Annotated in this window: 42 protein-coding genes and 1 pseudogene; 25 read left to right on the top strand and 18 right to left on the bottom strand. The window is 64.4% G+C overall.

From position 1 onward, the window contains the following. The 3 genes from rraA to L0G76_RS01395 form a co-directional block, all read left to right on the top strand. Positions 1-407 (top strand): ribonuclease E activity regulator RraA (gene rraA / locus L0G76_RS01405; protein ID WP_304355642.1); only part of this gene is annotated, 407 nt, incomplete at its 5' end. 187 nt (positions 408-594) lie between these two features. Next, a complete protein-coding gene (locus L0G76_RS01400) occupies positions 595-1656 on the top strand; it encodes a 2,3-butanediol dehydrogenase (RefSeq protein ID WP_304355641.1) in 1062 nt (353 codons plus the stop codon). 122 nt (positions 1657-1778) lie between these two features. Beyond that, positions 1779-2120: a PH domain-containing protein gene (locus L0G76_RS01395; protein WP_304355640.1), complete on the top strand. Its 342-nt coding sequence runs from the start codon at positions 1779-1781 to the stop codon at positions 2118-2120. Between the two features lie 89 nt (positions 2121-2209). Here the strand turns inward: L0G76_RS01395 and L0G76_RS01390 are convergent, their stop codons facing one another. Then, entirely contained in the window at positions 2210-2707 is a 498-nt protein-coding gene (locus L0G76_RS01390; protein ID WP_009884770.1) for a hypothetical protein, read from the bottom strand. 114 nt (positions 2708-2821) lie between these two features. On the opposite strand from L0G76_RS01390, the gene L0G76_RS01385 reads away from it, so the two are divergent. Further along, entirely contained in the window at positions 2822-3052 is a 231-nt protein-coding gene (locus L0G76_RS01385) for a hypothetical protein (RefSeq protein ID WP_304355639.1), read from the top strand. Between the two features lie 45 nt (positions 3053-3097). Here the strand turns inward: L0G76_RS01385 and L0G76_RS01380 are convergent, their stop codons facing one another. Then, the gene (locus tag L0G76_RS01380) at positions 3098-4714 is read right to left on the bottom strand and encodes an acetolactate synthase large subunit (protein ID WP_304355638.1); all 1617 of its coding nucleotides are present in this window, start codon (positions 4712-4714) and stop codon (positions 3098-3100) included. A gap of 196 nt (positions 4715-4910) precedes the next feature. Here L0G76_RS01380 and L0G76_RS01375 point away from each other — a divergent pair, with 196 nt between their 5' ends. Next, positions 4911-5864 carry a VOC family protein gene (locus L0G76_RS01375; RefSeq protein WP_304355637.1) on the top strand — a complete coding sequence of 318 codons (954 nt, stop codon included), beginning with the start codon at positions 4911-4913 and terminating at the stop codon, positions 5862-5864. A 182-nt stretch (positions 5865-6046) separates the two neighbouring features. Here L0G76_RS01375 and L0G76_RS01370 read toward each other — a convergent pair whose 3' ends face one another. Further along, positions 6047-8257, bottom strand: a complete 2211-nt coding sequence (locus tag L0G76_RS01370) for a heavy metal translocating P-type ATPase (protein WP_304355636.1) — start codon at positions 8255-8257, stop codon at positions 6047-6049. A 460-nt stretch (positions 8258-8717) separates the two neighbouring features. On the opposite strand from L0G76_RS01370, the gene L0G76_RS01365 reads away from it, so the two are divergent. The 4 genes from L0G76_RS01365 (at position 8718) to L0G76_RS01350 (ending at position 13515) form a co-directional block, all read left to right on the top strand. After that, on the top strand, positions 8718-10262 hold the full coding sequence (locus L0G76_RS01365; protein ID WP_304355635.1) for a GntP family permease: 1545 nt from the start codon (positions 8718-8720) through the stop codon (positions 10260-10262). After that, positions 10259-11590: a four-carbon acid sugar kinase family protein gene (locus tag L0G76_RS01360; protein ID WP_304355634.1), complete on the top strand. Its 1332-nt coding sequence runs from the start codon at positions 10259-10261 to the stop codon at positions 11588-11590. The genes L0G76_RS01365 and L0G76_RS01360 overlap by 4 nt, the downstream gene beginning before the upstream one ends. 64 nt (positions 11591-11654) lie before the next feature. Beyond that, positions 11655-12698: a 4-hydroxythreonine-4-phosphate dehydrogenase PdxA gene (pdxA, locus tag L0G76_RS01355; RefSeq protein WP_304355633.1), complete on the top strand. Its 1044-nt coding sequence runs from the start codon at positions 11655-11657 to the stop codon at positions 12696-12698. Between the two features lie 91 nt (positions 12699-12789). After that, complete coding sequence (locus tag L0G76_RS01350) at positions 12790-13515, top strand: DeoR/GlpR family DNA-binding transcription regulator (RefSeq protein ID WP_304355632.1); 726 nt, start codon at positions 12790-12792, stop codon at positions 13513-13515. A gap of 11 nt (positions 13516-13526) precedes the next feature. Here the strand turns inward: L0G76_RS01350 and L0G76_RS01345 are convergent, their stop codons facing one another. After that, on the bottom strand, positions 13527-15050 hold the full coding sequence (locus L0G76_RS01345) for a BCCT family transporter (RefSeq protein ID WP_304355631.1): 1524 nt from the start codon (positions 15048-15050) through the stop codon (positions 13527-13529). Between the two features lie 395 nt (positions 15051-15445). Between L0G76_RS01345 and L0G76_RS01340 the strand changes: the two genes are divergently transcribed. Continuing rightward, a complete protein-coding gene (locus L0G76_RS01340; protein WP_009884760.1) occupies positions 15446-16063 on the top strand; it encodes a DNA polymerase ligase N-terminal domain-containing protein in 618 nt (205 codons plus the stop codon). Positions 16064-16102: 39 nt separating this feature from the next. Here the strand turns inward: L0G76_RS01340 and ligD (L0G76_RS01335) are convergent, their stop codons facing one another. The 4 genes from ligD (L0G76_RS01335) to L0G76_RS01320 all read right to left on the bottom strand — a co-directional run bounded on the left by ligD (L0G76_RS01335) (position 16103) and on the right by L0G76_RS01320 (position 20211). Further along, positions 16103-17002: a non-homologous end-joining DNA ligase gene (ligD, locus tag L0G76_RS01335; protein WP_304355630.1), complete on the bottom strand. Its 900-nt coding sequence runs from the start codon at positions 17000-17002 to the stop codon at positions 16103-16105. Then, positions 17002-17952: a non-homologous end-joining DNA ligase gene (gene ligD, locus L0G76_RS01330; RefSeq protein ID WP_304355629.1), complete on the bottom strand. Its 951-nt coding sequence runs from the start codon at positions 17950-17952 to the stop codon at positions 17002-17004. The genes ligD (L0G76_RS01335) and ligD (L0G76_RS01330) overlap by 1 nt, the downstream gene beginning before the upstream one ends. Positions 17953-18043: 91 nt before the next feature. After that, positions 18044-19015: an NADP-dependent oxidoreductase gene (locus L0G76_RS01325; RefSeq protein WP_304355628.1), complete on the bottom strand. Its 972-nt coding sequence runs from the start codon at positions 19013-19015 to the stop codon at positions 18044-18046. A gap of 224 nt (positions 19016-19239) precedes the next feature. Continuing rightward, positions 19240-20211 carry an NADPH:quinone oxidoreductase family protein gene (locus L0G76_RS01320; RefSeq protein WP_304355627.1) on the bottom strand — a complete coding sequence of 324 codons (972 nt, stop codon included), beginning with the start codon at positions 20209-20211 and terminating at the stop codon, positions 19240-19242. Positions 20212-20398: 187 nt separating this feature from the next. Here L0G76_RS01320 and L0G76_RS01315 point away from each other — a divergent pair, with 187 nt between their 5' ends. The 4 genes from L0G76_RS01315 (at position 20399) to L0G76_RS01300 (ending at position 25325) form a co-directional block, all read left to right on the top strand. Further along, entirely contained in the window at positions 20399-21433 is a 1035-nt protein-coding gene (locus tag L0G76_RS01315) for a phosphotransferase family protein (RefSeq protein WP_304355626.1), read from the top strand. After that, positions 21430-22329 (top strand): SDR family oxidoreductase, encoded by a 900-nt coding sequence (locus L0G76_RS01310; protein ID WP_304355625.1) that lies wholly within the window; start codon positions 21430-21432, stop codon positions 22327-22329. The genes L0G76_RS01315 and L0G76_RS01310 overlap by 4 nt, the downstream gene beginning before the upstream one ends. After that, entirely contained in the window at positions 22313-23518 is a 1206-nt protein-coding gene (locus L0G76_RS01305; protein ID WP_304355624.1) for an acyl-CoA dehydrogenase family protein, read from the top strand. Before L0G76_RS01310 ends, L0G76_RS01305 begins: the two co-directional genes overlap by 17 nt. 70 nt (positions 23519-23588) lie before the next feature. After that, positions 23589-25325 (top strand): class I adenylate-forming enzyme family protein, encoded by a 1737-nt coding sequence (locus tag L0G76_RS01300; RefSeq protein WP_304355623.1) that lies wholly within the window; start codon positions 23589-23591, stop codon positions 25323-25325. Positions 25326-25457: 132 nt separating this feature from the next. On the opposite strand, the gene L0G76_RS01295 is transcribed toward L0G76_RS01300, so the two are convergent. Next, entirely contained in the window at positions 25458-28106 is a 2649-nt protein-coding gene (locus L0G76_RS01295; RefSeq protein WP_304355622.1) for an AAA family ATPase, read from the bottom strand. Then, positions 28103-29236, bottom strand: coding sequence for a metallophosphoesterase family protein (locus tag L0G76_RS01290; RefSeq protein ID WP_304355621.1), 1134 nt, complete (start codon positions 29234-29236; stop codon positions 28103-28105). The genes L0G76_RS01295 and L0G76_RS01290 overlap by 4 nt, the downstream gene beginning before the upstream one ends. 343 nt (positions 29237-29579) lie before the next feature. Here L0G76_RS01290 and L0G76_RS01285 point away from each other — a divergent pair, with 343 nt between their 5' ends. The 6 genes from L0G76_RS01285 (at position 29580) to L0G76_RS01260 (ending at position 37656) form a co-directional block, all read left to right on the top strand. Beyond that, complete coding sequence (locus tag L0G76_RS01285) at positions 29580-30434, top strand: ABC transporter ATP-binding protein (RefSeq protein ID WP_304355620.1); 855 nt, start codon at positions 29580-29582, stop codon at positions 30432-30434. A 116-nt stretch (positions 30435-30550) separates the two neighbouring features. Beyond that, positions 30551-31612 (top strand): ABC transporter substrate-binding protein, encoded by a 1062-nt coding sequence (locus tag L0G76_RS01280; RefSeq protein WP_304355619.1) that lies wholly within the window; start codon positions 30551-30553, stop codon positions 31610-31612. A gap of 3 nt (positions 31613-31615) precedes the next feature. Continuing rightward, positions 31616-33751: an iron ABC transporter permease gene (locus L0G76_RS01275; protein ID WP_304355618.1), complete on the top strand. Its 2136-nt coding sequence runs from the start codon at positions 31616-31618 to the stop codon at positions 33749-33751. A 322-nt stretch (positions 33752-34073) separates the two neighbouring features. After that, positions 34074-35645: an ABC transporter substrate-binding protein gene (locus L0G76_RS01270; protein ID WP_301536905.1), complete on the top strand. Its 1572-nt coding sequence runs from the start codon at positions 34074-34076 to the stop codon at positions 35643-35645. Between the two features lie 2 nt (positions 35646-35647). Then, positions 35648-36718, top strand: a complete 1071-nt coding sequence (locus tag L0G76_RS01265) for an ABC transporter permease (protein WP_009885268.1) — start codon at positions 35648-35650, stop codon at positions 36716-36718. Beyond that, on the top strand, positions 36715-37656 hold the full coding sequence (locus tag L0G76_RS01260) for an ABC transporter permease (RefSeq protein WP_301536907.1): 942 nt from the start codon (positions 36715-36717) through the stop codon (positions 37654-37656). The genes L0G76_RS01265 and L0G76_RS01260 overlap by 4 nt, the downstream gene beginning before the upstream one ends. Here L0G76_RS01260 and L0G76_RS16235 read toward each other — a convergent pair. Then, positions 37647-37715 (bottom strand): annotated as a pseudogene (locus L0G76_RS16235) (hypothetical protein); the annotation flags it as partial. The gene L0G76_RS01260 and the pseudogene L0G76_RS16235 overlap by 10 nt on opposite strands. On the opposite strand from L0G76_RS16235, the gene L0G76_RS01255 reads away from it, so the two are divergent. Genes L0G76_RS01255 through nhaC form a run of 4 tightly spaced genes read left to right on the top strand, consistent with a single transcriptional unit; the run spans position 37689 to position 41870 of the window. Then, positions 37689-38447, top strand: a complete 759-nt coding sequence (locus tag L0G76_RS01255; RefSeq protein ID WP_369689079.1) for an ABC transporter ATP-binding protein — start codon at positions 37689-37691, stop codon at positions 38445-38447. The pseudogene L0G76_RS16235 and the gene L0G76_RS01255 sit on opposite strands and share 27 nt — an antisense overlap. Next, on the top strand, positions 38444-39253 hold the full coding sequence (locus tag L0G76_RS01250; protein ID WP_304355617.1) for an ABC transporter ATP-binding protein: 810 nt from the start codon (positions 38444-38446) through the stop codon (positions 39251-39253). Before L0G76_RS01255 ends, L0G76_RS01250 begins: the two co-directional genes overlap by 4 nt. 35 nt (positions 39254-39288) lie before the next feature. Then, positions 39289-40431 (top strand): beta-aspartyl-peptidase, encoded by a 1143-nt coding sequence (gene iadA / locus L0G76_RS01245; RefSeq protein WP_304355616.1) that lies wholly within the window; start codon positions 39289-39291, stop codon positions 40429-40431. Continuing rightward, complete coding sequence (gene nhaC, locus L0G76_RS01240; protein ID WP_304355615.1) at positions 40428-41870, top strand: Na+/H+ antiporter NhaC; 1443 nt, start codon at positions 40428-40430, stop codon at positions 41868-41870. The genes iadA and nhaC overlap by 4 nt, the downstream gene beginning before the upstream one ends. Before the next feature lie 46 nt (positions 41871-41916). Here nhaC and L0G76_RS01235 read toward each other — a convergent pair whose 3' ends face one another. After that, positions 41917-42822 carry a helix-turn-helix transcriptional regulator gene (locus tag L0G76_RS01235; RefSeq protein ID WP_304355614.1) on the bottom strand — a complete coding sequence of 302 codons (906 nt, stop codon included), beginning with the start codon at positions 42820-42822 and terminating at the stop codon, positions 41917-41919. A gap of 18 nt (positions 42823-42840) precedes the next feature. Here L0G76_RS01235 and L0G76_RS01230 point away from each other — a divergent pair, with 18 nt between their 5' ends. Then, on the top strand, positions 42841-43251 hold the full coding sequence (locus tag L0G76_RS01230; protein WP_304355613.1) for a VOC family protein: 411 nt from the start codon (positions 42841-42843) through the stop codon (positions 43249-43251). Positions 43252-43262: 11 nt separating this feature from the next. Here the strand turns inward: L0G76_RS01230 and L0G76_RS01225 are convergent, their stop codons facing one another. The 6 genes from L0G76_RS01225 to L0G76_RS01200 all read right to left on the bottom strand — a co-directional run. Beyond that, positions 43263-43919 carry a hypothetical protein gene (locus tag L0G76_RS01225; RefSeq protein WP_304355612.1) on the bottom strand — a complete coding sequence of 219 codons (657 nt, stop codon included), beginning with the start codon at positions 43917-43919 and terminating at the stop codon, positions 43263-43265. Further along, a complete protein-coding gene (locus L0G76_RS01220; protein WP_304355611.1) occupies positions 43912-45450 on the bottom strand; it encodes a sodium/proline symporter in 1539 nt (512 codons plus the stop codon). Before L0G76_RS01220 ends, L0G76_RS01225 begins: the two co-directional genes overlap by 8 nt. Continuing rightward, entirely contained in the window at positions 45447-45746 is a 300-nt protein-coding gene (locus tag L0G76_RS01215; RefSeq protein ID WP_304355610.1) for a hypothetical protein, read from the bottom strand. Before L0G76_RS01215 ends, L0G76_RS01220 begins: the two co-directional genes overlap by 4 nt. A 245-nt stretch (positions 45747-45991) precedes the next feature. Beyond that, positions 45992-47566, bottom strand: coding sequence for a molybdopterin-dependent oxidoreductase (locus L0G76_RS01210; RefSeq protein WP_304355609.1), 1575 nt, complete (start codon positions 47564-47566; stop codon positions 45992-45994). Between the two features lie 79 nt (positions 47567-47645). Continuing rightward, on the bottom strand, positions 47646-48035 hold the full coding sequence (locus tag L0G76_RS01205; RefSeq protein ID WP_304355608.1) for a hypothetical protein: 390 nt from the start codon (positions 48033-48035) through the stop codon (positions 47646-47648). Between the two features lie 66 nt (positions 48036-48101). Beyond that, positions 48102-48194: Bax inhibitor-1/YccA family membrane protein (locus L0G76_RS01200; protein WP_304355643.1), on the bottom strand; the 93-nt coding region annotated here is incomplete at its 5' end.

The following is a 48194-nucleotide window of genomic DNA, read 5'->3' as shown; positions in this document are numbered from 1 at the left end:
TGAACTTCGGTGACTTCGGCGCCAAGGACTCGTTCTCCGGTCCGGCTCGAACCGTGCGCTGCTACCAGGACAATGCGCTGGCGAAGACGACTCTGTCCCAGCCCGGCGACGGGGCCGTGCTCATCATCGACGGCGGCGGTTCGATCGCGACCGCACTCATGGGTGACATGATCGCCGAACTCGCCGTGAGCAACGGCTGGGCAGGCGTCGTCATCAACGGAGCCGTCCGCGATCGAGTCGCGCTGTCGTCCATGGGCTTGGGAATCAAAGCCTTGGCCAGCAACCCGCGCAAGAGTTCCAAGACCGGTGACGGTGAGCTCGATGTGACTCTCGAAATCGGTGGGGCCACCATTCGCCCCGGCGCAATGGTGTTCGCCGATCCTGACGGAGTCGTCGTCGAGAAATAGCGAGGCGGGCATCCTGGACAAGCATCCTGCCAAGCGCGAGGATTCTCACGAAACGATAAGGCTGCGATGCAGTGAGGGTTGTCGCGAGGTAGAGTCTCGGCCAGGAGCCACGACCTTCGCGAGTCATCGATGATCTCCGCTGATGGTCAGACCGGCTCCGTTGTCGATGACGAAAGGGCCGACTCTTATGAAGGCAGCACGATTCTATGATCGCAATGACATCCGAATCGAAGACATTCCCGAGCCCGAGCTGAAGCCCGGAACTGTCGCAATCGACGTAGCGTGGTGCGGAATCTGCGGGACCGACCTTCACGAGTACCTCGAAGGCCCGATCTTCGTCCCACCAGAGGGACACCCGCATCCGATTTCGGGTGAATCCGCACCGGTGACTATGGGCCACGAATTCTCGGGAACCATCACCAGCCTCGGCGAGGGTGTCTCTGATCTTGAAGTGGGACAGAACGTCGTCGTCGAGCCCTACATCATCGGCGATGATGTCGATACGAGCATCGGGCAGAGTTATCAGCTCTCGCAGGACATGAACTTCATCGGGCTCGGTGGTGGTGGCGGTGGCCTATCCGAGAAGATCGTCGTTCAGCGGCGGTGGGTCCATCCGATCGGTGAGATCCCACTCGATCAGGCGGCGCTCATCGAACCGCTCTCCGTCGCCCACCATGCAGTCGTCCGCTCCGGCGCGAAGCCTGGTCAGGTCGCCGTCGTCGGCGGAGCCGGCCCCATCGGGCTGCTCACCGCTGCCGTACTCAAGGCGGAGGGCCTCACCGTCTTCATCTCCGAGCTGTCCGAGGCGAGGAAGAAGATGGCGCTCTCAACAGGAGTAGCCGACGAAGTCCTGGATCCACGAGAAGGCGACGTTGCCGAAACAGTCCGTGAACGCACAAGCGGCCAGGGCGCAGACGTCGGGTTCGAATGTTCATCAGTGCCGGTGGTACTCGACATGCTGCTCGACGCGGTTCGTCCGGGAGCAGTGATCGTCAACGTCTCCATCTGGGGCCACAAGCCTGAAGTCGATATGCCGAAGCTTGTGCTCAAGGAGATCGATCTGAGAGGAACCATCGGCTACTCGGGAGACCATCCCTCCACGATCGAACTCGTCCGCAGCGGCAAGATCGACCTCTCCCCCTTCATCACTGCGCGCATTGGGCTCGATGAGTTGGTTACGGGCGGCTTCGACGAGCTCATCAATAACAACGAGCAGCATGTGAAGATCATCGTCGATCCTCGAGCCTGATCTGCCAGACGATGTCCTGCTTGGGCTCCGCCTCAACCGGGACGGAGCGCAAGCGGATTCAACGCTCGACTACTTGCATAGTATGATTCGGTCATGGCTAACGAACTTCAGGCATTGGCAGCGTGGACTTTCACTCCGAGTGCCCCATTCCAGATGACCTCGGTCCGGTTCTGGTGGCAGGAGAGACTCCGGTCGCTGCATATAGAACGATCCGCGACTCGGCGATCTTCACGAACAAGCGGCTGATCATCCGTGACGCCCAAGGACTGAGCGGCAAGAAGATCGAAATGTACTCGATCCCGTACTCGTCGATCAACATGTGGTCGAGCGAGAACAGCGGAAAGCTCGACTTCAACGCCGAGCTGGAGCTGTGGACTCGAGCCGGGCATCTGAAGATCAAGATCGGCAAGGGCCTCGATGTTCGCAAGCTGGACAACCTCATCGCCCAGGCCGTCATCGGCTGATTCGACGCGGCCCTTGACGCAGCCGCCAGACCTCCGGTTGGACCCTTCACGAAGTGCCCGGTGTCGGGTCGAGTTTCACCGATTCGGCCTCAGCGATGCACCGAGTCGAAGTCTTGATCTGCCGACTTCCACACCGTGTCCGCTTCGACGACCGAGCCGTTGCTGGTCACCTCTTCGACTGTGTCGATGCTGTAGATGTATGACCAGGTGCCGGCGTCTGTGGTCCCGGTGACCATGAGCACCTCATAGTCGAAAGCTGCACTGCCGGCGGCCTGCACCGCGTCTGCAGTGGCCTTCTTATCGGTGTTCGGCTGCCCTTGTGAGGGGAACTCGACGTGCAGCCGGTCAACATCCGCTCCATGAGCGAAGTCCGGGTTGCTCTCGGACTCACGGTGCACATGAACTGCGTCGATGCTGTCGATGAGGAAGTCACCGAGCTCGTCGGTGCTGTTGAAGTCGCCGCCGGGAATTTCGGCGCTCTGACCAGGTTCGATGTCGGCTTCCTCGGCATCGCCGGGACTGCAGCCGCCGAGCGTGAGGACTGCTGCCACGACCAGGGCAGAGACAAGCTGGGGAACTGACTTCATGGGCTCCACCCTATCGATGTTGAAGCGGCCCTGTTGACAGAATCCATGGAGCTTTCACACCCTCCGGAGGTATAATACGGGCATCGAATCTGCGATGAAGCGGGGCGAATCACCATGACCGCAGAAGTGAAGAGATCACACAAGTTCATCGATCCGATGAGCCGTCTGGCCAGACGATTCACAAGTGTGAACATCGGCCAGGGACAGAAGGTCGGATACACCGAAGACAGCTCGGAAGGGCGACTGCAGTCCATTGCGACGCATGAAGGGATCAGGCTCTATCGCAATCCCGATGGTTCACACGAAGCCATCGATGAATCACAAGCAGGAGACATGTTCGGCTGACGGGCACGGTCCCAGACCTCGAACTCCACCGTACTCGCGGTCGGATCAGACGAGCACCTCGATGAGTCGCGGTCCGGAGTCAGCCATGCCTGCACTGAAATCACGATCGAGCTCTTCGATCGTCTCGACCCTTGTTGCCGGCACGCCCATGCCCTGTGACAGCGACACCCAATCGATGGCGGGGTTGCCGATATCAAGAAGGGATTCGGCCTTCGGCCCGAAGTCGGGGACGCCGACATTGGACATCTCGTTGCGCAGAATCTGATATTTCCGGTTGGCGAAGATGAGGACAACGATGTCGAGCTGCTCGCGGGCGTAGGTCCACAGCGACTGCGGGTTGTACATTCCCGAACCGTCGGATTCTAAGACGATGACCTTCCGCTCGGGACTCGAGATCGCAGCCCCGGCACCGACGGGGAGTGCCCAGCCGATGGATCCGCCGGTGCCGCCGAGGTAGTCGTGGGGTTGCGACCCAGTCGTCTGGGCGTAGAAGTCCCGGCCGGTGGTGATGGATTCATCGAGCACGATCGCGTTTTCGGGGATGGCTCCGGAGAGCCAAGCGGCCAGTTTCGCCGCAGTGATGGTGCCACTCGGGACGGGTGCGAGTGCCAGCTCTGCCCTCAGGGACGGTTGGGCAGGTGGACTGCCGGCCGCCTCGGCGACTGAACTGCTGTTCCTTCTTGATCCGACCGTCTCACTGAGGGCCTCGAGCGCCTGTTGTGAGTCGGCGCCGATGGGGCTGAGCGTGAAGAACGTGGTGCCCGGTGCGGTGAGTACGCTCGGCTTGTCTGGGTAGGCGAAGAAGGCGACGGGCGGTTTTGCGTCGACGAAGATGAGGGCGTCGAAGTTCTTCAGCAGCTCGACAGACGGTTCGACCGGGTACGGGATCTTCGTCACCGTGGGGCGGCCGGCACCGCGTTCGGTCCGTGCGGCGAAGGTCTCGGCGAGCAGTGTTGCACCGGTCGCCTCGGCTATTCGGGCTGCTGCATCGAGTTGTGCTGTACGCAGGGCACGTCCGCCGAGGAGGATGGCAGTCCGCGGACCGGCCTCCCGCAGGCGTGCGGCTGCGGCGTCGACCTCGGCCGGGTTGATCGAGGTCGGGGTGGGTGCGCCTGCGTTCGGCGGCTGTGTGTACCCATCGGCGGTGTTCCACGCGGTGTCGGCGGGGAGGATGAGCGAACTGATCCGTCCCGGGAGGCTGTAGCCGATGGCGTCGGCGGCGTCCTTGGCGATCACGTTCGCCGATGGTGAGGTGCGCACCCAGTTGCTGAACGGCCGCAGCGCGCCTTCGATGTCAGAGGTCAGCGGTGCGTCGAGGCTGCGGTGGTAGCCGGCATGGTCGCCGATGATGTTGACCATCGAGGTCCGGGCTCGCAGCGCATTGTGCAGGCTGGAGAGACCATTGGCAGCACCGGGACCCAGGTGCAGCAGCGTGGCAGCCGGTTTGTCGAGCATTCGGGAGTAGCCGTCGGCGGCTCCGGTGACGACTCCTTCGAAGAGGCCGAGGACTCCGCGCACGTGGGGCTGTCGGTCGAGGGCTGCGACGAAGTGCATCTCCGAGGTGCCGGGGTTGGCGAAGCAGACCTCGATCCCGTTGTGCCCCAGCGTCTCCAGCAGGCTCTCCGCACCATTCATGCCTTCATCTCCTTCGAAGTCGGTCATGGAGGTATCCCCCATGATCAGCAGTTGCCTCTGTCGTATCACATCAAGAAGTTCTGGTGCTGGAGTGTCTGAATCGGATCTCCTGAAGCACGGCATGGGAATGATCGCCTTGCCTTGTCGGTTGTCTGTGCGTACAGTGGTAGTTGAAGGTTCAACTATCAGCACCATTCGGGCCACTCTTCGTTAGGACGATGACATGAGCACCACCGACAGCGCCTCCTCTCCCACCCAGCAGCGTTCCGCTGTCAATGACACGACCCTCAACGTCGATACCGGCATGGATGCTGTCACCCTGCGAGTCGGCGACCTCGAGAACATGTCAACGTACTACGCGAACGCCCTGGCCATGGAGCCCATCGAAGAGGTCTCGCGCGGCAACGAGGTCCATCGCGTGCTCGGCCGCGGCACCACCCCGATGGTCAAGCTCGTCTCGACCCCGGACCTGCCCGGAGTCGATCCCCGCCAGGCCGGACTGTTCCACACCGCCTTCCTGTACGAGGATCAGGCCTCGCTGGCGGCGACTGTCGCCCATGCCGCGCAGAACACGAACTCACGCTTCGTCGGTTCGAGCGACCACCTCGTCAGCGAAGCCTTCTACTTCACCGACCCCGAGGGCAACGGCATCGAGCTCTACGTCGACCGGGACCGCTCGCAGTGGCTGCACACCACGGACGGCGAGGTGCGCATGGACACGATCTACCTCGACCCCAACGCCTTCCTGGCCGAGCACCTCGACGATCAGATCATTGCCAACACCGCGGCGCAGCCCGGCAAGGTCGGGCACGTCCACCTGCAGGTCGGCGATGTGCCTACGGCACGCTCCTTCTACGTCGACGCACTCGGCTTCGAACCGACCTTCGCCTCGATGCCCGGCGTGCTCTTCGCCTCGGCCGGCGGCTACCACCACCACGTTGCGATGAACACCTGGAACAGCCAGGGTGCAGGACCACGCGCAGCCAGCCTCGGCCTCGGCGACGTTGCGATCACCGTCCCCGGACGCGAAGATCTCGATGCCCTCGTGGCCCGTCTGAGCGCACGCAGCATGCAGTTCGCCGACGACGGCCGTTCGGTGCGTCTCTCCGACCCCTGGGGCACCCAGGTCACCGTGGCCGCCGGCATCAGCTCCGTCGACGACGCGCTGGCGCGGTAAGGCAGCATCCTGACCCAGCGTCAGCCTTAAGAGTCCGCGTGCATGATTTCGCGGGAGCAGAACGTCGTTCGCCGAGTGAATTATCGACATTCTCTTCCCGCGAATTCCGGCGAAGGGCCGCAGAGCCGCACGGCCAGTAAGAGTTGTCGCTGGTTGATGCTGACTGGGCGCGGGTTCGCCGCTCAGGCCGCGGCCGAGACCTCCGGCCGCAGGTTCAAACGGCGCAGCAGCTGCGCGTTGAGGGCGACCACAATCGTTGAGATCGACATCAGGATCGCGCCCACACTCATCGGCAGGACGAACCCGATGGGTGCCAAGACCCCCGCGGCCAGCGGGACCGAGATGAGGTTGTAGCCGGCGGCCCACCACAGGTTCTGCTTCATCTTCCTGAATGTGGCTCGTGAGAGCTCGATGACCGAGAGCACGGACCGCGGATCATCGGATGCCAGGATCACACCGGCCGATCCGATGGCCACGTCAGTGCCGGCACCGATCGCGATTCCGACGTCGGCTGCCGCCAAGGCAGGTGCATCGTTGACGCCGTCGCCGACCATGGCCACCTTGCGGCCCTCACCCTGCAGCTCGGCCACCTTCGCCGCCTTGTCGGCGGGGTGGACCCCGGCGAAGACTCGGTCGATGCCGAGCTCGGAGGCCACGGTTTGAGCCACCGCCTCGGCGTCACCAGTGATCATGACGACTTGTGCCCCGCGCGTGTGCAGAGCGTCGACGGCCTCGCGAGACTCGGCTCTGATCTCATCGGCCAACTTCAGCGCCCCGATGACGTCGCCGTCGGAGAGGACGTGGAGGATGATGGCGCCTTCCCCACTCCACTGCTCCGCGATCGGGGCCTCGCTGACTCCGTGCTCACTGAGCAGATACGGCCCGCCCACGGCCACCTCGGCGCCGTTGACCTCGGCTGTGACGCCGACTGCCGGCGAGGACGAGAAGTTCCTCGCCGTGGGGACATCGAGACCACGCTCCTCGGCAGCCCTCACGATCGCGCGAGCCAGCGGATGCTCACTGTCCGTCTCGGCGGCTGCGGCGAGCGCGAGGATATCGTCTTCCTTGTTGCCCGCCTCGCTGTTTGTGTCGACCGTTTCGACGGCGGAGACGGTCGGTTCACCCATGGTCAGTGTGCCGGTCTTGTCGAAGAGCACCGTATCGACAGTGCGCATGGTCTCGAGCGCCAGCCGGTCCTTGATGAGGACACCGCCGCGGGCCGCGCGTTCGGTCGCAATGGACACGACCAGCGGGATGGCCAGGCCCAGGGCGTGCGGGCAGGCGATGACGAGGACGGTGATAGTGCGAACGACGGCCGAGTCCGGCAGACCCACCAGGGACCACACGAGCGCGGTGATGACGGCCGAGCCGAGGGCGAACCAGAACAGCCAGGCCGAAGCCTTATCGGCGATCCTCTGGGCGCGTGAGGTCGAGTTCTGCGCCTCGGCGACGAGTTTCTGGATGCCTGCCAGAGCGGTGTCGTCGCCGGTGGCAGTGATTTCGAGGCGCAGCCCGGAGTCGGTGGCAACGGTGCCGGCCACGACGGTGTCGCCGGTCGAGCGGCGAACGGTGGTCGATTCTCCCGTGACCATGGATTCGTCCATGCTGGCCGAACCGTCGATGACCCGACCATCGGCGGGGACGGCTGCGCCGGGGCGGACGACGACGGTGTCGCCGAGTTCGAGCTCGGCCGGGTCGACCATCTTGGTCTCGCCGTCGACGATCGCCTCCGCCTCGTCGGGCAGCAGTGCCGCCAGGCTGTCCAGCGCCGAGGAGGTCTGTGCCAGAGAGCGCATCTCGAGCCAGTGCCCGGCGAGCATGATGACCACGAGGAGTGCCAGCTCCCACCAGAAGTCGAGTTCGGCGTCGAGGACGCCGAGTGAGGATCCCCAGGAGGAGAGGAAGGCGACGGTGATGGCCAGGGCGATGAGGAGCATCATGCCCGGATTGCGGTCCTTCAACTCGCTCAGACCGCCGGTCAGGAACGGCTTGCCGCCCCAGAAGTACATGATGGTGCCGAGTATCGGCGAGAGCCACCGCAGCCAGCCGAGAATGCCGGTCTCGGGAACTTCGTAGCCGACGAGGTGGCCGAACATCGGGCTGAAGGCGATGACCGGGATCGCGAAGATGAGCATGACCCAGAAGAGGCGGCGAAATTGAGCGACGTGGTCGCCGTGGCCCGAATGACCCGCGTGGTCGCCGTGGCCCGAATGACCCGCGTGGTCGTCGTGGCCGGAGTGGTCTCCGTGGCCCGAGTGTGCGGCGTGGTCATCATGCCCCGGGTGCACGTTGCGCAGTTCACGGTCAGCGTGACTGCGATGAGCATCGTGGTTCATATGCTCGTCGACGTCGGAGTAACCGGTGTGATTCTCATGCTCGTGCTGTGCTCCCATACCGTCACCGTATACCCCTTGAGGGCATATAACAACGGGCTTCGACCCGGCCCCGTCACGGAGAACCGGAGGGCATTGCGACAGTCGGATGTACAGCGACCTCTGCAATTGCGGGCGGCCACGGCCAACGGTCGGTCAACGGTGGTCGAAGAAGGAGCTTGGGGCGACCACCGGTTACCGACCGTTGGCGGATCGATGAGCCGCGAATGTCGATTCACCGGCGGGGCCCATCAGCCACTCCGGGCCAACGAGCCGCCTCACCTCGCGAGCTGTACACGAGCCGCCTCATCTCGCGAGCTGTACATTGCATAGTTACGCAATTATGGGCAATACTTGCTCATGCTGTTCAACTTCGTATGCGGCGCACAGACAGTCGCATGTCTTCAAACCGGCTCACCGCGAGTCGGACCGGATCAACCCCCGGCTCGCTGACTGAGTCGGCCTCACTGCGGAGGATCTTATGGATCTGCAACTCATTCTGGCGCTCATCGCCGGGATCGCGACGATCGTCGTCATCGTCCTGGCGACCCGCCTCGACGCCTTCATCGCACTTCTGGCGGCATCGGTCGTCACCGGCATCGTCGCCGGCCAGGACCTGCTCTCGATCGTCGACGCCATCACCACCGGCTTCGGCAACACGCTTGCCAGCATCGGCATCGTCATCGGCCTGGGTGTGGGGATCGGCAAGATCCTCGAAGTCTCCGGCGCAGCGGACTCACTGGCCCGTGCCTTCCTGCGTGCCTTCGGCGACGGGCGCGAGGCCTGGGCCATGGGCACCGTCGGCTCTCTCGTGTCCATCCCGGTCTTCTGCGACTCCGGCTACGTGATCATGAACCCGCTGGCCCGCTCGATCGCCCGCGTCAAGCGCGGTGGCTATGTCACCCTCGCACTGGCGCTGGGCTGCGGCATGACGCTGACCCACCACATGGTGCCGCCGACACCGGGGCCACTGGCTGCCACGGGCATCCTCGGCGCCGACATCGGCTCGGTCATCCTCACCGGTGTCATCTTCACGGTCCTTCTCCTGCCGGTCGTCGTCATCTACGCCCGTTGGATCGGCCCGAAGCTCGAACCCGTCCTCAACGCTGCCGTCAAGCACGACGTGTACGGCTCGGTCACGGCCGCCTCGGCGGGAGGACATGCCGTCGAGGGCGGAGGCGACCGAACTGAACACGGCAACGTTGCCACAATGACCGGTGAAGATGCGGATGCCGCAACCACTGCAAGCAAATCAGACGACTCGACGAACACAGCCACCTCCGCCGCAGGCGGCAGCACCGAAGCCGGCAACAACGAAACCGGTGCGACGAAGAATCCGGGAGCCTTCCTCGGCTTCCTCCCGCTCATCGTTCCGCTGCTGCTCATTGTCGGGAACACCGTGTCGACGGCGATCGACAAGAGCGCTCAGGGCGAACTCTCAGGCGATACCTACGAGCCCTCGGCCTGGGTCGCTCCGCTGGCGTTCCTCGGCAACCCCGTCATCGCACTCATGATCGGCCTCATCCTCGCCGTCTACACCCTGCTGCCCCGCATGACCCCACGCAACAAGGTGCAGAACTGGCTGGCCGACGGCGCAGCCTCCGCGGGACTCATCCTCCTCATCACCGGTGCCGGTGGCGCCTTCGGCATGGTGCTGACCGAATCGGGAGTCGGCGACGCCCTGGCCGAGGCGATCGCTTCGATCAGCCTGCCCGCGTTCCTCGTCCCCTTCGTCATCGCTTCCCTCGTGCGCATCGCGCAGGGATCGGGCACGGTCGCAATGATCACCGCCGCTTCGGTCACCGCCCCACTCATCACCCCACTGGGTCTGAGCCCGCTGGTAGCCGTGATGGCCTGCACCGCCGGATCGATGGTCTTCTCCTACTTCAACGACTCGTACTTCTGGGTCGTCACCCGCTTCACCGGCCTCGACGGCATGAATGCCATCAAGGGCTGGTCGGGCATCACCACTGCCGTGTGGGCAGGTTCCATTCCGCTGCTGTTCGTGCTCGACTTGATCGTATGAGCCAGGACAGCCCACGGATCCTCATCGTCGCCGACGACCTCACCGGCGGCAACGCCTGCGGAGCCCTCTTCGCCGAGGCGGGGCTGCGGACCATCACCGTGACCGGAACGAGCCAGTCCGCGAAGGTCAACCTCGATGACCTCCTCGACGACCACGACGCCGTCGTACTCAACGCCGACTCCCGGCACCTGCCGCCGGAGAAGGCCGCTGAGCTCACCGAATCGCTCATCGGCATCACCAGCGACATCGATCTCGTTGCCTGCCGCATCGACACGACCCTGCGAGGCAATGTCGGACCCACCGCCGAGGCTGCTCTGCGTGCCCGCCGGAACCTGACCTCCAGTACGGGGCCGGGTCGAGTGATGGGACTGTGCATTCCCGCTTTCCCCGCCTCGGGACGGGTCACCGTCGGCGGTCGACAGCTGCTCAACGGCCGGCTGCTCGAAGACACCGAGCTGCGCAATGACGTCCGCTCCCCCATGCGAACCTCCGTGGTCGCCGACATCGTGCAGGAGAACACCGATCTGCAGTGCCACACCGTCGAACTCTCGACAGTGCTTGCCGGCCACGATGCGATCCGCTCCGACGTCATCGCTGCGGTCGCTGCAGGCGCGGATGTCATCGTCGCCGATGCGCTCAACAACGAGCACATCGACCTCGTCGCCCGGGCGGTCGTCGACAACGGCCGGGAGGAGACGATCGACTGGGTGTGCATCGACCCGGGGCCGGGCAGCCTCGCACTGGCCCGGGCGCTCCTGCCGCCTCGAAAGACCGAAGCGATCTTCGGGGTCTCCGGATCGGCGACCGAGATCACTCGCACCCAGCTGGCGAAACTCGACGAGGACCCCACGATCACTGTGGTGCGGGCGGCACTCGATGCCGACGATCTGCCCGATGTGCGGGCCACACTCGAGCGGGTCCGCACCGCCGCCTCGGCGCGGGCTGGCGAGTCACAGGCCGATGCGGTGAGAGCCGTCATCGTCGCCACCGTCGTCGATGCCGCCGATCTGCTCGAGCTCACCGACGAACAGTCCGAGTCCATCCCCCGCAGGCTCGCCCAGATCACCGCCGAGGTGATGGCCTCGACCGCTGTCACAGGCCTCTACACCACCGGCGGGGACGTCACCGCTGCGGTGCTGGCAGAACTGGGAGCACTCGGCATGGAGATCGACCGTGAGATCGTTCCCCTGGCCGTGGGCGGACGCATCGTCGGCGGGACCGCCTCCGGACTGCCGATCGTGACGAAGGGCGGACTCATCGGCGACGCCGGCACCGGAGTCCTCTGCCTCGACCATCTCATCCAGGCCGCCGGAAAGAAGAGCGCATGAGGTCTCGAATCTCTGCACACACACGCATCACTCGATCCGAGAACCCATCATTGAGGAGAACGACATGACCGCACCCGTACTTGCCATGACCGTGGGCGACCCGGTGGGCATCGGCCCCGAGATCACCGCCTCGGTGCTCGCCGAATTCTCCGGCCGGAACGACCAGCACGGTGTCGCCGTGGCCGATCTGGCCGTGATGAGGCGGGCCGTGGAGGTCCTCGGCCTCGATGTCGAACTGCGAGCGATCACCGACTGGTCGGTCCCTTCGGCCGGCCAGGGCGTCATCGACGTCTTCGACATCGGCGTACTCGGAGACGACCTGCCCAAGTGGGGCGTTGTCGACGCTCGCGCAGGTCAAGCTGCCGTGACCGCCATCGAGGTGGCCACGAAGGCAGCGATGAATCGTGAGATCGCCGGCATCGTCACCGGCCCCATCAACAAGGAGGCCGTGTGGAAATCCGGCTCCAAACATCTGGGCCACACGGAGATGCTCGGCGAACTCACCGGCGTGACCAAGCAGGACACGATGTTCGTCGTCGAGAGCACGAAAGTGCCTGAGCACAAGCTTCAGGTCTTCTTCGCCACCCGCCACATGTCGCTGCGCAAGGCCATCGACGCCCTCACCGTCGACACCCAGGTCGACTCGATCGAACGTGCCCACCGTGCCCTGCAGCTCTACGGTGTCGCCTCACCGAGGTTGGCCGTCGCCGCGCTCAACCCGCACGGCGGCGAGAACGGGGCCTTCGGAGACGAGGAGATCGAGATCCTGCGCCCCGCTGTCGATCGCGTCATCGACTCGGGGCTCGAGGTGACCGGTCCGATCCCAGCGGACTCGGTCTTCCACCAGGGTCTGACTGGTCGATACGACGGGATCCTCTCCCAGTACCACGACCAGGGGCACATCGCCTCGAAGACCTTCGACTTCGACGGCACGATCTCGGTGACCGTCGGGCTGCCGATCCTGCGGACCTCAGTCGACCACGGCACGGCCTTCGACATCGCAGGTCAGGGCATCGCCGATGCGGGGACGATGCGCTCGGCCTACACCGCGGCGATCGGCTACGCTCCGTTCGTCGACGGCATCCGCGCGGAGTACCTGCCGAAGTAGGATTCTGTCAGCCGACCAACCGACAACCCGAGCAGGCGGCCAATCGACCTGTCGGTCCCAGCATGGGCTCAGCAGAGAAACGGAGCGACACATGGCGATTCGCACGGGCACGCAGAAGCGCCGTGCCGACATCCAGGCGCTGCTGACGACCGGGTCGTGGACCATCGCGCGTCTGGCCTCGGAGCTGGAGACCTCGGAGTCGACGATCCGACGGGATCTGCGTGAGATGTCGGAGACCGGTGAGATCATCCGCACCATCGGTGGTGCCACGGCGAGCGGCTACGTCGAACCGCCGCTGGGACAGCGGATGGAAGCCAACGCCGAGGCCAAGGATGAGATCGCCGCGGCCGCGATGGACTACCTCGGCGATCAGAGTGTGCGCACGGTCTTCCTCGACGCAGGTTCCACCGCCGTCCGGGTCGCCCAACGCATCCGTGAGCGCGGCGACCTCACCGTCTACACACGCGGGCTCGAGGTCGCTCTGGCCCTCGCCCACCCGGCAGGACCCGAAGTGGTCATGGTCGGGGGCCGGGTCTCGGCCAAGTCACACGGGACAACAGGGGCCTTGAGCGATCATGCCCTGAGCCGCATCCACGTCGACCTGGCGCTGCTGGGTGCCGACGCGGTGGATGCGGAGAGAGGCTTGGGCGAGCCCACCTTGGACGAGGCTCGCACCAAGGAGCTCATCTCCGAACGCGCTCGGACAGTGGTGGTCCTCGCCGACAGCTCCAAGACCGGCCGCGAGGTCGCCGCCTGGGCCCCGCTGCCTGAAGGCTGGATCTGGCTCGACGAGCACGGAGCACAGCCTCAGAGCTGAGGCCCACTGCCTCAGGCCACCTTCTGCTCCTTCGCCATCTGCCTCACGTAGATCGGAGCAGCGAACAGCGACGGAAGCATGACGAAGGCCACCGGCACAGCGGTGATGACGATCGCCGACTGCAGTGCGTCGACACCGCCATCGCCCAAGCTGATGAGCACGGCAGCCGTGACACCGATGAGCACCGCCCAGATCGCCCGCAGCTTCGGTGAGGGTACTCCGCTTGTCATGCACGACTGCGACATCGCAAACGACATCGAGTCCGTGGTCGTGGCCACGAAGGTCATCGTCAGAATGAGGAAACCGATGCCGATGACCGTCGACAACGGCAGATTGTCGCTGATGGCCATGACCGCGGCCGGCAGTCCCCCATCCATCAGCGGGCCGGAGATGGATCCGGCCGACTGCCGTTCGAGGTAGATGCCTGTGCCGCCGAGCACGGTGAACCACATGGTCGTGGCAATGGGAGGGAGGATCGTGGTGCTGATGAGCAGGTCCCTCACGGTGCGCCCCTTCGAGATGCGGGCGATGAAGATCGCCATCAGCGGTGCATAGCCGAGGAACCACCCGAAGAAGAACACCGTCCAGCCCGAGAGCCATTCCGTGTCGCCGCGATAGAGCGTCATGCTGAAGAAGTCAGTCATATACAGACCGAAGCCGCTGAAGTAGCTCTTGGCGACGAACCAGGCTGAGCCGAGCACGAGGACCGCAGCCATGAGCGCAAGTGCCATCCAGACATTGGCGCTGCTGAGGAATCGGACCCCGCGACTGACGCCGGAGAAGACACTGACGCCGGCGACTGCGGTGAGCACGGCGATCACGAGCAGCTGAACCGGATAGGTGTCGGGGATGCCGAACAGAGAATTCAGCCCGTAGGTGACCTGCATTCCTAAGAATCCGACAGGGCCGATCGTGCCTGCGGCCACCGAGATGACGCACACCACGTCGACGACGGCGGCAAGCGGACCGGTTGCGGCGCGCTTGCCCAGCACCGGGTAGAGGAGACTGCGTGGACGCAGGGGCATGCCCTTCTCTGCGGCACGCATCATGACGATGGCACCCAGTGATCCCAGAATCGCCCAGGCGAGGAAGCCCCAGTCGATGAAACTAGTGGCCAGAGCGGCGGCCACAGCGTCGAACCCGCTGTGGCCGTCATTGGTGAAGTACGGCGGCGCTGTGGCGTAGTGATACATCGGTTCGGCCGCTGCCCAGAACACTCCCCCGGCCGCCAGCAGCGTCGTCATGATCATCGCGATCCAGCTGAAGCGGCCGAAATCCGGACGTTCCTGGTTGCCCAATCGTGCCTTGGCCCATGGGGTGAAGATGAGGACGAGAGCGATGAGGAACGTCGCCAGCAGGAGGATCTGCCAATACATGCCGAAGATGTTCGCGCATATGGAGAAGGCGGTGCCGACCCACGACGACACCGTGTCCGGAATGATGAGCGCCACAACGACGAACGCGGCGAGGATCCCGACGCTGGCCCCTGCCACGGGGAAATCGATGCGGCTGCGCGGACTCGTTTCGGTGCTCATATCGGAGGCTTGATCTGCCGTCGTCGGTGGTGAGTCCTGCCGCGTTGATCGGGGTTGCTCGGTTGTCTCGTCCATGTGTCTGCTGCCTTTCGGGCTCCACTGCATCCCTTGCCCGAGGTGGGGCCGCATGCTGCCATCGATCGTTGTGTCAGAATTCGCAGCGGTCCAGTCTAGGGCCTGAGAATCCCGGGCGGGGCCTGTCAGGCGCTCCAGACGCCGTGATATCGCTCTCGCCCGGGGCATCCGCCGGAAGTCTGTCGGCAGCTGAGGCATTGACGGACACGGGTGATTCGCCCGGCGGGCCGTGTTCGCATCCGGACCTGTTCCTGCGCCCGGCCCCGTGCGACAATGCATTCAACCGCACGGACATGTCGTCCTTCATCAGGAGGCCCACGATGGCCAAACACGACCTCAGGGAATACCGGGACAAGCGACGGAGCTCGAACACCTCCGAGCCCATGGGTGATGCGTCTGCTTCCGAACCGTCGGGCGATGCGTCGACAACCGGGAAGAGAGGCAAGGCCGAAGAGCCGGTCTTCGTCATCCAACGCCATGAGGCGACGAATCTGCACTTCGACTTCCGACTCGAGATCGACGGAGTCCTGGTCTCCTGGGCCGTCCCGAAAGGCCCCTCGCTCGATCCCTCGACGAAGCGCCTGGCCCATCGGACCGAAGATCATCCCCTCGACTACGCGGACTTCGAAGGTCGCATCGGCGAGGGCTACGGTGCCGGAACGGTGATCGTCTGGGACACCGGAACCTTTGCCAACGCCACTGAGATCGACGGTGACAGCGTGAGCGCATCACAGGGCCTCGACGACGGCCACCTCGTTGTCGACCTGCATGGTGAGAAGCTCAGCGGCGCGTTCGCGCTGACGCAGACGAAGTTGAATGGAGATCCGGCCAACTGGCTGCTCGTCAAGGTCGATGACTCCGGTGCCGACCGACGCCGCAAACCCACGTCGACACAGAACGAATCCGTGCTCAGCGGCAGAGGCAACGACGACATCTGAATGCCGACCTCGGTGCTGACAGCGGCCCAGGGCGAGCGCTCAGAGCTTGGCCAGCGTCTCCATCGCCTGATCGATGCCCTGTCGGTGGCGGGCGATGCCGGCCCACGGATCGTCGCGTTGGGCCAGTCGATTGCGCACCGAGGTCATCGTGTAGTCCCGGGGATCTGTCGACGACAGTTCGTCCCAGGTGATCGGTGCGGCGACCGGAGCTCCGGGACGCGACCTCACAGCATAAGGCGGTACGGCCGTCTGGGCGTAGGCATTGCGTGCGATGTCGATGAGCACCCGGTTCCCGCGCTTGTTCTTCCTCGCCTCGATCGTCAGCAGCTCCGGATCCCGATCGACGAGCGCCCTTGCGCAGTTCCGCGCGAAGTCGCGCACCTCGTCGAAGTCGTGATCGACGATCAGCGGAACCTGCACATGATATCCGCGGGAGCCGGTGGTCTTGACGAATGCCCTCAGGCCCAGTTCCTCCATCAGCTCGCCCACCATCACCGTCGCCTTTCGCACCGCATCGATTCCCGGAGCCGAGGGATCGAGATCGACGATGAGCTGATCCGGATGGTCGAGATCCGCCGAGGTGGCCAACCAGGTATGCGGTGTGATGCTGGCCTGGTCGGCGAGGTAGACCAGACTCTGGGCATTGTTGATCATCACCTGGTCCTGGTCACCGTCCTGCGTTGCGACCCTCACTGCTTCGACGAAGTCGGGGAAATGATCGGGGTACTTCTTCTCATAGAACGACTCCGCGGCGATTCCGTCGGGAAACCGCTGCATCGAAATGGGGCGGTCTCGGGTGTGGGGCAGCATCACCTCGGCGACGTCCGAGTAGTACTTCGCCAGGTCCACCTTGGTGATCGGCCCTCCGTCGTCAGGGCCGAACATCTCTTTGTCGGCCTTGTCGATCGAGACTCCTGCGACTTCCGCTGACGAACTCATCATGCCTCCTTGACGACGTCTTCCGCCCGTTTGTCGTTTCTCAGTCCGAGGTATCTGGGGTGGCGGAGCTGATTCTCCGCCGTCCATTCTGTGAAGGCCACCTCGGCGACGTGTTCCGGTTCCACCCAGTGCCCCTCGCGGGGTATGCGGCCTTTGGTGCACGCGGAGTCCGGGATCTCGATCGCCCTGAGCATCTCATGCAGTTCGCCGAGGTCGTCCTCGCTGAACCCGGTCCCCACCTTTCCCGCGTACACGAGATCCTTCGTGTCCTCCGAATAGTCGTAGTAGCCGAGCATGAGCGCGCCCAGCCCGACCCTCTGGCCCTGCGGCTCGGTGAACCCGACGATGACGAGCTCCTGGCCCGCCTCGCATTTGAACTTCAGCCAGTCCTTCGTCCGGTCGGAGGGATAAGTCGAATCGCGCCGTTTGGCGATGAGGCCCTCCCATCCTCTGCCACAGATTTCGCGGAACCAGTCCTCATCGCCCCGATTGCGATGCGGCGTCCAGCGCAGCGGATCGGTCCAGTCGACGAGGTCGAAGAGCTTCTTCTTCCGTTCGACCAGCGGCCTGTCCCTGAGATCTTCGCCCCCAAGCTCGAGGAGGTCGAAGACGTAGAAGCAGACCGCAATTCCCGAGTTCTCGATGTCGGTGGGATCAGTGAGATTGATCCGAGGCTGCAGTCGGGAGAAGCTGGTCGCAGCCCCGTCGAACGCCACGATCTCACCGTCGATGACATAGGATCCACCTGCCTGCTGTGTGAGGGCGGTGACGACCTCAGGGAACGTCGCGGAATCGTCTCTACCGTTGCGGGAGTACAGGTGCGGTGTCCTTCCTCCGTCGCGAACCGCCAGGCAGCGCTGTCCGTCGAGCTTGCGCTCATAGACCCACTCCTCGTCCCAGAATCGCTCGTGGCGAAGTGTCGCCAGGGCTGGTCTCGGTGCCTCGGACATGCTCACTCCTCCTCGGACTCGATAGCGGTTGTGCCGAACTCGATGGTGGCTGCGGCCGATTGCGGTGTGGTCCGTCTGCGGTCGGGGCCGCTCACACCACCGTGAGGACGAGTTTGCCTGCAGTCCGGTTGGTCTGCAGCTGCTCGTGGGCCGCGGCCGCATCGGCCAAGGGGAAGGTATTCGCGATCGTCGCGCTCAGCTGTCCGGATTCGACAAGCTCGGCGATGGCGAGCATCCCGGCGTGGTCGGCCTCGACGAGGATGTTCTCGATGCGCATTCCCTGCGCAGCCGCCCGCTCCGCCATTCCCTCCATCGGAATCGGAATCGTCGAGACCAGGATGCCGCCGGACTTCATGGTCTGCAGCGAGCGCGGCTGATACTCCCCTCCGATCGTGTCGAGGACGATGTCGATGTCATGGGCGGTCTCGGCGAAGTCGACCTCGCGGTAGTCGATCATCTCGTCGGCACCCAGGCCACGGACGAAGTCGTGCTTCGGGGCACTCGCGGTGCCGATCACGTGGGCGCCGCGGGCCTTTGCGATCTGCACGGCCAGATGGCCCACTCCCCCGGCTGCGGCATGGATGAGGACGCGGTCACCCTCACCCACCTCGGCGGTGTCGACGAGAGCCTGCCACGCGGTCAGTGCTGCAAGGGGAATCGCTGCGGCCTGCACATGGTCGATGTCCTTCGGCTTCGGGACGAAGGCACGGGTCGGTGCGAGAGCGTACTCGGCATGGGCGCCCACCCCGAATGGGTAGGGAAGCATGCCGAAGACCTCATCGCCGGGTTCGAACAGGGTGACGCCGACGCCCACCTGCTCGACGACGCCAGATACATCCCAGCCGAGCACGAATGGAGGTGCCGGCAGAAATGCGCGATGGCCTCGGTGCTTCCAATCCGTCGGGTTCATTCCGGCAGCATGGACGCGGACGAGGATCTGCGACGGACCGGGCTTCGGGATGGGCAGCTGTACCTCGTGGAGGACCTCGGGACCTCCGAGCTCGTCCTGGCTGATGGCTCGCATGGTTGGCTGGGAAGAAGTGTCTGATGTCGATTCGCTCATTGCCCCATCCTCGTGGTTTTCGCTCGCGGACACCAGGGGGTCTGAGGACGCGAGCCGGAGAACTTGACCGCGGACCCTACGCCTCGCTCGGCAACGCGACCGAGTGGTTCGACTACGGCCTCTATGCCGTATCGCGGACCAGGGCCACGTTGATCGCACAGCAGCCTGATTTCAAGGATTCCACCGCCGAGGCGGATTCCGCGACGTCGACCGGGCTGGTGAACCTATTCCCCCTTGAGCTCGAGCAGCACCTTGCCCCGCACGCTGCGGGAGTCCAGTTCACCGATGGCCTTCGCCGCTTCCTCGAGTGGGTGCGTGGCATGGATTGCGGGGTTGAGCTTGCCCGCCGCGACATAGTCGGCCACCGCGTCCCATTGTTCGGCGATGTAGTCGGGCCGCTCGCGGGCCGCGGCTCCCCAGGCCACACCGTCGACGGAGATGTTCTTCAGCAGCAGGCGGTTGACCTTGACCGAGGGGATCTCACCGGCGGTGAATCCGAGAACGAGGAGGCGACCAAACGGGGCCAGGACACGGGTCGAGTCCGTGAAGCGATCTCCCCCGACGGGGTCGAAGACATAGTCGACGCCGTTCGGGTAGAGCTCCTTGGCTGCATCCTTGAACCCCTCGGCCATGACCACGTGTGTGGCACCGAGATCGCGCACGGTTTCGGCTTTGGCCTCGGTCGACACGACGCCGATGACCTCGAGGCCCATGGCCAGGGCCATCTGCACCGTGGCTGATCCCAGCCCGCCTGCGGCACCGTGGACGAGGATGGACTGCCCCGCCTGCGCCTGCGCCCGGAGGCGCAGCGCGAAGTCAGCGGTGAGCACATTCATCGGCATACCGGCCGCATGGGCCAGGCTGACTTCGTCGGGCACGGGCACCGTCTGCTCGTCGGCGGCGACCATGAATTCGGCGAAAGATCCCTTGCCGGGGATCGCGGCGACGCGGTCGCCGGAGGAGAATCGCGAACCGGCACCGGCTTCGACGACAATGCCGGCGGCTTCGGAGCCGAGGACGAACGGCAGCTCGTGCTTGGTCTGGTACATACCCCGGGTCTGGAGCAGCTCGGGGAACGTGACTCCCGCATAGGCAACCTCGATCAGGACCTCGCCCGAACCTGGACTCGGACGATCCACCTCGGCGATCTCCACATCGTCCGGACCGGTCAACGTGGCAACGCGAATGGCTCTCATGATTTCCTCACTTCTGGTGAAAGGTGTGTGCTGATGGCAACTGACTGCTTGGTGAAAGAGTGTGGGATGACCCATTCATCACTATCACATTCGGCCGTGACGAGCATCACGATTTCAGCTTGACTCTCACGCCCGGTTTGAATACTGTAAACGAAACTGAACGATTGTTCACTCGGGAGGGTCGACGTTGACCACAGCACCTGCAGGATTCGATACCAGAACCATCGGACGATGGATCTCGGACAGATTCGGGGTCACGGACTTCGACGTCGAAGTCATGTCCATCGGACGCTCGAACCTCACCTTCACCATCACCGTCGACGGACTGCCGCGCTGGGTGATCAGGCGCCCTCCGCTCGGGCACTCCGGGGGAAGTGCCCACAACGTCGCACGCGAAGGCCGGATCATGGCCGCGCTGGGCGACAGCACCGTACCGGTGCCCCACATCGTCGACATCGTCGATGACCCCGAGGTCCTCGATGTGCCCTTCGTGTTCATGGAGCACTGCCCCGGCTTCGCGATCAATGAGCCCGCCGACTGGGCACGCATTCCCGACGGTCCCGGCCCTGACGACAAGCGTTCGTGCGCGTTCGGAATGATCGACACGCTGGCCGCCATCCATCGTGTCGATGTCGACGAGGTGGGGCTGGGGGATCTGCGTCGCCCAGGCGGGCTCATCGAACGGCAGCTGCGTCGCTGGCTGGGCCAGGTCGAGGACATCGCACTGCGCGACATCCCGATCATCCGCGAGGTCCACGATGCCCTCCTCGAAACCATGCCGGATCCGGCCCGAAGCCCCGTCGGCCTGGCCCATGGTGACTACAAACCCAACAACATGATCTTCGCCCCTGAGGGCACGGTCAACGCCGTCGTCGACTGGGAGCTGACCGCCATCGGCGAGGTGCTCACCGATCTGGGCTACTTCATCGCCATGCTCACCGTGCCCGAGCAGTACACGAGCATCTGGGTCCCCACCCCGGAACTCGGCTTTCCCACCTCCGACGAGCTCATCGACCGCTACCAGGAGGTCAGCGGCCACGAGGTCCACGACGTCGGGTACTACGAAGCCTTTGCCATGTGGAAACTGGCCTGCATCCGCGAAGGCGTCTACACCCGGCTGCTCACAGGCAAGATGGGCGATCTCGACCTCGACCCGGAAACTGCGGGCGCCGGCGTCGAGGACTTGGCCCGGCAAGCCCTGACCATTCTGGAGAAAGCGTGAGCACCGCCGGCGTGAACTCTGCAGCAGGCTCACCCGCGGCGGGGGCACGAATCGTCAACGGCACCCGAGCCATCGTCACCGGTGCGGCCGGCGGTATCGGTGCCGCTCTCGCCGCCGAACTGATCTCCCGCGGCGCCACCGTCGTCCTTGCCGACATCTCCGCCACCGTCGCCGACACCGCCTCAGCACTGAATACCGACACCGCCTCGGGGTTCGAATCCGGTGCCCACGCCTGGGTCGGTGACGTGTCCTCGGTGGCAGGCATCGACGAACTCATCGCCTTCGCCGACGACCGGCTCGGCGGGGTGGACATGTACTTCGCCAACGCCGGCATCATCGGGCCCGGCGAACTGGGCGAGAACGATGCCGACTGGGATGCCATCATCGACGTCAACCTGCGGGCACATATCCGCGCGGCCCAGGCCCTCATCCCCCGCTGGCAGGAAGCCGGTGAAGGACATTTCGTCGCCACCGCCTCGGCGGCGGGCCTGCTCACCCAGATCGGATCGGCAGCCTACAGCGTCACCAAACACGCCTCGGTCGGCTTCGCCGAATGGCTCGCTCTGACCTACCGCGACGACGGCATCCGCGCCTCGGTCATCTGCCCGATGGGAGTGGACACGAACCTGCTGAGCGCAGCGGGATCCGCGGGGCCTGCCCAGAGCGCAGTCACCGAGGCCGGCACGGTGCTGGCCCCCGACGATGTCGCGTCGATCGCCCTCGATGCGGTCGAAGCGGGAACGTTCCTCATCCTCCCCCACCCCGAGGTGCTCGATATGTATCGCATGAAGGGCAGCGACTACGACCGCTGGCTCAAAGGCATGAGCCGCTATCAGCACCGACTCAACGAAGCGAACCGACTCAACGAGGAGACCACACATGCTGGAAACGACTGACCGCGGCCGTGACTATCAGGAGCGTCTGACGACGTTCATGGAGGACTTCGTCTATCCGGCGGAGCCCGTCTATGCCCAGCAGATGGCGGCGGCGAACAGCCCGCACACTCAGCCGCAGATCCTCGAAGACCTCAAGGCCGAGGCCAAGAGCCGGGGTCTGTGGAATCTCTTCCACCCCGATCCCCAATGGGGTCCAGGGCTGACGAACCTCGAATACGCTCCCCTGGCCGAGATCACCGGCCACAGCATCGGGATCGCCCCGGAAGCCATCAACTGCAATGCCCCCGACACGGGCAACATGGAGGTCTTCACCCGTTTCGGCACCGACGAGCACAAGGAGAAGTACCTGGGGCCGCTGCTCGACGGCACAATCGCCTCGGCGTTCGCCATGACCGAACCCGCTGTCGCCAGCTCCGATGCGACGAACGTCGAGATGCGCATGGAGCCCACGGATGACGGGTTCGTCCTCAACGGCCGCAAATGGTTCGCCTCGAACGGCATGCACCCCAATTGCCGAGTCCTCATCGTCATGGGCAAGACCTCCCCCGACGCCGAGGTGCACCGACAGCAGTCGATGCTCGTCGTCCCGATCGACGCCCCCGGTGTCACCGTGGTGCGCAACCTGCCCGTCTTCGGCTACCACGATCGGGAGGGCCACGCGGAGATCACCTTCGACAACGTCCGCGTCCCGTCCAAGGACATCCTCAAGGGCGAAGGTGAGGGCTTCGCGATCAGCCAGGCCCGTCTGGGACCGGGGCGCATCCATCACTGCATGCGCGCGATCGGTGCCGCCGAGCGCGCCCTCGAACTCATGGTCAAACGTGCCGATGAACGTGTGACATTCGGTGAGAAGCTGTCGTCTCGGGCGAACATCCAGGAGTGGATCGCCGAGGCTCGGATCGAGATCGATCAGGCCAGGCTGCTGACGCTGCATGCGGCGGACATGATGGACAAGCACGGCAACAAGGTCGCGAAGAACGAGATCGCCGAGATCAAGGTTGTGGCTCCAGCCACGGCGCTGAAGATCATCGATCGCGCGATCCAGGTCCACGGCGGTGCCGGTGTCACGGAGGACTTCCCATTGGCCAGCATGTGGGCGCACATGCGCACCCTGCGCCTGGCCGACGGCCCCGATGAGGTGCACAAACGCAGCATTGCGCGCAACGAGATGAAGAAGTACCGCAAGTAGGCGGATCGGCTGTTCGAAACCCTCTTTCAACAATTTCGACACACCATTCAACGATGAAGGAAGTGAAGCGATGAGCACGTGGGCAGATACCCGTCCCTGGTTGAAGACCTGGGGAGATCTCGCGAACAAGCCGTACACCCTGGAGAAGTCCACGACCCTGCAGGATCTGGCGTCGACCGTGGCCACCCACGGCCGCGAAGAGGCCCTCAGCTACTACGGTTTCGGGCTGACCTGGTCCCAGTTCGACCAGTATTCCACTGCGTTCGCGGCCTATCTGGTCGAGCACGGCATCGCTGTCGGCGACCGGGTGGCCATCTATGAGCAGAACACCCCCGCCTTCATGATCGCCACCTACGGCATCTGGAAGGTCGGAGGCGTCGTCGTTCCCCTCAATCCCATGTATCGCGGGGAGCTCGAGCACATCTTCGCCGACGCCGAGGTGAAGGGGCTTGTGGTATCCAAGGCGGCGTTCCTGGGTCGCGTGGCTCCCTATGCCGCGGCATTGCCGGTCGTCGTCCTCAGCGACGACAGGAGTTTCCAGGTCGACGGGCCCGAGGCGATCTTCTCGATGTTCGCTGACCTGCCAGGTGCCCCCGGTGAGAATCCGGGCCCCGACCAGGTGCCGAATCTCCCCGACTTCCAAGCCGTTGTCGAGTCCCGCCTGGACACCGGTTTCACTCCTCTCATTCCCGCTCCCGAGGACGAAGCGATCGTCGTGTACACCTCGGGGACCTCGGGCAAAGCGAAGGGTGCGTCTGCGACTCACGCCTCGGTGTCGAGCAATGCCCGCTACTGTGTCCGGACGCCGACGTTCGAACCCGGCGACGGCTTCCTCACGCTGGCCCCGATCTTCCACATCACCGGGTTCGTCTGCCAGTTCATCGCCGGTGTCAGCGGTGGCGCGCGGCTGATCCTCAACTATCGATTCGATCCGGGCTCCCTTCTCGAACTCTTCCTGCGGGAGAAGCCGACGTATATGGCAGGCCCGGCCACGGTCTACACCGCAATGCTTGCCCATCCCAGCGCGACGGCGGAGCACTTCGCATCGTTCAAGCGGATCATGTCGGGTGGTGCACCCCTGCCCGAGGGCTTGGTGACGAAGTTCGAACAGAAGACCGGCGTCTACATCGGGCAGGGCTACGGTCTGACCGAGACCTGTGCGCAGGTGGCGACCGTCCCACCGGGGCTGAGGGCGCCGGTCGATCCCGACAGCGGCAACCTCTCCTGCGGTCTGCCCCAGCCGGACACCATGATTCGCATCCTCGACGACTTCGGTGAGCCCTTGGGCCCGAACGAGATCGGCGAGGTTGCCGTCTCGGGACCTGAGGTCGTCGCCGAATACATCAACAATGAGAAGGCAACAGCCGAGCAGCTCCCGGATGGGGAGCTGCGCACCGGCGATGTGGGGTACATGAACGAAGACGGCTGGCTGTTCATCGTCGACCGCAAGAAGGACATGATCAACGCCTCCGGCTTCAAGGTCTGGCCGCGGGAGGTCGAGGACGTCCTCTACACCCATCCGGCGATTCAGGAGGCAGCAGTCGTCGGCATCCCCGACGAGTATCGGGGTGAGAACGTTGCCGCGTTCGTGACTCTGCAGTCGAGTCCCGAGGCCGATGCCATCACCGAGGCCGAGATCGTCGAATTCTGTCGCGAGAAGTTGGCCTCCTACAAGGCTCCGCGGCAAGTGACCATCATCGACGAGCTGCCGAAGACCAGCTCAGGCAAGATCCTGCGGCGCACGATTCGTGCCGATGCCGTGGCTGCTGCCGAGGCAGCGAAGGCCGGGGCGGTCGGCTCTGACTGATCCAGAAGCGTGCGCGCGCTGCCAATGATGTCAGCCGGTCACGGCCGTCGTATCCGCTTGATGCGGCGGCCGTGTCTGTCTGCGCAGGCCGCAGCCGTCGGATCCGGCTGGGTCTGCATGCGCGATGCTCGGTTACGTCAGGCTCACAGACTTCGCTCCGCCGAGGCGAGCGAAGCGGTCGGGTTGGCAGGTGAGCAGGATGACCTGGGCGCTCTGGCCGACTGTGGAGAGGATGACGTTGAGTGCGTTGAGACGTTCGGCATCGGCGAAGCCGAAAGCATCGTCGAGAACCACGGGCGCCCCCGAATCGCTGTCGACGAGAGTGGCCACTGCGAGTCGGCCGATGAGCGCCAGCTGTTCCTTCGTCCCTCCCGACAGTGATTCGAAGGGCACTGTGCGTTCGTCCAAAGTGCGTGAGACGATTTCGAGATCCTCGGAGACCTCGACCGACAGTCCTTGTCCGAAGACCAGTCTGCCCAGCTTCTCAATCTGCTCCTTGAAAGGAGCCACGTACTTCCGCTGGGATTCTTCCTTGTGTTTGAGGACAGTGGTGCGCAACAGGTTGATCGCCGTCGCCTGACGGCCTAGTCGTGTCTGCTTCCTGCGGGCCGACTCCATCGTCTCTTCGGCGGCCGCGAGTTTTTCATAGATGCCTTCGCTGGCACGATCGTCGATGAGAGCCGACAGGCGATCGACTTCCTGACGCACTTCTTCTCGCTGTGCTTCCTTGCTGCCGACGAGTTGCCGCACGTTCTGCAGCTGCATCTCCAAGGTCTCGGGATCTGCTGCTTCGTAGGCGACTCTCGCCTCGTCAACCTGCGAGCCCACATTCGTCGCTCGGGCCTCGGCAGACGTCACTTCTTCATCCAGATCGGCGTCAGAATTCGTCTTTCGGGCCTCCGCCAGACTGCTCGTCAGCCGCTCGTGTTGAGTTTCGGCTTCTTTCAGGCTGGTCTGGGCCCGGACCGTCTCCACTCGCGCGTCATCTCGGCTTGTGCGAGTTCGTTCGAGCTCGATGCGAGTGGAGTCCACCGCGGATTGAGCGTCGTCGACGGTCGCCTCGGACTCGGCGACTGCCGTTTCGAGCTCGCTGAGGCTCCGGTCACGAGTCTGGCTGTCCACCTCGGCACCATTCCCAGCTTTGTCATCGGTGCTTGCGCTGGTTCCATCGGCTCCGAGGATCTGCTGTGCGCGAGCGAGCGCGGCTTCAAGCTTGTCGCGCTTGTCCTGGCCCAGGAGCACCTTGAGCGTCGAATCCGCCTCTGCCATGACAGCTTCTGCATCCGCGCGAACGTTGGCCTTATCCCGGGCCTGGGACACAGAGTCGATGTCGAGGCGTTCCAGCTCCGCTTCGAAGGCTCCCTTCGCTGAGGTCAGTGCTTTGTCCAACTCAACGGGAGATGCTCCTGGGCGCACGGTGATGTCGGCGACGCCGTCGATCATGATTCGCACGTCCTTGAGTGCTGCGAATTCTCCGCTGTTTCCTTCGCCGAGTTCTGTTCCGTCGATGTTCAGGGCCCGTGTCCCGAGCTGTTTCGCTTCGATCTGCGCTGCGGCGGAGGTCTTCGCGTGCTCGGCAATCCGCACCTCCGTCTCGAGGGAGCTCAGTTTCTCGACGTCCTTGGTCGTGACCGTGATCGATCCGATCGTCGCCTGCGCACGGCTCTTCTTCTCATCATGCTCGCGGATAGCCTCAAGTCGGCGGGTGAGATCGGACAGTTCTGCACGTGCACGGGCTTTGGCCAGGGTTTTGGCAGCAGCCTTCGCCTGCGCACGAGCATCGTCGACTGCGCTCTGCTTCTCCTCGAGGGCCTTCTGGAAGCGATCGAAGTCGGAGTCCTTGTCACCCTGGGCCGATTCGAGCTCAGCGACAGTCTTCCCAGCCTCTGTCACCGCGCTCTGGGCATCGGTGGCGTCAGCGATAAGTTGTGTGCGTCTGTCCAGCGCCTCCCGAGCGATCTGTTCATCCCGCTGTGCCGACTTCGCGTGATCCACCGCCTGGTCGAGCACTGCTTTGAGTTCGGCCACCGCCTTCGCCGCCTGCTCGGCTTCATCACGATCGGCGAGGGCCTGGGTCAGCTGGGTGCGCACCGTTTCCAGACGAGCGGCGGCTCGGGCATGGTTGTCGACGAGATCGTCCATGCCACGACTGCGTTCACGCAGTTCCTCGAAGGCAGCTTCGACGACAGGGACCTGAGCGTTGATGTCCTTGTACTCCCCTGTCTCTCTGCCGGACTTGGTGAAGTACTTCAAGTACTCGGCTTCGACCTGGTCGAGGAAGTCATCGTGGTCGGCGACCTCGACACCCGATTCGTTGAGCGCGGAGTGCAGGGCTTTGATCTGAGCCAGCGGAGCTTGTGCCAGACTCTCCCCCTGTGCCACGTCGAGTGCGACGAGGAGATCGACGTCGACAGTGTCGGCGAGGATCGACAGGAACCGATCGTGGGCATCATCGCTGCTCAGCTGTTCGGGCCTGGGTCTGATGACGCTGAGTTCGGTGAAGGGCTGTTTGATCCACCGCTTCCGGTACTTGAGCTCGTAGTCACCGGTGCTCAGGTGCAGTTCCACCTCGGGGCCGGCATCGACGCCGACAGGCTGTGTCTCTTTGACGCTGGCCTTTCGTGAGCTCGATTTGTCCTCCCTCAGATGAGTGATGGCTTCATGGATCGAGGACTTGCCGACCTCGTTCGGCCCTTCGACGACGGTGACGCCGTCGCCGAATTCGACGCGGGAGTCCGCGATGCCGCGGTAGTTGCGCAGGTGGATGGAATGGAATTTCATGATCCGCTCCTCGCAAATCGGTACAAGAGCCCCAACGCGTCCTGTGCCGCCGACGCTGATAGGTCCTCCCCTGCAGCCGTCTCCGCCAATTCGTCGAGAGACTCCTGCAGGTATCCGCTCAGGCCGAGCCCGGCGAAATCCTCGTCGGCGGCGACCACAGCGATGTCCGTATGCCGCTCCCACAAGGACACGAGGGCGAACAGGTCAGTGGCGTGGTCGAGGATATCGTCGAGTCTCGACTTCGCTGCCGTGGACAGGGTTCCTCTGAGGATGAGCCACACTGCTGTGCTGTCTTTGTCCGGGATGCCTGCCAGCCGCTGTTCGAGGTGGCTGACGTCCTCATCCGAGTTCACGTCCTCCTCTACGACGAGGTAGGACCAGCGGCCGATGTGCATCTTCTCGACCGAACTCGCATGTGACTGTGCATCGATGTCGACGAGGAGAACATTGCCGGGATCGTCCTCCCGCCGGGAAGTCACTTCTGGGGCCCCGGAGTACCAGATGCGCTCATCCACGGCGTAGGTGGCGTGTCTGTCCCCCAGTGCGACGAATTGGGCACGGTCCTCTCGCAGCACGGTCTTGAGGCTGTCGACGTCGATCGTGGCCAGAGATTCGCGGTCGGGGTCCAGAGTGCTCACGGCGCCGTGCCCGGCGATGATGCGCACCTTGCCCGGAGCCGCCTCGGCGAGGTTCTGTGTTGCTTGGGCGACGAGGTCACCTTGCGGACGTTTCGAGAACCAGGGGGCTCCGATGATCTCGACGCCGGGACGGACCTCGAAGGGTTCACTGTCACGCAGGACATGGACATGGCCAGGCTGACGGGAGGTGAAGGCGTGCGAGTCGTAGATGGAGGCGGCGTCGAGAGGGTCGTGATTGCCCGGCAGCAGAACGACGGGCACGGTGAAGGCGGCCAGGGCTTCGAAGGTGCGGGAGATGATGGCGCGGTCGAGCTGATTCGACTCGAACACATCACCGCAGACGACGACGAAGTCGCAGGACTGTTCGGCAGCGATCTCGCCGATGCGCTTGACGGCGTCGAGGCGGGCACGGTGAAAGCGCGGGCGTGCTTCGGTACTGAGATAGTGGGCCGTCATGCCCAGCTGCCAGTCTCCGGTGGCGACGAATCTCATGGGTTCCTCCTTGGCTCTCGCCCATCCTATATATGCACACCCACCCTACGGACAGGCGCTGACGTGAAAGGTGCACGATCACCCGCTGGCCAAACGTGTGGAGGTAGCGCACAAATGACGCACCCTGAGCACGTTTGCCCAGCGGTTCTCGTACGGACCGCCGCCGTGCGGGAGGTGACAGCACGTTTGCCGCACTGCTACGAGGGTGGTTACGGCGAGCGCCGCTGCCGCGAGAGCTGCCGACACTGCGATGCCCACCTGGTGCGAGGCGACCCTAACTTAGGTTAGGCTATGTTTCATGGGTGATTATGATTCTGTCCACGCACGTAGCCGAGACTCGAATATGACGACGTTGCACGCCTCCGGCCTGCACCTGGGATACGAGCGCACACCGGTCGTCCATGACGTGTCGCTGACCATCGCCCCTGGGCGCGTCACCGCACTCATCGGCCCCAACGGCAGCGGCAAATCGACCGTGCTGCGATCCCTGGCACGTCTGCACCCGATCGGCTCCGGTGACGTCACCATCAGAACCACAGGATCGGCCAACCCAACCGCCCCGGCCACCTCGACCAGAGCACTGTCGGCACGCGAGTTCGCCCGCACGGTCACTCTGCTCTCCCAGTCGCGGCCGCATCCTTCAGGGCTGAGCGTGCGCGAGGTCGTCGCCTACGGCCGTCATCCGCACCGTCGCCGGTTCGCCTCACTCACCGACCCCGACAGGGCAGCAATCGACAAGGCCCTGGAACTGACTGGAACCGCACGAATGGCCGACCGCTCCGTCGACCAGCTCTCCGGCGGCGAACTCCAGCGCGTGTGGTTGGCCACCTGCCTGGCCCAGGAGACCGGGGTCCTGCTGCTCGACGAGCCCACGAATCACCTGGATCTGCGCTACCAGGTGGAAATCCTCGACCTCATGCGCGATCTGGCCGACGACCACGGAACGGCGGTGGGAGTCGTCCTCCACGACCTCAACCACGCGGCCGCCGTGGCCGACGATATCGTCCTGCTCAGCCAGGGCCGGATCCGATCAGCAGGCACCTGCGAAGAGGTCTTCACCGCCGAGGTGCTCACCGAGGTCTACGGGCTCCCCATCACCACGCGCCTGGACGACGACACCGGAATTGTCCGGATCGAGGCGCTGCCCCGCCGTCGTCGCCCTGCCCGTGCCACCGCGCAACTTGCGCGAGCGGTCTGACCGCTCGCGGCCACCAGGAACGGCCCACCAGCCAACAGCTGCCGCCCAGCACCACACTCGTCACCACCCAGCACCACCGCCATCATCACTGTCGAACTCATGCTCAGAAAGAAGCCATGTCCCTTTCCACACTGCCCCGGACTCGTCCGCGCAAGCCGCTGCTCGTCCTCGCCTCCGTCTCTGCCGTCTGCGCCCTCGCCCTGTCGGCGTGCGGCACCACCTCCACCGATGCCTCGGCGAAGGAGGACACATCGACATCAACCTCCGGCGACTGCGCCGAAGACTCGAGCACCACCTCGGCGGATCCGGTCTCCGTCAAAGATGACACCGGACATTCCATCGAACTCGACTCCCCCGCAGACACAGTCGTCTCACTCGAATGGCAGTACACCGAGGACCTGCTCTCCCTGTGCGTCGATCCGGCTGCAGTGGCGGATGCACAGGGCTTCACCACCTGGGACACGGCGGAGAAGCTGCCCGAGGACACCACGGACGTCGGCACCCGCCAGGAACCCAACGTGGAATCGATCCTCTCGGCCAACCCCGATCTCGTCATCATCGAGACGACTTCCCGCGATGACAAGATCGTCGGGCAGCTCGAGGACCAGGGCATCCCCGTGATGGCGATGACCGGAGCCGACGGCAAGGATCCGATCGGATACATGAAGGACACCTTCTCCACCCTCGCCGAGGTGACCGGCCGCGGCGAGCGCGCCGACAGTGTCCTCGACGACTTCGATGCCAAGGTCGAGGAGTCGAAGAAGGCGATCGAATCCGCCGACCTCGAGACTGAGGAATTCGTCTACTTCGACGGTTGGGTCAACGGCTCGAACGTGGCGCTGCGTCCCTTCGGTCAGGGATCCCTCTTCGGCGAACTGGGCGAGGAGCTGGGCCTGAAGAACGTCTGGACCGGTGAAGTCGATCCGGCCTACGGTTTGGGACAGACCGACATCGAAGGCATTTCGAAGGTCGGCGACGCGAACTTCTTCTACACCGGAACCGACGATCCCGAGTCCGAGGACTTCGTCGACCTGCTGAAGAAGAACGACATCTGGTCGAACATCCCCGCCGTCAAGGACGAGCGCACCCATGCGTTCCCCTCCGGCATCTGGACCTTCGGCGGACCCAAATCCTCCGAGCAGGCCCTCGACGCCTACGTCGACGCACTGACCAAGTAGTCCATGACCGCACCCACGACGCTGCCCACCACCTCGGCGGATGGCCCCACCGAACGGACAGGTGCTGCCCCCGCGCGAGGAGTCGGGGCCATCGGGGCTCTCTCGGCCACCGGTGTCCTCCTCGGTCTGGTCCTCGTCCTCGCGCTGCTCTCGGCCTGGCACATCACACAGGGCACCTCGGGGATCGGTTTCAAGGACCTGTTCGCGGTCCTGACCGGGACCGCCGGCTCTCCCGCCGAGGTGGGTCCGAGTGCGCGTGACATCCTCCTCGGATCCCGGCTTCCGCGCGTGGGTGCGGGGATACTCGTCGGCGTCGCCCTCGGCGTGGCCGGAGCGCTGTTCCAGTCCTTGGCCCGCAATCCGCTGGCCTCCCCGGACACCCTTGCCGTCACGGGCGGTTCGTACTTCGCGGTCACCGTGGTCACGGCCTTCGGGCTTGCGATTCCGATGTGGGCCTCCGGAGGCGTCGCCTTCATCGGGGGTCTCCTCGCTGCGGCTCTCGTCCTCGGGCTGGCCGGTGGTGCGGCGTCGTCGACGACTCGCCTCGTGCTCGCCGGGACCGCGACGGCTCTGGCACTGCAGGCGGGGACGTCGACGCTGCTCATTCTCTTCGCCGAGGAGACGACGAGTCTCTATTCCTGGGGGTCGGGCACCCTCAACCAACTCGATGGGACAGCGGCACTCCGCAGCATTCCCGTCATCGTCATCATCATCGCCGCCGCCATCGCCCTCTCACGACGACTGGATCTGCTCAGCCTCGGCGATGATGCCGCTTCTGTCCTCGGTGTTCCGATCCGCTCCACCCGGGCAGTCGGGATTCTGCTCGCTGTCATCCTCACCGCCACGGCCGTGACCCTGGCGGGGCCGATCGGGTTCGTGGGACTCTGCGCTCCGGTCATCGCCCGACTGCTCGCCCGCCTGATCCCGGTGCTGGGCAAGCATGCGGTGCTGATTCCGGCCACGGCCCTCATCGGCGCGATCATCGTCATCCTCGCCGATGCGCTGCTGCGTGCCATCGTCGGAGCCAACGAGGCGATCACCCTGCCCTCGGGTGTGACGACGACGGTCCTCGGTGCAGTCGTCCTGGTTCTGCTGGCGCGGTCCATGCGGTCTTCGGGGCCCACGCAGGCGACTTCGGCTGCTCGGTCGCGTGCGCACGGACCTCGTCGCGCCGCGCTCATCATCGCGTTCGCCTCGGTGCTGCTGATCGTCGTGGCGATCCTCGGCCTGCTCACGGGTGAACGGTTCTACCTCCTCGGCGATGTCGTGCTGTGGGTCCAGGACCAGGCGGCACCTGTCATCTCCTTCGCCTTCGACTCCCGGGCCCCGCGTGTGGCGGCCGCGCTGGCGGCTGGTGCTGCACTCGGGTTGTCGGGAACGTTCGTCCAAGCCAGCGCCCGCAACCCGCTGGCCGAACCGGGCCTGCTGGGCATCACCGGCGGTGCCGGGCTGGGCGCAGTCATCGTCGTCACCCTGGTTCCAGGAGCCACCGTCGTCCTGATCTCGAGCGTCGGGGTCCTCGGTGCTCTCCTCGCCTTCGCCATCGTCTACGGTCTCTCGTGGCGCGGTGGGATGAACACCGACCGTCTCGTGCTCATCGGCATCGGCATGTGGTTCGGCTTCACCGCGCTGACCACTCTGTTCCTCATCCGCGCGAACCCGTGGGACACACCGGCCCTGTTCACCTGGCTCTCCGGTTCCACATACGGTCGAGTCTGGGCCGATGTCGCACCCGTGACCCTCGTCCTGCTGGCCGCGATCCCACTGGCCATCGTGTGGACGCGTGAGCTGGATCTGCTGGCCCTCGACGACGATACGCCGAGGCTGGTCGGAGTCCCGCGTGAGCCTGTCCGTCTGGGTGTGCTCATCACCGCCGCAGTGCTCGCCGCAGTCAGTGTCTCCGCGGTCGGCGTAGTCGGATTCATCGGCCTTGTCGCCCCACACGCCGCCCGGGCGCTGGTCGGCAGCCAACATGCCCGGGTGATCCCGACGGCCATGCTCCTCGGCGCCCTGGGTCTCGTCGTCGCCGATGCCGCGGGCCGCACGATCATCGCACCTGCGCAGATCCCTGCCGGCCTCATCGTCGCGCTCATCGGCGCCCCGTACTTCGTATACCTGCTGGCCCGCTCGCGCGCCTGAGTGGCAGGGGGCGGTGCGGCGGTGCGCTTGCCGGCATCCGCTTGCCAAACGTGTGGGAGTAGAGCACACATGACGCACCTGTGCATGTTTGGCACGCGAATACCTCAAGGCGCTCCGCAGGGTTCCCCAACGGGAATTGCCAGTTGCCTCAATAGTGGCTGCGGCGGACTCGGGGTCGCTCCCACCAGAGGCAAGGCTCCCACCTGGTGAGACATTGGCAGAATGCCACACCGGAAAACACTCAGCGTTGTGGCATGGCTGATTGAACGGACGCTGATTGGGACTTAGTGTGATCTGCAACACCTACTGTAAGGACGATCACATGAAGATCCGCCTCCCCCGCCGAGCGCTCGCGATCGGTTCTGCCCTTGCTCTCACATTCGGTCTGGCCGCATGCAGCGGAGGAGACTCGGAAGGCGGAGCGGCGGGTGACGCAATCGTCGCTGAGACCGCCTTCAACCTCAAGACGATCGATCCCCACCGCCAGTTCGAGTTCACCGGCTCGACGATCGACAATGCGATCTATCAGACGGCCCTCGAATTCGAAGACGGCGACCTGACCAAACCCACCGACGGCCTGTGCTCGTACGAGATGTCGGACAACGACAAGAAGATGACCCTGACGCTCAAGCAGAAGGACGCGAAGTTCTCCAATGGAGATCCCGTCACCGTCGACGACATCGTCTTCTCCTTCAAACGCCTGCAGGGCATCGAAGGCAACCCGTCCTTCTTCCTCGACGGCGTCACGGTGAAGAAGGTCGACGATGAGACCATCGAACTGATCAGCAAAAACCCCAACCCTGCGCTCCCCTACATTCTGCCCAACTCCTCGATCGGCATCGTGAACTCCAAGGTCGTCAAGGACAACGAGGGCACCACCGATGAGAACGACGGCGCCGAGCAGTTCCTCAACCAGAACTCACAGGGATCGGGCCCGTACAAGGTCGAGACCTACGACGCCGACAGCAAGGTTGTGCTTACGGCCAACGAGCACTACAACGGCCCGGCGCCGAAGTTCTCCAAGGTCGTCCTGCGCAATGTCTCCGCCGAAACTCAGGTGACCGACATCCAATCGGGCCAGGCAGACGTGTCCTTCGATCTCAGCTCGGACCAGGTGGAGACCCTCGACAAGAACGCGGTCCAGATCTCGTCCCTGCCGTCGACGCGCAGCATCTACATCTTCAACAACACCGATGAGGAGATCGGCGGTCCCACGGCCGATCCCAACTTCAGGAAGGCCGTCGCCTCGGCACTGGACTACGACAAGATCCTCGACCTGGCCGGTGAGAACGGCCAGCGCATGGCCAGCCCGGTTCCGAATGAGTTCAACGGCGCCGTGCCCAAGGACCAAGCACCGGACCGTGACCTGGACAAGACGAAGAAGCTGTTGGACAAGGCCGGCTACGACGGTGAGGCCGTGCCCTTCCACTACGCCAGCGATCAGGCGGTCAACGGCATGGACATCGCACAGTTGGCGCAGACGATTCAGGCCCAGCTCAAAGAGGCAGGCATCAAGCTCTCACTGAAACCGGCACCGAGCGCCACACAGCTCGACGGCTTCCGCGCTGCAGAGCAGCCCATGGGAATCGGCACCTGGGGCGCCGACTACCCGGACCCATCGAACTACAACGTCTTCGTTCCCGGAGGCAGCGTCGCCGAGCGTGTCAATTGGGCCGAGGGAGACAATACCGAGATCGACGAACTGGCCGCGGCCGCCACCAAGGCCGAAGGCGATGACCGCAGTCCCGCCTACGCGAAGCTGTTCCAGGCGACCACGGAGACCGGCATCTGGGTGCCCCTGGTCCAGCCGGTGAGCACGGTGGTCGTGAGCAATCGCATCGAATCGTATGTCTCCAATGCCGACGTCACATTCGACTTCGCGAAAGCTGAGTGAGGATGTCGGTTTCGGCCACCGATCAGCAGAAGAACCTCAGGCCACCGAAGATCCACCCGCTCCTGCGCTTCATCCTGGTGCGGATCGGAATCAGCATCCTCCTGATCTGGGGCGTGACCGTCGTGACGTTCCTGATGACGAACCTGGTTCCGACAGACCCGGTCGCCGCCATCCTGGGAGATCGTGCCGCCGCGGACCCTGAAATCGTCGCCCAGACACGTGAGCGACTCGGATTGGATCAGCCGCTGATCGTCCAATACTTCACCTATCTGGGCAATCTGCTCCAGGGTGACCTGGGTGTGTCCAACCAGACGCGGGTTCCGGTACTGGAGTCGATCGGTCAGGTCTTCCCCGCATCGATCGAACTCGGCATCGGAGCGATCCTCCTGTCCGTGATCATCGGCCTGCTGCTGGGACTGCTCAGTGCGCTCAAGCAGAACACGATCGTCGACCACGCCATCCGGACACTGAGCCTGATCGGCATCTCGGCACCGACGTTCTGGATCGCGGCGGTCGGCTACTTCGTCTTCTTCTTCAAACTCAGAGTCGTCGGCGGGGCCGGTCGGCTCGACCCCTGGATGACGCCGCCTCCCAGGGTGACGGGCCTGTACACGGTCGATTCCCTCCTGGCAGGTCAGATGGCCACCTTCACCAATGCGCTCGGACATCTGATCCTCCCCTCCTGTGTCCTGGCGCTGTTCACGATCGGACTGCTGACGAGGTTCAGCCGCTCGAGCGTGCTCGACATCATCAAACTCGACTACGTCACGGCGGCCAGGGCGAAGGGGCTGGCCCCACGGACGGTCGTGTTCAAGTACATCTTCCGCGGCGCTCTGGTTCCGATCATCACGGTCGTGGGTCTGGCCTTCGGGTCGCTGTTGTCCGGGGCGGTGCTCACGGAGACCGTCTTCGCCTGGAACGGCCTCGGGCAGTATGCCTACCGCGGCGCGACGACTCTCGACCTGCCCGTCATCATGGGTGTCGGTCTGGTCATCGGAATCGTGTACATCATCGTCAATTTCGTCGTCGACCTGATCTACGGCTTCGTGGATCCGAGAGTGAGGGTGCGATGAGCATCAGTTCGCCCAAACAGCCACCGACGAATCCCGATTCCACCGGCGCCGAGGCTCTCGATCGCAATCCCGTCGACGCCGGTATCAAACGGTGGAGACTGAGATTCCCGAAGGCGCTGCGCACGCCACTCGGCTTCGTCGGGGCCGCAATCCTGCTCATCTGGCTGCTCGTGGCCCTCTTCGCCCCGCTGCTGGCGCCCTTCGACCCGCTGGCCCAGAACTTCGGCCGCCTGGTTGCCCCCGATGGCCAGAACATACTCGGCACCGACACCCTCGGACGCGATGTCTTCTCCCGCATCGTCGTGGCCGCGCGCACGACTCTCCCGGCAGCCGTCTTCGTCGTCCTCTGCTCCGCGGTGATGGGGTCCGTGCTCGGTGCCATCGCCGGCTACTTCGGACGGTTCGTCGATGAGATCATCATGCGCATCGCCGATCTCGTCTTCGCCTTCCCCACGATCATCCTCGCCATGGTGATCGCAGCGGCGTTGGGCCCCGGGCTGAAGAATGCGATCATCGCCATCCTCCTCGTGTCGTGGCCCTCCTATGCACGCGTCACCAGGTCACTGGTGATGACGGCCCGGAGCAGCGAATACGTCATCGCCGGTCGCCTGCTCGGCTTCAGCGCCGGCAAGTCGCTGCTGCGTGAGATCGCCCCCAACGTCGTCTCGCCCATCGTCGTCCTGGCCACCTTGGACGTGGGCACCGCGATCCTGACGATGGCCGGACTGTCGTTCCTGTCCCTGGGCGTGGTTCCTCCGACTCCCGATTGGGGCGCCATGATCAGTGAAGGCGTCTCCCAGTTCTCCGCATGGTGGATCGCGTTCTTCCCCGGCCTGTGCATCCTCACAATCGTCGTGGCATTCAATTTCATCGGAGACAGTCTGCGGGACACCCTCGATCCGCACACCGCGCAGGAAGTGGGAGAGACAACGAAATGAGCGTCATCAGCATTCGCGATCTCAACCTGACAGTGACGACAGGGTCTGCGGAGAAGCACATTCTTCGCGATGTCTCCTTCGATCTCGAAGCCGGGAAGATCACCGGTGTCGCCGGAGCGTCGGGTTCCGGCAAGACCCAGACCGGATTGGCCATCATGGGTCTGTCACCGGATCGGTCGACATTGTCGGGCAGCATCGACTTCGCCGGCACCGAACTCGTCGGGCTGCCGTCGAAGAAGCACAATCGGCTGCGCGGTCGGCAGCTGGCGATGGTGTTCCAGGACCCGTCCTCGGCCTTCCACCCCATGCTCTCGATCGGCGACCAGATCACCGACCACCTCCGACACCACAGGAAGGTCTCGAAGAAGGAGGCCCTTCGTCAGGCGATCAGGATCCTCGGGCAGACGAAGGTGCCCCACCCGGAGGAAGCGGTCTCGAAGTACCCTCACCAGTTCTCGGGTGGGCAGCTGCAGCGCATCGCCTTCGCCTCGGCGATCATCTGCGAACCGAAGGTCCTCATCGCCGACGAACCGACGACGGCCCTCGACGTCACTGTGCAGGCAGGGATCCTGCGCCTGCTGCGTGAGCTCTGCGATGATCTCAACCTCGCCGTCCTGCTGGTCACTCACGACTTCGGGGTTCTGTCCTCGGTGGCCGACACCATCGTCGTGATGGAGAGCGGGCTGGTGGTCGAGACCGGTGATCGGGAGCCGCTGATCACAGCACCCCAGCACGAATACACCCGATCGCTCATCGAATCACTGCCCGGAGCGGAGGTCTCACCCCGATGACCACAACGAAGGACGACACCCGAACGCCCGCGCAGCCGCTGCTCGAACTCGACAACGTCGCCTGCGAGTACAAGCTCGACGGAGGCGGACGCTTCCGTGCCGTCAGCGACGTATCACTGCAGCTGGGCCGGTCCGAGGTGCTCGGGCTCGTCGGCGAATCAGGCTGCGGAAAGTCGACGCTGGCCAAACTCATCTGCGGCCTCGAGAAACCTGCCGCTGGACGCATCACCTTCGATTCGCACCCGGTGAAGCCGCTCGGTCTGGGCCGCCGCCCCAATCACCTGCTCGGGATCCAGATGGTGTTCCAGAACCCCTACGCATCCCTGAACCCACGCAGGCGCATCAGAGACCAACTCACCGATGCTCTCGCCCTAGACCCCGACCAGACGTGGACGGTGGACTCCCTCCTCGAAGCGGTCGACCTGCCCCTCGACGCCGCCCAGAGGTTCTCCCATTCGTTCTCCGGCGGCCAACGACAGCGCATCGCCATCGCCCGCGCGCTCGCCGCCGGGCCCAAGGTGCTCGTGGGAGACGAGCCGATCGCTTCGCTCGATGCGTTCCTCCAGGCCAGAATCGCCAAGATGATGAGGGACCTGGCCATCGAATCGGGTGCGTCGATGATCTTCATCAGTCACGATCTCTCCATCGTTCATGAGATCGCTGATCGGGTGGCAGTCATGGAAGCCGGTGGGGTCGTCGAAGTCGGCTCGACCGAACAGATCTGGAACGATCCCCAGCATCCGTACACGAAGAAGCTGCTGAGCGCCATCCCTCGAGTCGATGGCAAGGGGATCATTCCGGGGTAATTGCTGCAAGGAGCGTCGCAAGGAGGAGACAGACCATGGTGACATTGCTGCGCGGGGCCGATATCTGCGCTCCGGAACGGCTCGGGAAGCAGGACATCCTCATCGAGGGGCGGCAGATCACCTTCATCGGTGACATACCCGCCGAGGCGATCCACGGACTTCCCCACGCCGCCGTCATCGATGCCGAGGGGCTGACGGCGACTCCGGGGTTCATCGATCCCCATGTCCACATCGCCGGTGGCGGAGGCGAAGGCGGCTACGCCAATCGCACCCCCGAGATCCTGGTCAGCGATATCGTGCGCTCCGGGGTGACCACTGTCATCGGCTGCCTGGGAACCGACGGAGTGACCCGCAGCCATGCCGATCTCCTCGCCAAGGCGAGAGGGCTCGAGGCGGAGGGCATCACCACCTACATCTACACGGGCAGTTATCAGGTCCCGGCACGCACCCTGACCGGCACTGTCGTCGACGACGTCGTCCTCATCGACAAGGTCATCGGCGTCGGAGAGGTCGCGATCTCCGACAGGCGTTCATTCCAACCCACCGTCGAGTCCCTGGCCGAGCTCGTCAGCCAGGCGCATGTCGGCGGGCTGCTGTCCGGCAAGGCCGGCATCACCCACTTCCACGTCGGACCGTACTCGACTCGCCTCGTCCCGCTGCATCGGCTCCTCGACGAGTACCCGATCGCACCGCAGGCCATCTACGCCACCCACATCACCAGGAGCTCCGAGCTCCTGGCCGACGCGGTGGACCTGGCAGCCAAGGGCGCCACGGTCGACATGACCGCCGGGTCCACGACCACGAACTCGCTGCAACGCTACATCGACCTCGGCGGGGATCTCAGTCATCTCACTCTCTCCTCCGATGCCAACGGCAGCCTGCCGGAGTTCGACGCAGAAGGTCGGCTCGTCGGCATGGAAGTGGCCACGCAGACGACTCTTTACGAACAGGTGTGGGCGTGTGCCGATCTGCCTGGTCTCGACCTGTCACAGGCCATCTCGCTCGTCACGTCCAATACGGCAGACGCTCTCGGCCTCGGGCACAAGGGACGCCTCCGCCCCGGTGCCGATGCCGACATCCTCCTCACCGATGACCAGCACACCATTCGGCTCGCCTTTGCCCAGGGACGCGAAATCGTCCGCAACGGCGAACCACAGATCCGAGGCACTTTCGAATGAGCGACATTCACGACGGAAGCACTCTCACTGACGACGTCGAGCAGAGGCGCCCGCCGTTGGGCTGGTCACTCGTCCCACTGGCCGCGATGCTCGTCCTGCTGGCGGTGGGCTACGGCGCCCTCGGTCTCGCACCCGAACCGCTGCTGATCCTCTCGGCGATCATCGCCGGCCTGGTGGCCCTGCGGATGGGGCTGACCTGGGAGGAGATGCTGCTGGGCATCAGAGAGAAGCTCGACACGGCGATGCCGGCTCTGCTCGTGCTCATCTCGATCGGCATCCTCATCGGCACATGGATGATCGCCGGCACCATTCCGATGATGATCTACTACGGGCTCGGGCTCATCAGCGCACAGTTCATCGTCCTCATCGCCTTCGTCATCTCCGCGATCGTCTCGGTCATCACCGGAACGTCGTGGGGCTCGGCCGGAACCGTGGGAGTCGCCCTCATGGGAATCGCCACCGGGCTCGACGCACCGCTGGCTGCCACGGCCGGCGCCATCGTCGCCGGCGCCTATTTCGGGGACAAACTCTCGCCGCTGTCGGATACGACGAACCTGGCACCGATCGCGGCCGGCACCACCCTGTGGGAGCACATTCGGCACATGCTCTACACCACGATCCCGGCCACGATCGTGGCGCTGGCGATCTACCTGTTCGTCGGCGTCAACCAGTCCTCGGGTGGGACCGATTCGGAGCGGATCGATGCTGTCACGGGGACGCTGAACAGCCTCTTCGACTTCAACGTGCTTCTGCTGCTGCCGATGCTCATCATCTTGGGCGGAGCGATCCTCAAGCTCCCGACCCTGCCGACGATCATCGGCTCGTCCCTGGCAGCGGGGATCCTCGCTGCGATCTTCCAGAAAGTCAGTGTCGAATCGATCTTCGCCTCGACCGTCGACGGGTTCACCCCTGACATGCTCGAGGTCGGTCAGGAAACCATCGACGGTCTCGATCCCGACGTCACGGAACTGGTCACGCAGGGCGGGATGGCGTCGATGACCGGTGTCATCCTCATTGCGTTCAGTGCCTTCGCATTCGCCGGCATCATGTCCAAGTCCGGTGCTCTCGAGACCATCATCCGATCGCTGCTGAAGTTCGTGAAGCGCACGGGAGATCTCGTCCTCTCCACGGTGCTCTCATGCATCACGATGGCGGTCGTGACCGGCAACTCCTATCTGTCGATCATCGTCCCGGGCGAACTGTTCAAGAAGGCCTACGCCGATCGTGGCCTGGATGCCAAGAACCTCTCACGCACGCTGGAGGACTCCGGCACCGTCGTCGTTCCGCTCGTCCCCTGGTCCTCGGCAGGCGTCTACATGGCCGGAGTTCTGGGCGTCTCCGTCCTCGACTACGCCCCATGGGCAGTGTTCTGCTACGTCGGCTTCGCCTTCGCGATCATCCTCGGCTACACCGGAATCGGCATCGTCAAGCGCCGCTGACCGAGCGTGTCATGTTGCTGACCAAGCGCCCCATGCGGTTTCACGGCTACGGCAGGCTGCTCCCCTCGTGGGAGCCGAGGTATTCGGTCGGGGTGTATCCGGTGACGCGGTGGAAATCGGCTGTGAAGTGCGATTGATCGAACCACCCGAGCAACGCTGCGAGCTCGGCAAACGACCGATCCCATCCCTGATCGATTGCCGCTACCGCATCGCGGACCCGCGCACGGGTGAGGATCCTCTTGACCCCCACACCGCAGTATTCGCGGAACATCCGCTGCAGGGATCGTTCGCTCGTTTCGCAGCGCGATGACAGTTCGCCGAGGCTGATGATGCTCGGGTCATCAAGGAGGTCCAGCACCTGTGTGAATCGGGAATAGCCTTCGGTCATCCTCGGTTGCCGGGAGAGCAGCCAGGACTCGAGCACCTCGGCGGCCGAGCGCACGTCAGTCTCCCGAACCTCGTCGACAGCAAGCTGCTCGTTGAGGCCCAACTCCTCATCGATCCCCGAAAACCAGCCACTGGCCGGCACGGTTGTGTCTCGAATCAGCGCCGGCGGTTCGTGCGCGAACGCCAGTGTGCCGCCGAGGTGGAAATTGACCCCGATGACGCCGCCCCGGCCGTACAGACCCACGTCGAATCGACGAGTGGTCACCGGGCCGGTCAGCCACGTCCCGGTGCCGCTCGTGTTCGCCCGATAGATGTCGCCGAACTCAACGGTGAGGTTGATTCCCGGTTCCGATACGGTCGCCGTGTGAAAGCGCTCACCCTCCGGCAGATCCCAGTTCACCGACCAGTAGCGTCGCACCCAGGGACGCAGCCCTTCGGCCACGGCCATCGGCACCGAATAGCGTGCATGTTCGAGCAACTCCGCTGGTTTGAGCACGCGGCCGAAGAAATGCTCGGGAGGAGCAGTCCCTCGTGGCGGGTTTTTCCTATCGACGACATCGTCCATGGAACAAGAATGACAGACATGACTGACACACAGATGAACGAAGCCCCTTCCACCGCCGATGCGACACCCGTCGCGAAACTGGCCATGGTCACGCTCGATGCCCAGGACGCCGCCGCACTCGGCGACTTCTGGTCGAAGGTTCTGGGTTGGCCGGTGGCATATTCGGACGAGAACTACGCTATGCTCACCGGTCCCAGCCATGCCCTGGGAATCGGTACGATTTCCGATTACAAGCAACCCGACTGGCCCGATGACGGTCACAAACAGTTCCATCTCGAACTCGCCACCGACGATGTGGAAGCCGCTGCTGCCAGGTGCGTGGAGCTCGGCGCCGAACGGGCCGATCCCCAGCCGGGTGAGACCTGGGTCGTTCTTCTCGATCCGGCCGGTCATCCGTTCTGCATCTCCGACGCCAAGAACTGGGGCTGAAGAGCCGGCGCCTAGAGTTTTGCCACGCGCACGATGTAGTGGGAGGAATCGAGACCGTCGACGAGGATCGTGGACGAGAATCTGTCGTTGGCCCCGGTGACCACCCAGTTCGGTTTGAGTACCCCACTGGGCGCGTCTGCCTCGGTGATGCTCAGGCCCATACCCAGCTTCACCGTCTTGACGACCTTCGTGCGCACCAGTGAACGGGCCGTGCGCCGCACATCGGCCGGACCTGGCTGTGGACCGGCCTGGTCAGAGGACTCGAACGCGTCGAGCCACTCGTCGACGGTCACGGTCTCGCCACGAGGATCGAAATCAGCGATGAAGCCCCTACCTGAGTACGCATTGACCAGGACGTTCATTCGCTGCCCCGCCATCGGCTCCGCCGACCGCGATCCCGCCGCTGTCGGCTTCTGGGAGCGACGGAAGAGGCTGCGGGTCCGGGCGCTGAGCACTGTCCACCAGAACGGGTGGAGGGCTTCTCGAACCTCAGCATCCGCACCGGGGAGCTTGCGCCGGAAGACGGCGAGCGCCTCGGCGGCGGTGATGTTCGGTGCCAGCTTCAGCGCCGATTCCGGGGCCACCACGCCGGACTCTGCGCCCCGACCGGGACCTGCTTGCCCGGCGTGGCGATCCCCGGTTGCGTCGGATTCCGAATGCTCACGCATCCTTGGGCACCTGTCCGCCCAGCGCATCGTTCTGGCCAGTGAGCATATGGGCCGGAATGGCGCCGATCTTGTCGGTCTCCCGCATCGCTGCGACGACATGTTCCGGAACCGGATGCGACTTCTGCGTGGCCAGGGACACGACGATGAGGGCCAGCGTTGAACAGACGATGCCCACGCCCATCGGGTCGACGCCGGTGACGTCGACGAGACCGGCCAGCTGCCAGCCCACAGACGATACGGTGCCGAGGATCATGGACGTGATCGCGCCGGGCACGTTCGCCTTCTTCCACCACGCAGCAGCGACATAGACGGGGACGAACGCGGCACCCAGGACGGTCGTGGCGAAGATGGCCACCTCGGCGACCGAGGGCGGATCGTTCACGGCCACCCAGTAGCCGATGACGGCGAGGATGAGGACGGTGAAGCGCGAGACCCACACGGACTGGCTGTCGGTCATGTCCTTCTTGATGAAGCGTTGGAACAAGTCCTGGCTGGCGATCGTGCCCGACTGCAGCAGCAACGCATCGGCAGTCGACATGATCGCTGCCATGATGCCGGCCATGACGATGCCCACGGCGAAGTTGGGCAAGACGGTGGCGGCGACTTCGAAGACGGCCAGCTCCGGGTTGTCGAGGTTGGGCAGGATGATGAGCGCCATGATGCCCACGATGTAGGGCGCGGGGATGAACAGAAGGTTGAAGCCCGTGGCGTACATGCTTGCCGTCCGCGCGACCGAGGGCCGCTTCATCGCCATATGGCTGACATTGACGTGGGGCCAGCCCATGTAGCCGATGGAGAACACGAGCACGGCGCCGATGATGACGCCCCACTGCACGGAGCCGATGCCATCGGGCCCCCACATGGTGAGCAGATTCGGGTTGATCTCGCCCACGGCTTCGTTTCCCGCTGTCCACCCGCCGATCGCCTGCAGGGTGCCGATGAGGATCCAGACCATGCCGATGAGCATGACGATGGCCTGCACGAAGTCGGTGTAGGCCACAGCCAGATATCCGCCGAGGAAGGTGTAGAAGACGATGACGCCGACCGCGATGAGCAGCGCCCATGCGTAGGGGATGCCCGTGACCATCTCCAGGCCTCGTCCACCGGCGATGAACTGCGTCATCACGTAGAAGAAGATGCAGACGACAGCGACCGGAGCGGCAATGGCGCGGATCCACCTCGACGGGTACCGGTGCTCGAGATATTCGATCGAGGTCAGGGAGCCCAGGATCTGTGAGAGTTTGCGCATCCGCCGGCCGAGGATGGACAGGTTGAGCACGCCGCCGCCGATGTCGCCCATCGCATACCAGAGGGAGAAGTAACCCTTGGTGTAGGCCAGAGAACCGGCGCCGAGGAACATGTAGCCCGACATCGACGAACTCTGCAGGCGCAGCGCGGTCACGGCCGGTCCTAGGCTGCGTCCGCCCAGGAGGAAACCTTCGCTGCCCTTGGTGCCGGTCTTGAGCGTCCACACGCCGATGCCGGCCATGGCCGCGAAGTAGATGACGAGGAACCAGGTTTCGATGTTCATGCCAGTCCCCCGTTCGCGTTGCCCGAGGTGGACGGACCGTCGGGTGTGTTCGGGCCGCGGGAATTGCGAGCAGTGAGCTCTTCGTCCTCGGCGACGTCCTCGGCCTTCCAGCGGCGGGAGAGGTAGACGAAGACGAGGGTGTAGATCACCCATATCGCCGGGATGCCGAAGATGATGACGACAGTTGCCGTCGGTAAGCCGAACATTGAGACCACCTCGTTGTGACGCTGAACAGGATGCGGCGGTGTCAGAACCGTGGCGAACCACAGACTGCGCGGGGCGACCTGTGCTTCCACGGGACTCACCACCATGCTGAGGCGAGGATACAACGTTTTGTCAGATAGTTCTCAAGCTTCTCGGCCCAGAGCTCCGGCACCATCGGTCCTTCGCTGTCGACAAACGGATTTCACTGTCCGCAAATGGTTGATCTCGTCGGCCGAAACGACCATTTGTCCACAGTGAATCGGGCGCGCGTCGGACTTGGCTCGGGCGTCCGTGCGTCCGGGCCGCTCGCGGCGGCCAGTCCCTGCAATCCGGCTGCTCAGTCGACGGTGAAGTCCCGTTCGTGGAGTCCGGTGGCGCTGCCGGGGATCGCGGGGCGGCGTTCGGAGATCTGGACGTTGCCGTCTTCGTCGACTGCCCTGACCGTCACCGTGTGCGTGCCCGGTTCGAGGCCGTCGAAGGCACACCGCCACTGGCGCCAGGTGTCGGTGTTGAGTTCTTCGCTCAGCTGCGCTGTGTGCCACTCGCCGGTATCGATCCGGACACGCACCTCGGCGATGCCGACGTGCTGGGCCCAGGCCATTCCGGCGGTGACGATCTCGCCGTCATCGTTCGGGCTGACATGGACACCGGCACGGGGAACGTCGACGCGGGAGGCCACGAGAATCGGTCCGTGCGTGGCCCAACCGCGCTTCGTCCAATAGGCGTCCTTGTCGGCGAAGCGGGTGACTTCGAGCTCGGTGACCCATTTCGTGGCCGAGACGAAGCCGTAGAGGCCGGGGACGACGAGTCGGGCGGGGAAGCCGTGGTCGCGAGGCAGCGGTGCGCCGTTCATTCCGACCGCGAGAAGGGACGCCCGGTCGTCCGTGAGGACCTCGAGCGGTGTTGAGGCGGTGAAGCCGTCGTCGGATGTGGAGAGCACCATGTCCGCGTCGTCTGTCGGCCCGGCGCGTTTGAGCAGCTCGCGGACCGGGTAGCCCAGCCAGGTGGCGTTGCCGACGAGATCCCCGCCGACCTCATTCGACACGCACGTCAGGCTCACGCGGTGCTCCTCCAGAGGCAGGTCGAGCAGCTCGGCCATGGTGATCGTCACTTCCTCGTCGACCATGCCGTGGATTCGCAGCGACCAGGAGGACGCGTCGACGGCAGGAGGAATGAGTGCGGTGTCGATGCGGTAGAAGTCCTCGTTGGGAGTCATGATCGGGGCGAGGCCATCGATGCTCAGGTCGGCTCCCGCTGGGATCTCCGGCGCCGAGGTGGCCGGGGGCGGCAGCACGAGTTTCGTCACCGCTCCTGCCGCATTCCTCGCCAGGATCGACGCGGATCGTCCCGCCGCGATGGCTGCGACGCCGACGGCCGTCAGGCCTGCGGCGAGGCCGAAGAAGGCCCGTCGGTCGGTGCCCGGCCGACCGTCGATATCGGCTCCGCGGTCGGGCCCGGCTGAGCGTTCGGCTGGTGGTTGGGCGCCCTCGCCGAGGCGGATCAGCCCCATGTAGGCCCCGCACCCCAGGGCCACTCCACCGAGTGCCGGGATCGAGTCGAGGATCGTTCCGCCCGTGCTCAGCAGCAGAACCACGGGCAGGATGCCGAGACCGATGAGGAGGACGAATGACAGGGTTCGCCGGTGCAGCCCGATTCGTCCGATCACACCTCCGAGGACGGCGCCGACGATGACGAGGGTGATCACGAGTGCGAGTTTGTCGTTTGTTCCGAAGACGCTGATGGCGGCCTTGATCATCGCGGTGGGCACGAGCGGGATGATCGTCTGTCCCAGAATCAGCAGAGGCGACGAGGCGGCGGAGAAGGCACCGGCGATGAACTCGGCGGCACCGAAGTACACGAGGGTCGCGACAGTGCCGGCGAGGGTGAAGAGGAGCGGACGGCGATCGGTCATCGTCAGTGTGACTCCTTCTCAGGGCAGTGGATGGTGCCTTCGATTATCCTCCCTCACCGGTGTCAGCGTGCAGACGAACCTAGGCGAGGCCGCGACGCAGTCGAACCGCCGCGTCAAGCAGCAGCCCCAGACGTTCCTGCCGTTGTGCTTCCGGCAGGCCCGCTGACGACGCTATGCCCTCCTCGATGAGCACGACGACCTGGTCTGCCAGGCTCTGCTCGCCCAGGTCCGGGACCGGACGACCGCCGGAGCCGATGGACGAGAACTGTGCGAGCGCCTCGGCGATGGTGTCGCGACGGGACAGCGCCCCAGCGGTGGTCTCGTCCAGTGCTGCTGTGGACTCGTCCGCGCTTGCGGTGGTCTCGGGGGAATTCGGACCCGCCTCGGCGAGCTGACGGGAGTTCAGACCGATGATGCGCATACGCAGACGGCGGACCTCGGTCTCGAGGTCCGCCGTCACGTCGTTCATGGCTCAATCATAGACGCCGATCCCGGAACTCTGCACGGTCGGCAATGGCTCCGGGTCGGTGCGCGTCTAGTTTCTGAAGTAGGAGAGCAGGCGCAGGATTTCGATGTAGAGCCACACGAGGGTGACCATGAGGGAGAACGCGCACATCCAGGAGTACTT

It is taken from the genome of Brevibacterium picturae (assembly GCF_030453725.1).
In the GTDB taxonomy this organism is placed as follows: domain Bacteria; phylum Actinomycetota; class Actinomycetes; order Actinomycetales; family Brevibacteriaceae; genus Brevibacterium; species Brevibacterium sandarakinum_A.
This window is presented reverse-complemented; position numbering and strand designations above follow the sequence as displayed.

Excerpts from the sequence above, each read along its gene's own strand:
- L0G76_RS01400 (WP_304355641.1), top strand. The coding sequence starts at position 595 with ATGAAGGCAGCACGATTCTATGATCGCAATGACATCCGAATCGAAGAC.
- L0G76_RS01390 (WP_009884770.1), bottom strand. The coding sequence starts at position 2,707 with ATGAAGTCAGTTCCCCAGCTTGTCTCTGCCCTGGTCGTGGCAGCAGTC.
- L0G76_RS01385 (WP_304355639.1), top strand. The coding sequence starts at position 2,822 with ATGACCGCAGAAGTGAAGAGATCACACAAGTTCATCGATCCGATGAGC.
- L0G76_RS01380 (WP_304355638.1), bottom strand. The coding sequence starts at position 4,714 with ATGACCGACTTCGAAGGAGATGAAGGCATGAATGGTGCGGAGAGCCTG.
- L0G76_RS01375 (WP_304355637.1), top strand. The coding sequence starts at position 4,911 with ATGAGCACCACCGACAGCGCCTCCTCTCCCACCCAGCAGCGTTCCGCT.
- L0G76_RS01370 (WP_304355636.1), bottom strand. The coding sequence starts at position 8,257 with ATGGGAGCACAGCACGAGCATGAGAATCACACCGGTTACTCCGACGTC.
- L0G76_RS01365 (WP_304355635.1), top strand. The coding sequence starts at position 8,718 with ATGGATCTGCAACTCATTCTGGCGCTCATCGCCGGGATCGCGACGATC.
- L0G76_RS01360 (WP_304355634.1), top strand. The coding sequence starts at position 10,259 with ATGAGCCAGGACAGCCCACGGATCCTCATCGTCGCCGACGACCTCACC.
- pdxA (WP_304355633.1), top strand. The coding sequence starts at position 11,655 with ATGACCGCACCCGTACTTGCCATGACCGTGGGCGACCCGGTGGGCATC.
- L0G76_RS01350 (WP_304355632.1), top strand. The coding sequence starts at position 12,790 with ATGGCGATTCGCACGGGCACGCAGAAGCGCCGTGCCGACATCCAGGCG.
- L0G76_RS01345 (WP_304355631.1), bottom strand. The coding sequence starts at position 15,050 with ATGAGCACCGAAACGAGTCCGCGCAGCCGCATCGATTTCCCCGTGGCA.
- L0G76_RS01340 (WP_009884760.1), top strand. The coding sequence starts at position 15,446 with ATGGCCAAACACGACCTCAGGGAATACCGGGACAAGCGACGGAGCTCG.
- ligD (WP_304355630.1), bottom strand. The coding sequence starts at position 17,002 with ATGAGTTCGTCAGCGGAAGTCGCAGGAGTCTCGATCGACAAGGCCGAC.
- ligD (WP_304355629.1), bottom strand. The coding sequence starts at position 17,952 with ATGTCCGAGGCACCGAGACCAGCCCTGGCGACACTTCGCCACGAGCGA.
- L0G76_RS01325 (WP_304355628.1), bottom strand. The coding sequence starts at position 19,015 with ATGAGCGAATCGACATCAGACACTTCTTCCCAGCCAACCATGCGAGCC.
- L0G76_RS01320 (WP_304355627.1), bottom strand. The coding sequence starts at position 20,211 with ATGAGAGCCATTCGCGTTGCCACGTTGACCGGTCCGGACGATGTGGAG.
- L0G76_RS01305 (WP_304355624.1), top strand. The coding sequence starts at position 22,313 with ATGCTGGAAACGACTGACCGCGGCCGTGACTATCAGGAGCGTCTGACG.
- L0G76_RS01300 (WP_304355623.1), top strand. The coding sequence starts at position 23,589 with ATGAGCACGTGGGCAGATACCCGTCCCTGGTTGAAGACCTGGGGAGAT.
- L0G76_RS01295 (WP_304355622.1), bottom strand. The coding sequence starts at position 28,106 with ATGAAATTCCATTCCATCCACCTGCGCAACTACCGCGGCATCGCGGAC.
- L0G76_RS01290 (WP_304355621.1), bottom strand. The coding sequence starts at position 29,236 with ATGAGATTCGTCGCCACCGGAGACTGGCAGCTGGGCATGACGGCCCAC.
- L0G76_RS01285 (WP_304355620.1), top strand. The coding sequence starts at position 29,580 with ATGACGACGTTGCACGCCTCCGGCCTGCACCTGGGATACGAGCGCACA.
- L0G76_RS01280 (WP_304355619.1), top strand. The coding sequence starts at position 30,551 with ATGTCCCTTTCCACACTGCCCCGGACTCGTCCGCGCAAGCCGCTGCTC.
- L0G76_RS01275 (WP_304355618.1), top strand. The coding sequence starts at position 31,616 with ATGACCGCACCCACGACGCTGCCCACCACCTCGGCGGATGGCCCCACC.
- L0G76_RS01270 (WP_301536905.1), top strand. The coding sequence starts at position 34,074 with ATGAAGATCCGCCTCCCCCGCCGAGCGCTCGCGATCGGTTCTGCCCTT.
- L0G76_RS01265 (WP_009885268.1), top strand. The coding sequence starts at position 35,648 with ATGTCGGTTTCGGCCACCGATCAGCAGAAGAACCTCAGGCCACCGAAG.
- L0G76_RS01260 (WP_301536907.1), top strand. The coding sequence starts at position 36,715 with ATGAGCATCAGTTCGCCCAAACAGCCACCGACGAATCCCGATTCCACC.
- L0G76_RS01250 (WP_304355617.1), top strand. The coding sequence starts at position 38,444 with ATGACCACAACGAAGGACGACACCCGAACGCCCGCGCAGCCGCTGCTC.
- iadA (WP_304355616.1), top strand. The coding sequence starts at position 39,289 with ATGGTGACATTGCTGCGCGGGGCCGATATCTGCGCTCCGGAACGGCTC.
- nhaC (WP_304355615.1), top strand. The coding sequence starts at position 40,428 with ATGAGCGACATTCACGACGGAAGCACTCTCACTGACGACGTCGAGCAG.
- L0G76_RS01235 (WP_304355614.1), bottom strand. The coding sequence starts at position 42,822 with ATGGACGATGTCGTCGATAGGAAAAACCCGCCACGAGGGACTGCTCCT.
- L0G76_RS01230 (WP_304355613.1), top strand. The coding sequence starts at position 42,841 with ATGACTGACACACAGATGAACGAAGCCCCTTCCACCGCCGATGCGACA.
- L0G76_RS01225 (WP_304355612.1), bottom strand. The coding sequence starts at position 43,919 with ATGCGTGAGCATTCGGAATCCGACGCAACCGGGGATCGCCACGCCGGG.
- L0G76_RS01220 (WP_304355611.1), bottom strand. The coding sequence starts at position 45,450 with ATGAACATCGAAACCTGGTTCCTCGTCATCTACTTCGCGGCCATGGCC.
- L0G76_RS01210 (WP_304355609.1), bottom strand. The coding sequence starts at position 47,566 with ATGACCGATCGCCGTCCGCTCCTCTTCACCCTCGCCGGCACTGTCGCG.
- L0G76_RS01205 (WP_304355608.1), bottom strand. The coding sequence starts at position 48,035 with ATGAACGACGTGACGGCGGACCTCGAGACCGAGGTCCGCCGTCTGCGT.